The sequence below is a fragment of the Rothia sp. HMSC061E04 genome (assembly GCF_001813685.1).
Classification (GTDB): Bacteria; Actinomycetota; Actinomycetes; order Actinomycetales; family Micrococcaceae; genus Rothia; species Rothia mucilaginosa.
In genome coordinates, this window is sequence record NZ_KV813706.1 from 307,402 (window position 1) to 365,072 (window position 57,671).

44 protein-coding genes and 1 pseudogene (1 of these 45 running past the window's edge) are annotated in these 57,671 nt (G+C 60.3%); 15 read left to right on the forward strand and 30 right to left on the reverse strand.

Annotated elements, in window-relative coordinates; translation table 11 throughout:
- Positions 1–215 precede the first annotated feature (215 nt).
- The 6 genes from HMPREF2927_RS08070 to HMPREF2927_RS08095 all read left to right on the forward strand — a co-directional run bounded on the left by HMPREF2927_RS08070 (position 216) and on the right by HMPREF2927_RS08095 (position 5,938).
- Positions 216–932: a DUF6318 family protein gene (locus HMPREF2927_RS08070; protein ID WP_070687029.1), complete on the forward strand. Its 717-nt coding sequence runs from the start codon at positions 216–218 to the stop codon at positions 930–932.
- A gap of 276 nt (positions 933–1,208) precedes the next feature.
- Complete coding sequence (locus HMPREF2927_RS08075) at positions 1,209–2,219, forward strand: YeiH family protein (RefSeq protein WP_070687031.1); 1,011 nt, start codon at positions 1,209–1,211, stop codon at positions 2,217–2,219.
- Positions 2,220–2,630: 411 nt separating this feature from the next.
- Entirely contained in the window at positions 2,631–3,131 is a 501-nt protein-coding gene (gene ybaK, locus HMPREF2927_RS08080) for a Cys-tRNA(Pro) deacylase (RefSeq protein ID WP_005506356.1), read from the forward strand.
- An 87-nt stretch (positions 3,132–3,218) separates the two neighbouring features.
- Positions 3,219–3,695: a peptide-methionine (R)-S-oxide reductase MsrB gene (msrB, locus tag HMPREF2927_RS08085; protein ID WP_049352947.1), complete on the forward strand. Its 477-nt coding sequence runs from the start codon at positions 3,219–3,221 to the stop codon at positions 3,693–3,695.
- A 213-nt stretch (positions 3,696–3,908) separates the two neighbouring features.
- Positions 3,909–5,174 (forward strand): HRDC domain-containing protein, encoded by a 1,266-nt coding sequence (locus tag HMPREF2927_RS08090; protein WP_070687033.1) that lies wholly within the window; start codon positions 3,909–3,911, stop codon positions 5,172–5,174.
- Between the two features lie 224 nt (positions 5,175–5,398).
- Positions 5,399–5,938 (forward strand): Rieske (2Fe-2S) protein, encoded by a 540-nt coding sequence (locus HMPREF2927_RS08095; RefSeq protein WP_070687035.1) that lies wholly within the window; start codon positions 5,399–5,401, stop codon positions 5,936–5,938.
- A gap of 183 nt (positions 5,939–6,121) precedes the next feature.
- On the opposite strand, the gene dxs is transcribed toward HMPREF2927_RS08095, so the two are convergent.
- The 3 genes from dxs to HMPREF2927_RS08110 form a co-directional block, all read right to left on the reverse strand.
- On the reverse strand, positions 6,122–8,194 hold the full coding sequence (gene dxs, locus HMPREF2927_RS08100; RefSeq protein WP_083311241.1) for a 1-deoxy-D-xylulose-5-phosphate synthase: 2,073 nt from the start codon (positions 8,192–8,194) through the stop codon (positions 6,122–6,124).
- Between the two features lie 225 nt (positions 8,195–8,419).
- Positions 8,420–10,072, reverse strand: a complete 1,653-nt coding sequence (locus HMPREF2927_RS08105; protein ID WP_070687037.1) for a class I SAM-dependent RNA methyltransferase — start codon at positions 10,070–10,072, stop codon at positions 8,420–8,422.
- Between the two features lie 201 nt (positions 10,073–10,273).
- A complete protein-coding gene (locus HMPREF2927_RS08110; RefSeq protein WP_070687039.1) occupies positions 10,274–12,409 on the reverse strand; it encodes an APC family permease in 2,136 nt (711 codons plus the stop codon).
- Positions 12,410–12,602: 193 nt separating this feature from the next.
- Between HMPREF2927_RS08110 and HMPREF2927_RS08115 the strand changes: the two genes are divergently transcribed.
- Positions 12,603–13,469, forward strand: coding sequence for a potassium channel family protein (locus HMPREF2927_RS08115; protein ID WP_070484239.1), 867 nt, complete (start codon positions 12,603–12,605; stop codon positions 13,467–13,469).
- On the forward strand, positions 13,470–14,123 hold the full coding sequence (locus tag HMPREF2927_RS08120; protein WP_005506372.1) for a potassium channel family protein: 654 nt from the start codon (positions 13,470–13,472) through the stop codon (positions 14,121–14,123). It abuts the gene before it with no gap.
- Positions 14,124–14,241: 118 nt separating this feature from the next.
- On the opposite strand, the gene HMPREF2927_RS08125 is transcribed toward HMPREF2927_RS08120, so the two are convergent.
- The 5 genes from HMPREF2927_RS08125 to HMPREF2927_RS08145 form a co-directional block, all read right to left on the reverse strand.
- A complete protein-coding gene (locus HMPREF2927_RS08125; RefSeq protein WP_070687041.1) occupies positions 14,242–15,018 on the reverse strand; it encodes a DUF3159 domain-containing protein in 777 nt (258 codons plus the stop codon).
- Positions 15,008–15,547, reverse strand: a complete 540-nt coding sequence (locus HMPREF2927_RS08130) for a hypothetical protein (protein WP_049340596.1) — start codon at positions 15,545–15,547, stop codon at positions 15,008–15,010. The genes HMPREF2927_RS08125 and HMPREF2927_RS08130 overlap by 11 nt, the downstream gene beginning before the upstream one ends.
- Complete coding sequence (locus HMPREF2927_RS08135) at positions 15,547–16,338, reverse strand: DUF3710 domain-containing protein (RefSeq protein ID WP_070687043.1); 792 nt, start codon at positions 16,336–16,338, stop codon at positions 15,547–15,549. Before HMPREF2927_RS08135 ends, HMPREF2927_RS08130 begins: the two co-directional genes overlap by 1 nt.
- A gap of 79 nt (positions 16,339–16,417) precedes the next feature.
- A complete protein-coding gene (dut, locus tag HMPREF2927_RS08140) occupies positions 16,418–16,864 on the reverse strand; it encodes a dUTP diphosphatase (protein WP_049354821.1) in 447 nt (148 codons plus the stop codon).
- A gap of 260 nt (positions 16,865–17,124) precedes the next feature.
- Positions 17,125–17,424: a DUF4193 domain-containing protein gene (locus HMPREF2927_RS08145; protein ID WP_005506382.1), complete on the reverse strand. Its 300-nt coding sequence runs from the start codon at positions 17,422–17,424 to the stop codon at positions 17,125–17,127.
- Positions 17,425–17,750: 326 nt separating this feature from the next.
- Here HMPREF2927_RS08145 and sepH point away from each other — a divergent pair, with 326 nt between their 5' ends.
- From sepH to merA, 3 genes and pseudogenes are all read left to right on the forward strand, one after another.
- Positions 17,751–18,911, forward strand: a complete 1,161-nt coding sequence (sepH, locus tag HMPREF2927_RS08150) for a septation protein SepH (RefSeq protein WP_210399834.1) — start codon at positions 17,751–17,753, stop codon at positions 18,909–18,911.
- Positions 18,910–19,002, forward strand: a pseudogene (locus HMPREF2927_RS08940) (Hg(II)-responsive transcriptional regulator); the annotation flags it as partial. The gene sepH and the pseudogene HMPREF2927_RS08940, both read left to right, overlap by 2 nt.
- Before the next feature lie 28 nt (positions 19,003–19,030).
- Positions 19,031–20,671 carry a mercury(II) reductase gene (gene merA, locus HMPREF2927_RS08945; protein WP_001031938.1) on the forward strand — a complete coding sequence of 547 codons (1,641 nt, stop codon included), beginning with the start codon at positions 19,031–19,033 and terminating at the stop codon, positions 20,669–20,671.
- Between the two features lie 377 nt (positions 20,672–21,048).
- Here the strand turns inward: merA and HMPREF2927_RS08155 are convergent, their stop codons facing one another.
- Both HMPREF2927_RS08155 and HMPREF2927_RS08160 read right to left on the reverse strand, forming a co-directional pair.
- Entirely contained in the window at positions 21,049–22,314 is a 1,266-nt protein-coding gene (locus HMPREF2927_RS08155; RefSeq protein WP_070687047.1) for an alkaline phosphatase family protein, read from the reverse strand.
- A 115-nt stretch (positions 22,315–22,429) separates the two neighbouring features.
- On the reverse strand, positions 22,430–23,023 hold the full coding sequence (locus HMPREF2927_RS08160; RefSeq protein WP_005506389.1) for a DUF5998 family protein: 594 nt from the start codon (positions 23,021–23,023) through the stop codon (positions 22,430–22,432).
- 286 nt (positions 23,024–23,309) lie between these two features.
- On the opposite strand from HMPREF2927_RS08160, the gene HMPREF2927_RS08165 reads away from it, so the two are divergent.
- The gene (locus HMPREF2927_RS08165) at positions 23,310–25,835 is read left to right on the forward strand and encodes a DNA gyrase/topoisomerase IV subunit A (RefSeq protein ID WP_070687049.1); all 2,526 of its coding nucleotides are present in this window, start codon (positions 23,310–23,312) and stop codon (positions 25,833–25,835) included.
- Positions 25,836–26,028: 193 nt separating this feature from the next.
- Here HMPREF2927_RS08165 and HMPREF2927_RS08170 read toward each other — a convergent pair whose 3' ends face one another.
- From HMPREF2927_RS08170 to clpS, 14 genes are all read right to left on the reverse strand, one after another.
- Positions 26,029–29,988: a thiol reductant ABC exporter subunit CydD/CydC gene (locus HMPREF2927_RS08170; RefSeq protein ID WP_246827399.1), complete on the reverse strand. Its 3,960-nt coding sequence runs from the start codon at positions 29,986–29,988 to the stop codon at positions 26,029–26,031.
- 178 nt (positions 29,989–30,166) lie between these two features.
- Entirely contained in the window at positions 30,167–32,401 is a 2,235-nt protein-coding gene (locus tag HMPREF2927_RS08175; RefSeq protein WP_070687053.1) for an ABC transporter ATP-binding protein/permease, read from the reverse strand.
- The gene (locus HMPREF2927_RS08180) at positions 32,398–33,525 is read right to left on the reverse strand and encodes an efflux RND transporter periplasmic adaptor subunit (RefSeq protein WP_070687055.1); all 1,128 of its coding nucleotides are present in this window, start codon (positions 33,523–33,525) and stop codon (positions 32,398–32,400) included. Before HMPREF2927_RS08180 ends, HMPREF2927_RS08175 begins: the two co-directional genes overlap by 4 nt.
- A gap of 65 nt (positions 33,526–33,590) precedes the next feature.
- Positions 33,591–34,544 (reverse strand): multidrug transporter, encoded by a 954-nt coding sequence (locus tag HMPREF2927_RS08185; RefSeq protein WP_083303622.1) that lies wholly within the window; start codon positions 34,542–34,544, stop codon positions 33,591–33,593.
- 232 nt (positions 34,545–34,776) lie between these two features.
- The gene (gene cydB / locus HMPREF2927_RS08190; protein WP_049357651.1) at positions 34,777–35,847 is read right to left on the reverse strand and encodes a cytochrome d ubiquinol oxidase subunit II; all 1,071 of its coding nucleotides are present in this window, start codon (positions 35,845–35,847) and stop codon (positions 34,777–34,779) included.
- A gap of 21 nt (positions 35,848–35,868) precedes the next feature.
- Positions 35,869–37,440, reverse strand: a complete 1,572-nt coding sequence (locus HMPREF2927_RS08195; RefSeq protein ID WP_070678120.1) for a cytochrome ubiquinol oxidase subunit I — start codon at positions 37,438–37,440, stop codon at positions 35,869–35,871.
- 525 nt (positions 37,441–37,965) lie between these two features.
- The gene (locus tag HMPREF2927_RS08200) at positions 37,966–40,068 is read right to left on the reverse strand and encodes a DNA gyrase/topoisomerase IV subunit B (RefSeq protein WP_070593490.1); all 2,103 of its coding nucleotides are present in this window, start codon (positions 40,066–40,068) and stop codon (positions 37,966–37,968) included.
- A gap of 223 nt (positions 40,069–40,291) precedes the next feature.
- Complete coding sequence (locus HMPREF2927_RS08205; RefSeq protein ID WP_070687057.1) at positions 40,292–41,521, reverse strand: RDD family protein; 1,230 nt, start codon at positions 41,519–41,521, stop codon at positions 40,292–40,294.
- A 349-nt stretch (positions 41,522–41,870) separates the two neighbouring features.
- The gene (locus HMPREF2927_RS08210) at positions 41,871–42,527 is read right to left on the reverse strand and encodes a non-canonical purine NTP pyrophosphatase (RefSeq protein ID WP_070687059.1); all 657 of its coding nucleotides are present in this window, start codon (positions 42,525–42,527) and stop codon (positions 41,871–41,873) included.
- A 38-nt stretch (positions 42,528–42,565) separates the two neighbouring features.
- Positions 42,566–43,297 carry a ribonuclease PH gene (gene rph / locus HMPREF2927_RS08215; protein WP_070687061.1) on the reverse strand — a complete coding sequence of 244 codons (732 nt, stop codon included), beginning with the start codon at positions 43,295–43,297 and terminating at the stop codon, positions 42,566–42,568.
- A gap of 121 nt (positions 43,298–43,418) precedes the next feature.
- Positions 43,419–44,312 (reverse strand): MBL fold metallo-hydrolase, encoded by an 894-nt coding sequence (locus HMPREF2927_RS08220; protein ID WP_005507828.1) that lies wholly within the window; start codon positions 44,310–44,312, stop codon positions 43,419–43,421.
- Positions 44,303–45,355 (reverse strand): glutamate racemase, encoded by a 1,053-nt coding sequence (gene murI / locus HMPREF2927_RS08225; protein ID WP_070687063.1) that lies wholly within the window; start codon positions 45,353–45,355, stop codon positions 44,303–44,305. The genes HMPREF2927_RS08220 and murI overlap by 10 nt, the downstream gene beginning before the upstream one ends.
- A 153-nt stretch (positions 45,356–45,508) precedes the next feature.
- The gene (locus HMPREF2927_RS08230) at positions 45,509–46,141 is read right to left on the reverse strand and encodes a DUF2017 domain-containing protein (RefSeq protein WP_070687065.1); all 633 of its coding nucleotides are present in this window, start codon (positions 46,139–46,141) and stop codon (positions 45,509–45,511) included.
- Positions 46,141–46,461 (reverse strand): ATP-dependent Clp protease adapter ClpS, encoded by a 321-nt coding sequence (gene clpS / locus HMPREF2927_RS08235; protein WP_070687068.1) that lies wholly within the window; start codon positions 46,459–46,461, stop codon positions 46,141–46,143. Before clpS ends, HMPREF2927_RS08230 begins: the two co-directional genes overlap by 1 nt.
- Before the next feature lie 261 nt (positions 46,462–46,722).
- Here clpS and HMPREF2927_RS08240 point away from each other — a divergent pair, with 261 nt between their 5' ends.
- Together HMPREF2927_RS08240 and HMPREF2927_RS08245 are read left to right on the forward strand one after the other, a co-directional pair.
- Positions 46,723–48,021, forward strand: coding sequence for a nicotinate phosphoribosyltransferase (locus HMPREF2927_RS08240; RefSeq protein ID WP_070687070.1), 1,299 nt, complete (start codon positions 46,723–46,725; stop codon positions 48,019–48,021).
- Positions 48,022–48,095: 74 nt separating this feature from the next.
- On the forward strand, positions 48,096–48,722 hold the full coding sequence (locus HMPREF2927_RS08245; protein ID WP_070687072.1) for an isochorismatase family protein: 627 nt from the start codon (positions 48,096–48,098) through the stop codon (positions 48,720–48,722).
- Between the two features lie 154 nt (positions 48,723–48,876).
- On the opposite strand, the gene HMPREF2927_RS08250 is transcribed toward HMPREF2927_RS08245, so the two are convergent.
- The 5 genes from HMPREF2927_RS08250 to HMPREF2927_RS08270 all read right to left on the reverse strand — a co-directional run bounded on the left by HMPREF2927_RS08250 (position 48,877) and on the right by HMPREF2927_RS08270 (position 55,495).
- Positions 48,877–50,664, reverse strand: coding sequence for a DEAD/DEAH box helicase (locus tag HMPREF2927_RS08250; protein ID WP_070687074.1), 1,788 nt, complete (start codon positions 50,662–50,664; stop codon positions 48,877–48,879).
- Positions 50,665–50,980: 316 nt separating this feature from the next.
- A complete protein-coding gene (locus HMPREF2927_RS08255) occupies positions 50,981–51,280 on the reverse strand; it encodes a DUF3039 domain-containing protein (RefSeq protein ID WP_070687075.1) in 300 nt (99 codons plus the stop codon).
- Between the two features lie 293 nt (positions 51,281–51,573).
- Complete coding sequence (locus HMPREF2927_RS08260) at positions 51,574–53,241, reverse strand: transporter (protein ID WP_070687077.1); 1,668 nt, start codon at positions 53,239–53,241, stop codon at positions 51,574–51,576.
- Positions 53,217–54,185 carry an ABC transporter ATP-binding protein gene (locus HMPREF2927_RS08265; RefSeq protein WP_070687079.1) on the reverse strand — a complete coding sequence of 323 codons (969 nt, stop codon included), beginning with the start codon at positions 54,183–54,185 and terminating at the stop codon, positions 53,217–53,219. Before HMPREF2927_RS08265 ends, HMPREF2927_RS08260 begins: the two co-directional genes overlap by 25 nt.
- Before the next feature lie 311 nt (positions 54,186–54,496).
- The gene (locus HMPREF2927_RS08270; protein ID WP_070687081.1) at positions 54,497–55,495 is read right to left on the reverse strand and encodes a tetratricopeptide repeat protein; all 999 of its coding nucleotides are present in this window, start codon (positions 55,493–55,495) and stop codon (positions 54,497–54,499) included.
- A 294-nt stretch (positions 55,496–55,789) separates the two neighbouring features.
- Between HMPREF2927_RS08270 and HMPREF2927_RS08275 the strand changes: the two genes are divergently transcribed.
- Positions 55,790–57,076 carry an AI-2E family transporter gene (locus HMPREF2927_RS08275; RefSeq protein WP_012903752.1) on the forward strand — a complete coding sequence of 429 codons (1,287 nt, stop codon included), beginning with the start codon at positions 55,790–55,792 and terminating at the stop codon, positions 57,074–57,076.
- 171 nt (positions 57,077–57,247) lie between these two features.
- On the opposite strand, the gene HMPREF2927_RS08280 is transcribed toward HMPREF2927_RS08275, so the two are convergent.
- Positions 57,248–57,671: the 3' portion of an alpha/beta hydrolase gene (locus tag HMPREF2927_RS08280; protein WP_070687083.1), read on the reverse strand. It continues 395 nt past the right edge of the window; only the last 424 of its 819 coding nucleotides appear in the window; its start codon lies off the right edge, out of view; its stop codon occupies positions 57,248–57,250.

Sequence of the window (57,671 nt, forward strand, 5' to 3'; positions counted from 1 at the left end):
TATTCGCTGCACCGCGACTGGCCCGACATGTAAAGCCCCCCCGTGGGTCTTACGTTGAGAAGCCACATGTTCGCCGAGAAGCCACTTCTTTCGTGGCTTTTCGAAATGCATGTGGCTTCTCAGCTATCGGGGTCCTTCCCTTCGGCTGGTTAGTCTTCCGGTTTCTAACCAGCCCCCCTCTTCACACACCACACCGATATGAGGAATACAATTCCATGACTTCCACCATTTTGACCCGCCGCGCACTGCTGGGCAGCGGCGCATTTGTGGGCATCGGTGCCCTGCTTGCAGCCTGCGGTCAGCAGGCGGCTAATGAGGCGGGCGCCTCGGCATCATCGACCGCCGCGTCGAGCGAGACCGCTTCGGCTTCTGCGGCGGCTTCTGAGTCGCCTTCGGCGAGTGCTACTCCGTCTACTGTTCGAGGCTACTCGGGCGGATCCAAGGCACCCGATGGGGAGTACCGAAAGGCTGACAAATATGGTCCAGCCCAGAATGTACCCAAACCCACCGCGCCCGAAGATGGCTACAACGAAAAGTCCTTAGAAGGCCTACGCAAAACATTTGACGCATGGGTCCAGTGGGGAAACTACGGTATCCAAACTGGTGACTATGCAAAGGCACGAGAATTTATTTCGCCTAATTTCAGCTCCGAATTAGAAGCTTACGAAAGCGTCGAAAAACTATACAGGCGCGGCGGATGGGTTATCGACGGTATCGAAAAATTTACAGCTGATGGGTCGCCTTGGTCCGAAGACGGCGAAACATATTTCTGGAAAATGTATCGTAACTGGAATCAGGAAATCCACGTTGAACCAGACGGTAAATGGACTGCATGGGATAACGAAGATAAAACTAACGATACTCTCAAAGTCAAAATGAAACATGACGGCCAAAAGTGGTCAATTCTAGACTTCGAAGAATTCAACGTCTAAGCAGCATTCACCTTTTTACACACCACACCGATATGAGGAATACATTTCCACGACTTCCGTTTTTCTTACCCGCCGCGCAATGACATGCAGTATGTATGGCCCTCTATGCTGGATACCTACGAGAAGGATATTAAGTTCCTCAAGGATATCGAACGCCTTTATCAGCGCGGAGGCTGAGGTGGTGCGCTCCCCGGGCTGGGTCTGTATTCCTACTTTCTAATTTACTTTTCTGACAGAAAAGATTATAATAAGAAGTATTTATTTTCGGAGGTTTTTATGTCATTTCTATCAAAAAATTGGGCAGGACTGTCAGTCTGTCTGATCATTTCTATCATCTCTTGGGTTTTAGGAGGATTTCTGCCTGTTGTGGGAGCACCTGTTTTCGCCATTTTTATCGGAATGATTCTCCATCCCTTTCTCACTTCCTATACACAACTGGATGCCGGTTTGACTTACAGCTCCAAAAAATTGCTTCAGTATGCTGTTATTTTGCTTGGGTTTGGACTCAGTATCTCACAAGTTTTCGCAGTTGGAACATCTTCCCTTCCTGTCATCATTTCGACCATTTCTATCGCTTTAATTATTGCTTTCTTTTTCCAACGCTTTTTTAACCTTGATACAAAGCTAGCTACCTTGATTGGAGTTGGATCTTCTATCTGTGGCGGTTCTGCCATTGCAGCGACTGCTCCTGTTATTCACGCCAAGGAAAAAGAAGTAGCCCAAGCTATTTCTGTTATCTTTTTCTTCAATGTCTTGGCGGCTCTTATCTTTCCAACTCTAGGTTCTTGGCTCCATCTTTCCAACGAAGGTTTTGCTCTCTTTGCGGGTACTGCAGTCAACGATACTTCCTCTGTGACAGCTACTGCTAGTGCCTGGGATAGTCTTTACAATGCAAACACTCTTGAGCCTGCAACTATTGTCAAGCTGACACGTACTCTAGCTATTATCCCTATCGTTCTCTTCCTCTCCTATTGGCAAAGCCGTCAACAAGGCGACAACCAAGGAGTGAAGCTTAAAAAAATCTTCCCCGTTTTCATTCTCTACTTTATCCTAGCTTCTCTGCTAACTACTCTTCTCACATCTTTCGGTGTCAGCACTAGCTTCTTTTCACCTCTCAAACAACTCTCCATATTCCTCATCATCATGGCTATGAGTGCTATTGGTCTCAAAACCAACCTCATTGCTATGATCAAATCCAGTGGAAAATCCATTTTTCTTGGAGCCCTTTGCTGGATTGCTATCATCCTGACTAGTCTTGGCATGCAATTACTCATCGGTATTTACTAAGAAAAAAGGGAGCCTAAAGGCTACCTCAGAACGTATACAAACGTCATTTTTGGCGTTTTATCTATGATGAAAAAACTAAAGAATACATGCTCATGCTGGAACACATTTGGGAATTCGTAATGTATGTTGAACCCGACGGGTCATATACCGAAGACAAAAATACGGCCGAAGGGGACGATAGCGGCGCTTACATTCTCAAATAATCAGATGGATTTTGGACTGTTGTTGGCTCGCTTTCTCAAGAGCAGCTGAAGGAAAAAGGGCTACTGAAATAACCCCATAACCATTGAGAAGCCACATGTGTTTCGAGAAGCCACGATAATGGTGGCTTTTCGAAACACATGTGGCTTCTCGGCGCATAGGTATCGGCGCATAGGTATCGGCGCATGGCGTCTTCCGTAAAATGGTTGTATGGCTAAGAAAACTAAAGGTAAGAAGAGCGGCGCAGCAACCGCCGCCGTAGCACTGCTGACCGAGACGAACACCCCCTTCCAGATGCGTGAATACGAGCACGTTGAGGGCGTCACTTCCTTCGGTGAAGAGGCCGCGAAGAACCTCGGCGCATCCGAGGAGCAGGTGTTCAAGACCCTGCTGATTGTGCACGAGAAGGATTTCGCGGTCGCGATCGTGCCGGTCTCTGGCAAGCTGAACATTAAGGCTGCCGCGGCAGCCCTGGGTTGGAAGAGCGCCTCCATGTGCGACCCGAAGGTCGCTGAGCGCCGCACCGGCTACGTGGTGGGCGGTATTTCTCCGCTGGGTCAGAAGACTCCCTCCCCCACTCTGCTCGATGAGTCTGCGCAGCTTTTTGACACGATCATGGTTTCTGGCGGTAAGCGCGGCCTGGATGTTGAGCTCGCTCCGGACGACCTGCTGAAGCTCACCAACGGCAAGTACGCTGACATCCGCGCTTAGTCCGCGCTCAGTGGGAATAATCCGCCCGGCCGCGGCGTTACATATGTCGTAAGAGCCTGGGCATGAGAGCAAACTGAAGGAGTCATGATGGGCAATTCGCTACCCGGCGTGGGTGCTATCGCCAAGAACTGGCGTGAAGTGCTCAAGCCTGAAGAGTACGCTGTTCTGCGTGAGGGCGGCACCGAGCGCGCGTTCACGGGCGAGTACTGGAACACCCACACGGAGGGTGTGTATTCTTGCCGTGCCTGCGGTACGGAGCTGTTCCGTTCCGATCAGAAGTTCGATTCGCATTGTGGTTGGCCGTCGTTTTTCGCGCCGCTGGCTGAGGACCGTGTGCGTTACTTGGAGGACACGACGTTCGGTATGCGCCGTGTGGAGGTGCGTTGCGCCGCCTGCGATTCGCACCTGGGTCACGTGTTTGAGGGTGAGGGCTACCCGACTCCCACGGATTTGCGGTATTGCATTAATTCGGTGTGTCTGACGCTGGCCCCGGCTGGTGAAGCACAGCCTGGTGATACTCCGGTTGACGAGGCGCCAGCTGACGAGGCGGAAGCCGCCGAATAAACCCCGGCAAGACCCCCAGCGGGCACGCCGGTGAACCCCTTATTGTGAGTCTCTCTAAATTCGAGGCTTTAGGCTCGGGCGGGTAGAATGGCGTAGTGCCTTCGCGGGCACGCCACCCCGCCCGGGCTCATGTTTGCTCGGGCGTGCGCCTACCCGGGCATCTGGCGCATCATATGGGCGCGTCGAATCAGACAGAGGAAAAGGATTGAGTGCATGAGTACCGCAGCTGAACAGAATGCCGCAGGCACCCCTCAGCTGACCCTTAACGGTATCGAAGTTCCGGACGTTGTTCCTCTGGAGGCCCCTTCCTCACCGATTCCGACTCTCATCACCACTGAGAGCGGTCTGCGTCGTGCCGCTGAGCAGTTGGCGGCGGCGTCCGGCCCGGTGGCTGTTGATACGGAGCGTGCCCAGGGCATCCGCTACGGTTCGCGTGCTTTTTTGGTGCAGCTTAAGCGTGAAGATCAGCTGTACCTGATTGACCCTGAGGCGTTTAAGGATTTGCGCATTATTAACGATGCTCTGGCGGATGCTGAGTGGGTTATTCACGCCGCAATTCAGGACTTCCCGAGCCTGGATATGCTCGGTATGCGCCCGAACCGTCTGTTTGATACGGAGCTTGGTGCGCGTCTTGCCGGTCTGGAGCGCGTGAACCTGGGTGCGACCGTTGAGGAGCTTCTCGGCTATAAGCTGGCGAAGAAGCACTCGAAGGAAGACTGGTCGCGCCGCCCCCTGCCGGAATCCTGGTTGAACTATGCTCTGCTGGACGTTGACGTGCTCATTGATTTGCGTGACGCGTTGGAGGATTTGCTCCGCCAGCAGGGTAAGCTGCAGTACGCCCTGGAGGAGTTCGAGTACCTGTGCAAGACCCCGGTGAAGGATCCGACGGATCAGCCGGAGCGTTGGCGTAAGACGAAGGGCCGCACGATGTTGCGTTCGGTCAAGCAGCTGACGGCGCTACGTAACCTGTGGGTTGAGCGTGACTCGCTGGCACGTAAAAAGGACGTCGACGCGAAGCGTCTGCTGCCCGATTCTGCGATTGTGGAGGCGGCACGCACCATGCCGCGTAACGTTCCCGCCATCATGGCGATCCCCGGTTTTCAGACGCGTGGTTTGCGTCGTGAGGGACCGCGTTGGGTGCGTGCTATTGCTGCGGCGGCACGCGGTGAGAACGCTGTACCGTTCACTTTGCCGTCGACTGCCCCGCCGCCGTTGAAGGCGTGGGAGTCTAAGCGCCCCGAGAACTTGGCGCTGTTCACCGAGGTTCGTCAGGCGATTGATGAGCTGTCGGAGAAGCTGACCATTCCGGCGCAGAACCTGATCACGACCGATTATGTTCGCCGCCTCTGCTGGGAGCCGCCGGCTCGTTTTGACGAGCAGACCTTGCGGGATGCGCTCGCCGAGTACGGTGCGCGTTCGTGGCAGACGGGTCTGGTTGCCCCCGTGATTGCGCCGATTTTTGCCCGCCACCTGGGGTAGATTTCTCTAACGTTGAATAGATGTGCGTGCCGGTTGGGTGTGTTGCTGATGCGACCGCCCGACCGGCATTTTGTGTGCCTCGGGAGTTTGACACGGTAGTTTGTCCCGGTATTTTGCCTCAGCAGTTTGTCTCCGGTGCAAACGTGAACCAAGCTTAGCCTGCTCTCATTCGATTTTTGTCCCAAACCGGCATAGGGTGGAGAGAGTACACGAAAGGAACCACCATGCCCGCACCCAACGGATGCTGCCGCTCTCAGAAGGCATGCGCCTCCCCCACTGCATCTGCCACTACCGAATCTGCAACCGTCGACACCGCAGTCGATACCACAGAAACTGATTCTTCTGCGCGCGTCTTCTCCCGCCGCGCAACCCTCATCACCGGCGCCGTCACATCCGGTGCGTTGCTCGCCTCCTGCGCTGAAGGTGACTCCAACGTTACCGCGCCCGAAGGCACCGTTGAGGTAGGTTCCGCCTCCGCAGTGGGCGTGGGCAAGGCGGCACGCCTGACTCACGGCTCCACGACCGTTATCGTCTCCCAGCCGTCCGCGGGCGAGTACAAGGCGTTCAGCACCGTGTGCACCCACCAGGGCTGCCAGGTGCAGGTGCAGGATTCCAACCGCATCGTGTGCCCCTGCCACGGTTCCGAGTTCGCTGTAGCTGACGGCTCGGTCGTGCACGGCCCCGCGGAGTCGCCCCTTGCCAGCTACCCGGTGCAGGAGAAGGGCGGCAAAATTTTCGTCACCCACACCTCCAAGGATTCCTAAACCGGCGGCTCAGAACCTACGCACAGCAAAACCTCCATACGGCAAGACCTGCGCACAGCAAAGCCCCACCCATCACAATCGATGGGCGGGGCTTTGTGCTGTCTTATGGTACCCGCTACTGATGCCTACTATTGCGGCGCGCTACTAAGAGAAGCTTAGGCGGCACATTTCAGGTACGACCGCTTAGCGGGTGTGGCGCGGCTTCTGACCCTCTTCACGGGCGAACGGAACCTTATCGCCAGCCAGCTGCGCACGCAGATCCGCGATGATGGTTTCCGCGGTCAGGCCGACCTCCTCCAGAATCTGCTCGCGAGAAGCGTGCGGAATGAACTCCGCCGGAAGACCCAGCTCGCTCAGCGCAGTGTCCACGCCAGCCGCACGCATTTCCTGGCGGATGCGCGAACCCACACCACCGGAACGCACGCCGTCCTCAATGGTCACCACAATGCGGTGATCACGAGCCAGTTCAACGACCGAAGACGGCACCGGCATCACCCAGCGCGGGTCAACCACGGTGGACTGGATGCCCTCGGCGGCAAGCACCTTGGAGGCTTCCAGAGCCACGCGAGCCATAGCGCCCACGGCAACGAACAGTACGTCACGCTGACCGGTTTCCGGGTGGGGTTCACCGGTGCGTGCCAGCACGTCCACGCCGTCGCTGCGGCGCTCCAGGGCGGGAATGTCCTCGCCCACGGAGCCCTTCGGGTAGCGAATCACGGTCGGTGCGTCGTTAATAGCTACAGCCTCACGCAGCTCTTCGCGCAGGGTCGCGCCATCACGCGGAGCCGCCAGGTGCAGGCCCGGAATGAACTGCAGCATCGCCAAATCCCACATGCCGTGGTGGCTTGCACCGTCCGGGCCGGTAATGCCGGAGCGGTCCAGCACCACGGTCACGCCCGCCTTGTGCAGGGCAACGTCCATGAGCAGCTGGTCAAAGCCGCGGTTCAGGAAGGTTGCGTAGAGAGCAACCACCGGGTGCATGCCGCCGTACGCCAGGCCTGCACTCATCGCCACGGCGTGCTGCTCAGCGATACCTACGTCAATAACGCGCTCGGGGTGGCGCTTCTGGAATTCGCGCAGACCCACGGGAATGAGCATCGCGCCGGTAATACCGACGACGTTCTCCTGCTCATCCGCAATATCTGCGATTTCGCTACCAAAGACACCGGTCCACGACTCGGAGGTGCTGGTCGAAACATCCTCACCGGTCAGCGGGTCAATCTGGCCCACCGCGTGGAACTGGTCGTCCTCGTTCGCGCGGGCGGGTGCGTAGCCGTGGCCCTTCTCGGTAATGGCGTGCACGATGACCGGGCCGGCGTAGTTCTTTGCCGCGGTCAGCGCGTTCTCCACAGCCTGCTGGTCGTGGCCGTCAATGGGGCCCACGTACTTCATGCCCAGGTCTTCGAAAATACCCTTGGGCACGACGACGTCCTTAATGCCCGCCTTCATGCCGTGCAGGCCGCGGTACACCATCTGACCGACGGGGCCGCCACGCTGCAGGCCGATGCGCACTGCATCCAGCGCGTGGTCGTAGCGGTGATCGAGGCGCACGCGATCCACCTGCTGCTGCACGCCGTGCTTCAGCTCAGACAGCTGGTTGGCGAAACCGCCAATGGTCGGCGCGTAGGAGCGGCCGTTATCGTTGACCACGATCACGACCTTGCGGGTGCGGTCGGCTGCAATATTGTTCACAGCCTCCCACGCCATGCCGCCGGTCAGCGCGCCGTCACCAATGAGAACCACGGTGTAGCGGTCATCTTCACCGTTGAGCTTGTGCGCGCGAGAAATACCGTCAGCCCACGAAATCGAGCTGGAGGCGTGCGAAGAAGCAATAATGTCGTGCTCAGACTCGCCGCGATCCGGGTAACCGGACAGGCCGCCCTTCTGGCGCAGAGTCTTAAACGCGTGACGACCAGTCACCAGCTTATGCACATACGACTGGTGGCCGGTGTCGAAAAGAATATTATCCTTGGGAGATTCGAAGACACGGTGAATGCCGAGGGTCAGCTCCACAACGCCCAGGTTCGGGCCCAGATGACCGCCGGTCGCAGACACGTTCGTCACGATGAACTGGCGAATCTCCTTAGAAAGCTCCTCCAGCTGCTCGTAGCTGAGGTTCTGCAGATCCGCCGGGGACTGAATGCCGGGGAGCAACTTGGCAGTGGCACCGTCGCCAATGCTGTAGTCTGCGGTGGGTGCGCCACCGGCGACGCTATTCGGGGTCTCCTCCTGCGGCAATGCGTTTTCAGCGGACATACACCCACACTCCTCAAGGTCGGGGCACGGCTCATTCCGTGCGTTGGTTCTTCAATGATTCTACCGTTTAAGGTGCCAAAAAGCAGATTTATGCGCCCGCAGAGCAAGACGCACCGGGTTGAGCGAAAACGGCCTGAAATAACCCCTAGTGGGCAGGCTGGTGAACAGCCCAACCCGCCCAACACGGCGATTATTTGCTTCTTTGTTACAGCTACTAGCTGCGCGCTACTTGGTGCGGCGGCGGCGCGGACGAGGCTTCGCCGGGGCACGCTCAAAAAGTGCCACCGACTCCACGTGATGCGTATTCGGGTACATATCAAACGCCCGAAGCTGCACCATGTCCCAACCCAGCTCACGCAAAATACCGGTGTCACGGCCCAGGGATGCCGGGTCGCACGCCACGTACAGAATACGCTTGGGGTCCAGCGCATCCAGGCGTTCCAGGGTGGTTCGGTTCGCGCCCTCACGGGACGGGTCAAGGACCACCGCATCAATAGCGGGGATTTCACCAAATTCAAGGGCGGTCTTCAGATCTACCAGGTGGCGTGCCACATCACCGCGAATCACCTCAATGCGGGTGTCCGCAGAGTTCTCGGTGCGGGAGCAACCATCCGGCGCGAAGTTCGAGCGCGCATCCTTATGGGTCACCGGGGAACCCTCAATGCTGACGACGGTACCGGTCGCGCCCACGGCGTCCGCGAGCGCGGCGGTGAACAGGCCCGCGCCGGCGTACAGGTCGAGGGTGCATTCGCCTTCCTGCGGGCGGAGCATGGTGAGCATGGTTCCGACCATGGTGGAGGGGGCGGCGCGGTGAATCTGCCAGAAGCCGCCGGCGGACACCTGGTAGCTGAATCGACGGGATCCGAAGGTGACTTCTTCGGTGACGGAGCGCAGACCCGCGCCGAGCAGCTGGTCGCCTTCGGGTACGCGGCGGTAGGGGCTGTGGGCGGAGCCGGGGCGGCGGCGCTTGGGTTTGCCGTTGGAGGTGGACTGCGGGGTGAAGAAGAGGGAGATCTTGCGCTTGGCGAGCAGTCCCCAGGCGTCAGCTGCCTGCTGTTCGATGTCCTTGGAGACTTCTTCGATGGAGAAGCGCGGGTCAACGATGAACTGCAGGAGGATCCTGCCGCGGGAGGAGACGGTTGCCTCGACTTCACTTACGCCGCGCAGGTTCAGCCGCTCAAGCTCTAGGTTGCGCAGTTCGAGTGCGGCGAGGGGAAAGTCTACGACCGGTACGGGCTGGGAGGCGCGGTAGGGGTGCATACCGACGCGCCAGGTGACGGCGGGGCTCTTCTTGCCGTCGCTGTTCTGCTCGCCGTTCTTCTCTTCGCTATCTTGCGCACGGACCTTGGTCACGTTGTAGCGCACACGGGTACGCCAGGACAGACCCTCGTTATTATCGCGCAGGGGAAGCTCTTCAACGATGAGGTTGGTCAGCAGGGGCGACTCGAGGGGCAGACCGCCCAGTCGGTTGATTTGGGTGCGGACGATGTCGGTCTTGTAGCGTCGCTGCTCAGCCAGGCTGATGTGGCCGTATTCCATGCCGCCAAGTAGTTCGGGTACGCCGGTTGCTGCGGCGCGTTCCTCGTCGGTTGCGAGCGCATCCGCCTGGATCCAGGGGTGGGGGCGGCGTACCAGGGAGGGTACGGGTACGGAGATTACATCTGCGAAGTAGAAGCGGCGCTTGGGGCCGATGGCGGTGATGCGTACTTCTGCCTGTTCGCCAACAATGCCGTGACGCACGAAGATGACGCCCTGTTCGGTGCGCGCTACGAAAGCGCCGCCATGCGCGGGTGCCTCACAGGTGACGGTGAGGGTCTGCCCGACGCTGTATCCGTCTACGTTGTTGGAGGCGGCAGGCGTGGTAGCAGTGTGGGTCACAGCATTGTCTCCTAAAGAATCACTTAATGTGAACTATTTTACACCGGATTGTGCCTTCACTCCGGTTCCGACGCCCCACAGGGGGCACCAAATAGGTTGCAAAAGGCAAAGTCCAGGCGCTATGCGGGGTGCTCAAGTAAAGTTGCGGGGCAATTGACAGGGCTCGGCGCTGGGCAATTATTTCTAGGTACCGGGCGATTATTATGGCTGGCGTTTCTTCTCGCGCGCCACAGCGTCCGCCTCGTGCAGGCGGCCGCGGTACACCGCGTGGCGATTGCTCTGAGTCAGTTCACGGCCGCCACCTGCAGAACGAGTAATCTTCGGGGCGACAGCTTCCGTTGGGCCTTCTGCTTCTACCGTTGATTCTTCGCTTTGTAAACGCTGATCAAAAATCTCATCATACACCTCATCCTCGTGCATCGCCCAGGGCACGGTCGCGGTCATGACGCCAGGCTCGTGCAAAAGCGCCTGCTTGAGGCGGCGCACCGTGCGGCGGTGCAGAATACGCTGCCACCAGTGCTTCACCACAAACTCCGGGAGGTACACCACCAAAATATCGCGCGGTGACTTCTTGCGGCGGCGGCGAATATACGAGACGACAGCCTCCACCGTGTCACGGTACGGCGAATCAATCACCGACAGCGGCACCGGAATGCCCAGGGCGTACCAGCGTTTCTTCACAATCTCCAGGGCGGCGCGGTCGTTGTTGACCGTCAGCGCCTCAATCGTGGAGGGGCGGCCGGCACGCGCATACGAGAGGGCACGAACCGCCGGGCGGCGCACACGCTCCACGTACACGATGGCGTGCACACGCGAAGGCAGGGCCGCCACATCCGCGACGGATTCGGCGTTCAGGGGGATGTCCAGGGCGGCATCCACCGCATCGTAGTGGCGGCGAGTCACAACCATACCTCCAACCATCAGGGCAATCATTCCAAGGGAGAGCCACGCGCCGGCAGCGAACTTCGTCACCACGATGGTGACCAGCACCGCGGTGGTCACGACCACACCCACCGTAGATACCGCAATATCGCGTAGCAGGGCGCGGCGCGGCATCTGCGCGAGGGTAATACGCAGCAGGCGCATACGGTAACGCACCACCGCCAGTTGCACCAGCATCATGGACAGGCACATGCCCACAATGTACAGCTGAATCAGCGAGTACACGTCCGAACCGAAAATGCAGGTGAGGAAAATTGAGAATGCCGACAGCGCCAGCACACCGTTCGCGTACAGGCCGCGTGAATCCACGCTGCGGAAGAATACCGGCAGGTACTGGTAATCAGCCAGCGACGAGGCAATCACCGGGAAGCCCGTAAACGCCGTCAGTGAGGCAATAATCAGCACGCCTACCGTCGCAAACACCAGCAGCTGCGCGAAGAACGGCACACCCTGATAAATCGCCAAAGCCACCTGATACAGCGCCGGCTTCTGGTGGAAATACTCCCCCGGCGTGTGCCCGTCAATGAACAAGAAACGGGTCGTATCGTGCACCATGTGCACGCGGGTTGCCGCCGCAAAACCGAGCAGGCTCACCAGCAGGACCGAGGTAATCAGACCCATCAGCATCATGGTGACCGCCGCATTATATTTCTTCGGGCGGCGGAAATACTTTACCGAATTAGAGATCGTAGAAACACCCGAGAACGCCACCAAGCCAGCAGAGAACGAACGTGCCAGAAGTAGCACCAGCGCCAGGCCTTCCAGAGCATGATCGTGGTATTCGGGGGCAATCACATAGGTCGCTGATTCAGCCAGCGGCAGAGTACCCGTGGCGGCACGAACCCAACCCACAATGAGGGTGACCCCCAACAGCGCCAAGAAAACGTACAGCGGCCAGTACGCGATCTTTCCCAGCAGCTGCACTCCACGCAACGCAAACAGCGTCAGGGCAACAATGAGTAGCACCGCAATGAGGGTGCGCCAATCCTGAATCTGCGGGTACAGCGCCACCAAAAACGAGGATGCCGAAGACATAGACACCGCCACCGTGAGCATATAGTCCATCAGCGAGGATGCACCCATCACGATCGAGGGCAGCGCACCCAGTTTGCGGTACACCAGCTGAATATCGCCCTCGGAAGCAATCTGGTTAATGTTGTACCGGTACGTGCCAATCACCAACAGACCGACCATCGCCACGCCCAAACCAATCCAGGGTGAAAAAGCGAGCGCAGACGCACCCGCAGCGGCAAGGGTCAGGATCATCTGGTCGGCGGCGTAGGCGACCGAAGAAATGCCGTCGGCACCGAAAAGAGGCAGGGCATAGCGCTTCGGCAGCGCGACTGCCGAAAGATTTCGCGTGCTGACCGGCTGACCGGTCAGGGCGATGCGCATCCTATCCCAACGATTCCTCACGCTGTTAAGGCTATCGGTCGCGGCTTCAAAGCTCAATTTTATTCAGCCGAATAGTGGGCATTGCGAGCGGAATATCACGGAGCATCGGCGTGGAGGCTCACCCGCCCATTACACTGGTAGAGGTAGGCGGTAACGCTTTATCACCGTAAAACATCAACACTCGGAGGGATGTATGCCTCACTTCGTCATTATGGGTGCCGGACGCGTGGGCGTCATGTTGGCGCGCACTCTGGAAGCTTCGGGGCATACGGTCGCCGTCATTGACCAGGACGAACGTGCTTTCCAGCCGCTGCGTAAAGGCTTTGAGGGACGTCTGGTGACCGGTGTCGGTTTCGATGAGGACACTCTCAAGCGTGCCGGTATTACCGAGGCGTACGCTTTTGCCGCCGTCTCTTCGGGCGATAACTCGAATATTATTGCCGCCCGTGTGGCACGCGAAATGTTCAAGGTGAAGAACGTTGTGGCGCGTGTGTACGACCCGAACCGCGCCGAATTCTTTCAGCGCATGGGCATTCCCACGGTCGCTTCGGTGCGTTGGTCCACCGACCAGGTGCTGCGCCGCCTGCTACCCGAGCAGGCGCTCAAGGGTGATTTCCGTGAACCCTCGGGCCGCCTCATGCTCACCGAAATTCCGCTCGACGACGGCTGGGCGGGTCACGCCCTGACCAGTATCGAACGTGCCGCCGGGGTGCGCATCGCCTACATCACCCGCTTTGGTGAGGGCATGCTCCCCCGCCCGGATTCCGCCTACCAGCAGGGCGATAGTGTGCACGTCATGATGCGCACCGACGACGTTGCGGACGTAACCCGTATTCTCTCCCGCCCGCCGCGCGTTGAAGACGAAGAAGTGGAGGCGAACTACGCCCCCGCCTCGGGCCACCGCAAGCACCCCCACGCCCCGAAGAAACCCGCCGAACAGAAGCACAACGACGGCCCCGTTATCGAGCATGAATTTCACCTCGGTGACACTCCCCCGGAGCTGCCCGACCCCCTCGAACTCATCGGCCGCCATCGTGACTCCTCGAAAGGTGAGAAGTAAGTGAAGGTCCTCATTGTTGGTGCCGGTTCCGTGGGCGCCTCCATCGCTAAAGAGCTCATGATGAACGGCCACGACGTGACCATCATCGACTCCAAGCCCGAAGTCAAGAAGCGCGCCGATCTGCCCGGCGTGCGCTGGCATATTGGTGACGCCTGCGAACTGTCCGTACTGCGCCAGGTGCACCCGAACAAGGCGGACGTGGTCGTTGCCGCAACCGGTGACGATAAGGCAAACCTAATGGTCTCCCTGCTGGTGCGCAGTGAGTTTGGTGTGCCGCGCACCGTGGCGCGCGTGAACAACCCGCGTAATGAGTGGCTCTTTGACGATTCCTGGGGCGTGGACGTTGCGGTGTCTACCCCGCGTCTGATGACCGCCCTCGTCGAGGAAGCCGTGGAAGTCGGCGACGTGGTGCGCCTGCTGACTCTGCAAGCTGGCGGCGCGACCCTCGCCGAGTACACCGTGCCGGATGACCACCCCGTCATCGGTTACCGCGTGGATCACGTGCAGTGGCCCGTTGATACGGTGCTCACCGCAATTCTGCGTGACGGCGCCCCGATCCCGCCCAGCGCGGACGTGGCGATTGAGGGCGGCGACGAGCTGTTCTTCATCACGACCATTGCTGGTGAGGATCAGATCCGCGCACTATTTGCATAGCACTGTTCGCATAGCGTTTATACGTAAGTTTTTGAGGAGGCGAAAGCCCCGGTCACCCATAGAGTACCGAGGCATTCGCATACTTCTATGAAGTTCTTCTACGTATGAAGTTGTGGGGTTAGCGGCTTTCTGAACCGTCAACTTCGGCAGTTTCGTCAGCCTCGGGGTCCTCGCTCACCGGCGCCTCCTCGGGAGCCGACACACGCCACGCCAGCCACACGCCCAAAGCATACAGCGGCAGACCCATAATCAGGCGGGTCGCACCCAGCGCCTCCACATTATTCGCAAAATACAGGGGCACCTGCACGGCAAGGCGTAGCATCATCAGGACGGTAATAATCCAGGTCGCCAGCATGTACTGGCGCAGGCGTACCGGGTTCTGGCGCCAGCTCAGCGCCTCACCGCGAATGACCGCAAAAATCAGGCCCATCAGCGGCCAACGCACCAGCATCGACAGCAGATACGCCAGAATGTACACGCCGTTCGTCCAGAAACCGACCACAAAGTAGTCACTCGCGTTACCGGTACGGTACGCCGCAAACGCACAGATTGCCACGCCCACCAGACCGGTCAGCGCGCTCACCAACTTAGAGCCCTGCACCAGACGGACCAGCGTGAACACACCCGCCGCAGCCAGCGCCGCAATCAGGGACAGGTTCAGTTCCTTCGTCACGGTGAACAGCACCAGGAACGCCACCGCCGGCAGCGAAGACTCCACCAGGCCGCGCCAGCCGCCGATAGCGTGCAGAATATCCACATCACCGTTGGCGGTGCGGCGCATATTCGCGCCCATGGAGGCGCTCAGGCTCTGCGCAAACTGGTTCCCCTCCCGCGCAGGGTCAGTTGCGGGGTTAGCGTTCGGGTCGGGCTGGGTCGAAGACTGCTCAGCGCTCATATTTTCCCTTCTCAGCAAAGAATTGCGGCACAATCTCATAGCGCGGGTTGTAAATCACCGGCTGATGCGCCCTCACCGACACCACGCCGGAACAGCGCAACAGCGCACCGGCAAGCACGCCGGGCACCATCCGCTGCCCCTGCCACTTCAGCAGAATCCGGTCCCCCGGGTTGAACGGCGCATAGGGCGGGAACGACACCTCGTGCTGATCCTGCACCGCCACGGTCGCCAAAGACGCCGTGTTCAGGTGGTGTTGCTTCTCGGAATCCTCGGACTCCTCGTCGAAATCCTCACCGGGCGGCTCCACAATCGGCATGCCAATCAGCGCCAACGGGCTCGACCACTGCAGAGGCTTCGACTTCGCCACCACCAGCTCGGCACGGTACATCGGCTTATCCTGCAGCGCAGGCAACCACACCTGCTCCACGCGTCCGGCAAGGCGTACGCGAAAGCGCTCGGGGTACCCGGGAGCAAGAATCTGCTCCTCCGGCACCGCGAGCGCACTCGGGTAGTTCGAGAACTCAGGCATTAGCCAATCTCGGTAATCTCAGGGCCGCGGCGAGGCATCGGGCGCAGCTTGCTGTGCTCGTTCTCGGTCTCTTCTTCCACGGAGGGCTCTTCCTCAGCCACAACCAGGTCGGCGGGCAGAGTCATGGGCAGCAGTTCGCGCGGCGGGCGCGGGTCGTCGCCACGGTCCACCACGACGGTGCGGAAAACTTCCTCCACGGATGCGGCAGCCTTGTCGTCACCGAGCACAGCCGCGCCGGAAATCACACCGCGCAGGAACCAACGGGGGCCGTCCACGCCCACGAAGCGGGCGATGCGCTCGCCGGGCTGACCGTCCGGGGTGAAGGCGGGCAGGCGGGTCAGCATCTCGGCACCGAACACGCCGGCGTAGATTTCGACGTTGCCGCCCTGGGAGGCGACGGACTCGGTCAGGTCGTGACGGATGTCGTCCCAGATGCCGGTGGTGCGCGGTGCGGCGAATGCCTGCACCTGCAGGGTTGCGCCGTCGCGGGTGATGGTTGCGGCGATGACGGCACCGGTTGCGTCGTCAGTCTCGAGGCGCAGGTTCATGCCGTCGAGCAACTTGATGCGCAACGCGCCCAGGTCGACGTAGTCTTCGAGGTCTTCGGCGGTGACTTCTTCAATGTCGTGGGGGCCGTTGACGCGGTCGTACTTAATGACCTCGGGAGAGTTCTCCTCTTCCTTCAGCTCCTCAACCTCGACGTTGGTCTCTTCGACCTCTTCGGCGACAGCCTTGTCGATGGCGGCCTTTTCAGCCTCCTCGGCGCGCTTCTTCTTACCAAATCCGAACATGGTATTCCTCCTTTCCCCGCACGCAGGGTGCGGGGGGGGGTTCTTCTCTTCTCTCGTGCCGTTTCGCGGTGAGAGCAGACTAGTGGATTCCGCTGGAGCCGAAGCCGCTGGAGCCGCGTTCGGTCTGATCCAGTTCGTCCACCACGGTAAAGGTTGCGTGCTCGTACTTCTGAATGATCAGCTGGGCGATGCGGTCGCCGCGCTGCACGTGGAAGGACTTGGTCTTGTCAGTGTTGAGCAGGGTGACCATCAGCTCGCCGCGGTAGCCGGAATCGACAGTGCCGGGCGCGTTCACAATGGTGATACCGTTCTTGGTCGCCAGGCCGGAGCGCGGGTGCACCAGGCCAACGTAGCCTTCGGGCAGGGCGATTGCCACGCCGGTGGGTACCAGGGCGCGTTCGCCCGGCTCCAGTTCGAAGTCGATGCGGGAGCGCAGGTCGGCGCCAGCGTCGCCGGGCTTTGCGTAAGCGGGTGCGGGCAGCTCGGGGTCGAGCAGCTTAATGTGGACGTTTACGGGGGTCATCATGGTCAATACTCTAACCTTTCGCGGGTGTCTGTGCCATTACCTCGCGCTGTGTTGAGGCTCTACTGCGGGGTGTTTGGGGTGCGTGTTCGCGTTCAGCACGTGCCGCGGTGTGCCATGGTGTGCCACAGCGTGCCGTGTTGGGTGCGACGCGGCACTGTTCTTGCGTGCGCGGCTTTCACATACTCAACGGGGCGGGTGCACTCGGCACTCGCCCCGTCATGAGGTGTATGTCGGGTGGGTGTTAGCCCTTCCCTAAAGTTTTAGCCCTCGCACTCGATGCAGTAGGACAGGCCGCCCTCTTCGCGTGCGATCTGCGAGCGGTGACGCACCAGGAAGCAGGATGCGCAGGTGAACTCGTCGTCCTGAGCGGGCAGAACAACAACGTTCAGCTCCTCGTTGGAGAGGTCAGCACCGGGCAGCTCGAAGCTTTCTGCTGCGCTGTTTTCGTCTTCGTCCACCGCACCGGACTGCATCTCGGAACGGCGGGCGTTCAGCTCCTCGTAGGACTCTTCGTTCTGCTCTTCGTCCTGCTTGCGAGGTGCATCGTAATCAGTTGCCAAACTTTCACGCTCCGTTGGTTCTGTGGCTGTGTGTTGGACTAGGCCACGCTGGTTTAATGAGTGCTCTAGGTGCCGCTGGTGTGTATTTAACCCCGACGGCATGCCAGGTATTGTTCACCATTGGCACCCTATTTGTCTAATCCTGGGTAGGCTTTGGACTGTTTAGGCGTCACATTCTAGCTTTTTCGGTGCGAAAAGTACATCTTTTTTTGGTGAAAATCCCGCCTCCGCTACTGATTTACCGCGCTTTCACGGTACCCTGGTAGGTAGTTTGCGTTCCGTGCAACACATTCACGAACGCGTCCGGTTCACCTATGGAGGTTCTCATGCTTGAACTGCGTCTGATTGGCGTTCACGATGACGGCGAAAATCTGGTGCTTGAGTCTGCTGACGGCACCCGCTTCTTGCTGCCGATTGACGCGAACCTGCGCACGAGCATCACCAAGGCTCGCCGTATTCAGCCCGCCCGCGGTCTGGGTGCTAAGGGCACCTTCGGTCCGCGCGATATTCAGACCCGTTTCCGTCAGGGTGCCTCCGTTGAGGAAATCGCTGAAGAGTCCGGTTGGGAGCCGGAGCGCGTGCGCCGCTACGAGTGGCCGATTGTTGCTGAGCGTGCCCACATTATTCGTGCCGCTCAGAGCGTGAAGATTGGTCGCCGTAGCTCCGCTTCGGGTACCGCACAGATTCCCGTGACCCTGAGCGCCCGCATTGAGGAAGTCTCCGAGCGTTACGGTTTTGAGGACGCAACCCAGGACTGGACCACCCGCCAGCAGGAGAATGGCCAGTGGCGCGTTGAGGTTGATATTGCGCTGAAGGATTCGGTGCGTCAGAACCTGCCCGCACAGGTCGTCTTCCCCGCACGTTGGGTGTACAACCCGGCGAACCAGGGCCTATACGCTTCGAATGAGGCGGCGTACTTCCTGATGGGCAATAGTGAGGACGCTGTTGCCGCCGCCGCGAAGAAGGCTCCCGTGGAGGTTCCTCCCGCCCGTCTGCCGAAGGCACCCGAGCCCGCACCGGCACCCCTTACTTCCTCTGAGAGCGCTGATGAGCGTAAGCTCAAGGAGCTTCTGGAGCGCGCCCGCTCGGTGCGCCCGGCGCAGGTTGAGGAGCCTGAGGTGTTCGTGCACCGCGAGTCCGCTCAGCCCGCTGAGCCTGTAGCACCGGCTGCACCCGCGGCACCTGTTGCATCTGGTGTGTCTGCGCCGGTAGAACCTGCGGCTCCTGCTGCACCCGAGCCCACCGCAGAAACCACCGTCGAAACCACCGACCCGCTGGCTGTGGATTCGGAAGCACCCGTTGATTCCGTTCCGGTCGAGTCCTTCGCCCTGCCGGCACCCGTCGAGGACGCACCCGCTGCTGAGGCGCCCGCAGCTGAAGCACAGCCTGAGCCCGCCTCCGCGGCCGAGAAGCCCAAGTCTTCCTCGAAGAAGCAGCGCGTGAGCGTTCCCGCCTGGGACGACATCATCTTCGGCGGCCGCAAGTAAGCGATTTGAAACTATGTTAGACGACTTAAAACAACGATGTCCAGATGAAAAGAAATTACATTCGTGTCCAATAATAGAAACATTAACATGAGAGATTAATTAACGAAAGGAGCTTTTTTATGAATAAATTTAAGGTAAACATTTCAGGAATGACTTGTACGGGTTGTGAAAAACACGTAGAATCAGCACTTGAAAAGATAGGTGCTAAAAATATTGAGTCTAGTTATCGTCGTGGTGAAGCAGTATTTGAACTGCCCGATGATATTGAGGTTGAAAGTGCAATAAAGGCGATTGATGAAGCAAATTACCAAGCCGGAGAAATTGAAGAAGTATCATCACTAGAAAACGTGGCGTTAATTAATGAAGACAATTATGACCTTCTTATTATTGGTTCTGGTGCTGCTGCCTTTTCTTCGGCAATTAAAGCTATAGAATACGGTGCAAAAGTTGGAATGATTGAGCGTGGAACGGTTGGGGGAACCTGTGTGAATATTGGCTGTGTTCCGTCAAAAACTCTTCTTAGGGCAGGGGAAATCAATCATTTATCAAAAGACAATCCGTTTATAGGTTTACAAACATCCGCTGGAGAAGTGGATTTAGCTAGTTTAATCACGCAAAAGGATAAATTGGTGAGCGAACTTCGGAATCAAAAATATATGGATTTAATTGATGAATATAATTTTGATTTAATTAAAGGTGAAGCAAAATTCGTTGATGCTAGTACGGTTGAGGTCAATGGGACAAAGTTATCTGCAAAACGCTTTTTAATTGCAACAGGTGCATCGCCTTCGTTGCCCCAAATTTCAGGACTTGAAAAAATGGACTATTTAACTAGTACAACACTTCTTGAGTTAAAGAAAATACCAAAACGATTAACTGTAATTGGTTCAGGATACATTGGAATGGAGCTTGGACAACTATTTCATCATTTAGGTTCAGAAATAACGCTTATGCAAAGAAGTGAGCGACTTTTAAAGGAGTATGATCCTGAGATTTCAGAGTCAGTTGAAAAAGCGTTAATTGAACAGGGTATAAACCTTGTCAAAGGGGCAACTTTTGAGCGTGTTGAACAAAGTGGAGAGATAAAAAGGGTTTACGTAACAGTAAATGGCAGTAGAGAAGTCATTGAATCAGATCAGTTACTTGTTGCCACTGGAAGAAAACCAAATACGGATTCTTTAAATTTAAGTGCAGCAGGTGTTGAAACTGGAAAAAATAATGAAATCCTGATCAATGATTTTGGTCAAACAAGTAATGAAAAGATTTATGCAGCAGGAGATGTGACTTTAGGACCACAATTTGTATATGTAGCAGCCTATGAAGGTGGAATTATTACTGATAATGCTATTGGTGGATTAAACAAAAAAATAGATTTATCGGTAGTTCCTGCTGTTACGTTTACGAATCCGACGGTTGCAACGGTTGGTTTAACAGAAGAACAAGCAAAAGAGAAAGGGTATGATGTGAAGACATCTGTATTACCTTTAGATGCTGTTCCAAGAGCAATTGTAAACCGTGAAACAACCGGTGTATTTAAACTAGTAGCAGATGCAGAAACACTAAAAGTATTAGGGGTTCATATTGTATCTGAAAATGCAGGAGATGTCATCTATGCAGCATCATTAGCTGTTAAATTTGGCTTAACGATAGAAGATTTAACAGAAACCCTAGCACCATATTTAACAATGGCTGAAGGGCTAAAATTAGTTGCACTTACGTTCGATAAAGATATTTCGAAATTATCTTGTTGTGCAGGCTAAGGGAACTTTTTTACAACTCCCTATTCAAGTGAACCAGCTAATGCTTTAAGGGATTTTCTAAGTGCATTTGTGGTCACAAAAATAATTTAACACTGATGATTTCGACATCAAATCTATAATTGATACCTTAACACCGCAGAGTAATAAAGGATGAATAATATGTCAGACTTATTATCCCTACCAGACATTAAAACAATAGAACCGCCACAAGAAAATGAAACCGATATGATGTTTAAAGTTGAAGCAGTCGGACCATAAGAATTTGGAGAAGGGTGATTTATAAGCCCTTTTCCACCATAAAATCCGAATACCCGACATACGAAAACCGCTGGTTATTCACCCGAATAACCAGCGGTTTTCGTTTATCCTCCAGCGCTTTAGAAAGTCTTGAGCATGCGCAACGGCACCAGACGCTCAGCATCCGTCAGCGAACCGTGCTGACCAACCATGTGCAGGGCACGTTCCTGATAGTGGCGCATATCGTACAGCGCCCAATCATCGCGAGCGCACACCATCAGGTCGCCGATACGGCCGCGCGCCGCATCCGTGATGACCGGGCCGAAGTAGCCGGCACGCATCAGCTCGCGAGAGTCAATCACCCAGGCGCGCTCGCCCCAGTACTGCGCCCAACGCTGAGCGGTGGCGGTACGTGCCGCCTCCGAGGTGTCTTCCAGGTACAGGTGCACGGCGCGCGGTTCACCGGCGGTCATGGCGATATTGCGGGTCAGCTCCTCCACGCCCGAGTAGTCGATGCGCTGGTGCTCGGGCACGTTCACCATGCCGTGATCGGCGGTCACGAAGAGTGCCGCCCACGCGGGGGCGCGCTCCGCCAGACGCTTCAGCGCCGAGTTCAGTTCCTCCAGCTGCTGCAGCCATTCGTCGCTGCCCACGCCGTAGCGGTGGCCCGCCGCGTCAATCTCGCCCCAGTACAGGTACACGGTGGTCGGGGTGCGGCTGGAGAGCGCCTCCAAGGCGTAGGTGACGCGGGCGTTATAGCCGACGGCATCCACGAAGTCGCCGCCGCGCAGCGCCGCCTCCGTCAGGCCGGTACCGCGGTACTTACCCAACGAAATGGTGAGCACGCGGCGGTTCGTATGGTGGCGTTCCAGCACGGTCGGCAGCGGCTGCCAGGCGTGCGGGTCCACCGTCTGATCCCAGCCGGACAGGTGGTTCATGACCGAGCCCGCTCCCCCATTACCAGCCGGGTTGCGCACCTCGTAGCCTGCAATACCGTGCGCGCCGGGTGCCGTGCCGGTGCCCAGCGAGGTCAGGGAGGCGGCGGTCGTGGTGGGGAACGCGGCGTCCAGCGGGCCCAGGTTCAGGGTCTTACGCAGGGCGGGCGCGTAGCCGCCGTAGCTGTTGAGCAGCTGCTCGCCCAGGCCGTCCACCATGATCACGCAGGCGTGACGGAACGACGCCGGATCAACATCCTGCTCCGCGAGGCGGCCGGCAAGGTTCAGCGGGTCGGCAACAGAGTTGAACGCCGGGTCGGAATCCAGGGCGTGCGCGGGGCGCGCCAGGCTTCGCTGAGCCACCAGAGAGGAGGCGGACTCCAGCACATCGGCGATGCTATTGCTGCCGTAGGCGGGCGCGGGAGGCAACGGCGCGCCCAGAACATCGTGCAGGGTGGTCTGTACCGTCATAAGGTCCTCTCAGGGGTGTGGCGGGTGTGTGAAAGTACGGGGCACCACGCGGGATTTATACTGCGCGGGCTGTTATTGTGCGGCGAGCGCTACCACCGGTGCTTATCGGTGGTGTTTATCGGCGGGTTGCGTACATGCGGGCACGGTGCAGAGCCCGCGCAAAATGCTGTGCACGCTGAACCGACTCCGGGCCGTCAGCAGTCGCAGAAACACGCACCGCAATATCCTCGCGGCGCGCATCGCCGGTGAAGCCGTGGTCGGCATTGCACTGCGGATCCTGGCAGCCGGCAGGAGCCAGCTCCATGTGCAGCGAACCGGTCCACGCAATCTGGAAGGAAATCTCAGTCGGGGCGGTGCTACCGGCGTTGTACGCCTGCGGCTGGCTGAAACCGTAGCTGATGGTGACCGCGTTCAGGGCGCTCAGGTGCACCGCCTCCACGCTCACGTGCGCCACGGTGCCCTGCGCGTCACCTTCAAGGTGCTGGTCGTCCAGGTGCGCAAAGATGACGTGCTCGCCGCAGAGCACCATCACGGTGATGTGGCGGTGAAAATCATCGCGTGAGAAGTGGGTTTCATGCTGTACGAAATGTGCGTCCGGGTTCATGCCCGCCAGCGCGTCATCCACCACTTCCAGCACGAGGTCGGGGTAGAAACCGGCATGCTTAATGTCTGCGACCAGTTGCTCGCGTTCGGGGGTGGTGGCGTACATCGTACCTCTTTCGTGCGGTGCCCTCATGAGGCGACGTCGGTCGGCGCACACGATGAAGGCGGTTAGGTATTACTACCATCTACCTTAGAGGGTTCCAGCCGGGCTGTGCTACTTGACCACGCTAATACAGGCTCATATGACGGCGTGCGCTCCCCCGGTACGCTTCGGTTACTGCCCTGTAACCGGCTTGGCGCACCCCACAGATGACGCTGACCAGCCAGCCCGTCTCCTCCACTCCCACCCGCTAAAATAGGAGGAGCGAAAACACACCGACACGAGGAGATATATGGCTCGCCGATCCAAATCCGCCGTCAGCGACTACCCGGTGGATGTGGTAGAGAATATCGTCGACATCGACGTATCCGCCGAGATGGAAACCAGCTTCCTGGAATACTCCTACTCGGTGATTTATTCGCGCGCCCTCCCCGACGCCCGCGACGGCCTCAAGCCCGTGCAGCGCCGCATCCTCTACATGATGCAGCAGATGGGTCTGCGCCCCGACAAGGGCCACGTCAAGAGCGCCCGCGTGACCGGCGAGGTCATGGGTAAGCTCCACCCGCACGGCGACGCCGCCATCTACGACGCGATGGTGCGCCTCGCCCAGCCCTTCGCGCTGCGCCTGCCCCTCGTTGACGGTCACGGTAACTTCGGCTCCCTCGACGACGGCCCGGCAGCCGCCCGATACACCGAAGCACGCATGGCACCCGCTGCGCAGGCACTCACCGCGGACCTCGAAGAAGACGTGGTTGACTTCGTGCCGAACTACGACAACCAGTTCATGCAGCCCTCCGTGCTGCCCGCAGCGTTCCCGAACCTGCTCGTCAACGGCACCACCGGCATCGCGGTCGGCATGGCGACCAACATGGCGCCGCACAACCTGCGCGAGGTCATCGCCGGTACCCGCCACCTCATCGCCCACCCCGAGGCGACCCTCAAAGACATCATGAAGTTCATCCCCGGCCCCGACCTGCCTACCGGCGGCACCATCGTGGGTCTGGGAGGTATCCGTGACGCTTACGAAACCGGCCGCGGCACTTTCAAGACCCGCGCGAAGGTCTCCATCGAGCAGGTCAGCCCCCGCAAGCAGGGCATCGTTGTCACCGAACTGCCGTACATGGTCGGCCCCGAAAAAGTCATCGAAAAGATCAAGGACGGCGTCAACTCCAAGAAACTCACCGGCATCTCCGACGTGGTCGACCTGACCGACCGCACCAACGGTCTGCGCCTCGTCATCGAAATCAAGAACGGCTTCAACCCGGAGGCGGTGCTCGCTGCCCTCTACAAGCACACTCCGCTTGAGGATTCCTTCGGTATCAACAACGTGGCGCTCGTGGACGGTCAGCCGCAGACCCTCGGTCTGCTCGACCTGATGCGCGTGTACATTGACCACCGCCTGAACGTGGTCCGCCGCCGCACCGAATTCCGCTTGGGCAAGCGCACCGACCGCCTGCACCTGGTGGAGGGCCTGCTTGTGGCGATCCTCGACATTGACGAGGTCATCCAGATCATTCGTGAGTCTGATGAGACCGCTCAGGCACGCGAAAAGCTGAAGGTCGTCTTCGACCTGACCGACACGCAGGCGAACCACATTCTGGAGCTGCGCCTGCGCCAGCTCACCAAGTACTCCCGCCTGGAGTTGGAAGCAGAACGCGACACCCTGCAGCAGGAAATCGCGGAATTGCAGCGTATCCTTGGCTCCGATGCGGCGCTGCGCGAACTGGTCTCCGAGGAGCTCGCCGAGGTCGCCGAACGCTACGGCACCGACCGCCGCACCCAGCTCAAAACCAAGGACGAGATGCAGGTCGCCATTGAGGCCGTCACCGCGCAGTCCAAGGCGAAGAAGAGCCTGGGCCTCACCCTCGAAATCGCGGACGATCCCTGCTGGGTGCTGCTTTCGGCATCCGGCATGATGGGACGCACCCCCGGCAAGCCCATCCGCGAAGCCCTCGTGGATCCCGGCAAGCGTTTCAAGCACGACGTGTTCACCTCGATTGTGCCGACCACCGCGCGCGGCGAGATCGGTGCCGTGACCTCCGCAGGACGCATGGTGCGTCTGTCCGTCATGGACATTGCGGTGCTAGACGAGAACGGCGGTACCCCCTCCATGGCGTCGGCGGTGAAGGCCGCCGAGCTGGTTCAGCTCGCCAAGGGTGAGAAGCTGGTCGCCCTCGTACCGCTGAACACTGTGCTGGCACTGGCAACCGCGGGCGGCGTAATCAAGCGCCTGAACCCGGATTACCCGCTGAACCAGACCGAGTGGGACATCATGAAACTCAAGGACGGCGACGAAATCGTAGCCGCCGCCCCCTGCCCCACCGACGATGCGGTGCTCACCTTCGTCACCCGCGACGCGAAGCTACTGACCTTCGACGCGGCAAAGGTCCGCCCGCAGGGACGCACCGGCGGCGGTATCGCAGGCATCAAGCTTGCCGACGGTGACCGCCTCATCGCCCTGGGTGTGACCGCGCCCGGCGACGCGGCGGAGGTCGTGACCGTCACCAACGGCAAGGACGGCCTGGCGAGCGCCAAGGTCACCGCCCTGAGCGAGTACCCGCAGAAGGGCCGCGCGACCGGTGGTGTGCGTGCGCACCGCTTCCTCACAGGTGAGAGCCAGCTGGCTCTGGCGTGGGTGGGCGTGGGCCCGGCGAAGGCGGCGTCCTCCGGCGGTGTGGCTCGTTCACTGCCGACCGAGCACGGTGCCCGTGACGGTTCCGGTGTGATGCTCACTCAGAGCATCGGCATTGTGGGACCGAACTATGCGGCTGTTTCTGCTGCGCTGGCGGTTAGCCTGGAGGGTGAAAAGCTCTTCTAGGCGCGCCGTTCACGGCCTTTCGGCCTCAGGTTGCTAACGAAGCCTGGGGGAATCCGCGCAGATATAACACGCAGAGCAATGTGCCCAGAAAATTTTGCACACAGAAATGCCCCGGTACTTTCACGAAGTACCGGGGCATTCCTCGCAGTTTCTTGCGTTCAATCTCGCCCGTGGTGGCTACGCTCAGCGGCGTTTAGAGGCGAACCACCTCATCGCAGCGGGCAATATCCTCAGGACGGTGCGACACCAGAACCGTAGCCACGGAGCTGGAGCGGGTCGCCGCATCCAAGTCAGCCATCAGCGCGCGGGCAGACTCAGCGTCCAGGTGCGCGGTCGGCTCATCCAGCAGCAGCACAGGCGAGTTCACCAGCAGGGCACGAGCCACCGCCAGACGCTGACGCTGACCACCCGACAGGAAGGAGCCGCCAGCACCCACCGGGGTGCGCAGGCCCTGAGGCAGAGCGTCAAACCACTCGCCCAGACCCACACGGCGCAGAACCTCAATCAGCTCTTCCTCGCTCGGGCGATCCGAACGGTCACGAGCCAGCATCAGGTTACCCTCAAGGGTCGACTCGAAAATGTGAGCCGCCTGCGGGCACCACGCCGCGTAGCCACGTAGCTGCTCATCCTCCAGGACCTCACCGGAAGCCAGCACACGGCCGGACTCCAGCGGCAAGAAGCCCAGAACGGTTGCAAGCACCGTAGACTTACCGGAACCGGAGGGGCCAGTCACCGCAGTCCAGGAGCCCGCACGGGCGTTCATGTTCAGGTCGGTGAAGACCGGGTGATCCATGCCGGGCCAGCGGGCGGCAGCGTCCTGGAGGCTCAGGGCGGGGTCGGTGACCTTCACGCCAAGCTCCTGCGGGGTACCGCAGCTGACCAGGGTGGGTTCGCCGGGCTTCGGCGGGCGCGGGGTATCGCTCTTAGAACCAGCCGCAGATTCGGGGCGGGCAAAACGCTGGGCACGCTGACGGTCAGCCTCCAGCAGCTCCTCCATCTCTGCCTCCGCGCGGGCACGCAGACGCTCAACACGACGCGGCAGAACGTGGGTGTCCACCTCAGCCTCGGTCGGCACGGAACGCTTCAGGGTCGAGGTGGCAACAACACCCTCCAGGGATACGTCGCGCACGCTCGGGGCAATCGTAGCGAGCAGGCGGCTGAACGCGGGCCAGGAGCGGACCGCCTCAACATGGCCCAGGGAGCTTTCCAGCATGCCGGTGCACAGCAGCACCACAATCGCCGCTTCGGGGGCACGCACGGTGCCGTCAACAGCCAGCGGGTACGCAATGACTGCGCTCGCCAGAGCCGCACCGAACCAGCTCAGGGTCACGAGGGTACGGCCCACGCCCTGAGCGGTCGAGCCCTTCTGCAGGGCGGACAGGTTCTCGGCGTCCAGAGCGCCGTTAGCCTTCTCAGCGGTGGTTGCCACGCCGTTAGCGCGCAGGTCCTCAGCCGCCGAGAGCATGCCGGCACCCAGGCGCAGCATCTGCGCGGTGGAGCGGCGAGCCAGCGCCTCCGCACGGGCATCGGCGCGAAGCACAATCCACGGAGCCACAAAAGTGCTAACCAGCACGGCAAGCAGAACCGGAATCAGAGCCTGCGGCAGAATGCACGCGGTCGTAATCAGCGCCGCGATCATGACCAGCAGGTGCGCAGCCGGCGGAATAATAACGCGCGGCACGCCGTCCCGCAGCTCATCAATACCGCCCACGAGGCGTTCGAGCAGCGCGTCACCACGCAGCAGGGCACGAACGCTGCTCACGCTCTGCCATGCGCCAACCCAGGCGCGCAGACGCAGAATATTTGCGGCGGCAAGAACCTTCGAATGGGTCATCAGACGCTCAGCGTAGCGGGCGCAGGCACGACCCAGGCCGAAGAAACGCACACCCACAATGGCGACCATCAGGTACATCATTGCCGGGCCCTCGGCGGCGCGAACAATCAGCCAGCCGGACAGCGCGGTCAGTGCCGCAGCCATCAGGGAAGTAATCGCAGCCATGATCACCGGGCCGGTTGCGGCGCGAACACCGATACCGGTCAGTTCCTTCAGGGTGCGCAGGCTTGCGAACAGGCCGGCAGGCTCGGCTTCCTCGGCCTCGGCAGCTGCGGAGGCGCCCGCCGGGGCGGTGCTTTCAGCCTCGTACTCTTCCCTGTCCTTGAGCAGGTGCGCGGGGGCTTGCGCGGGAACCGCAACGCGGGCGGTGTTCGCCTCGGCAGTCCAGGTGTAGCCCTGGGCGGTCTGCACGGCACGAACGAGGGTATCGCAGCCAGCGGCGAGCTCCTGCTCGTGGGTCACAATCAGCACGGTTGCGCCAAGTTCCGCCAGGCGGTGCAGGGCGCGGGTCACCAGGTATGCCGAGTAGGCGTCCAGGTGCGCGGTCGGCTCATCCACCAGGACCGTCAGCACGGTCTGTTCACCGCCGGCACGGTAGATAGCCTCGGCACGAGCCAGGGTACGTGCCACGGCGAGGCGGCGCGCCTGACCTGCGCTGAGGGCACCGGGTTCAAGGGCGGTGAGCTTCTCCATGCCCAGCTGAGCCAGCGGGCCAACCAGCAGCGCGGACTCGGCATCGGTGACGGACAGCTTCTTGGAGTCCATCGCTTCACCAAGCAGAGCGGCTGCACGCTCACGCTCAGCCTCGGTAGCGCTGAGCGCGTAGAGAGCCATTTCGGTCTGCACGGTGGGTGCGGTGAAGACCGGCGACTGCGGAATAACCAGGGTGGTTCCCAGACCGTTCACGCTACCGGCCAGGTGCACGGGCTCCTCCGAGCCGGTGGGCACCAGACCCTCACGCACAGCACCGGAGAACACGTTCAGCAGGGTGGACTTACCGCAACCGGACTCACCCATCACGCCGATAACCGCACCGCGCTCACCGTTGCCGGTGCCAACGCGACGGTCCAAGTTCAGGGACAGGTTAGTCAGCACGGCAGGACGCGCCGGGTAGCTCACCGACAGATCCTCAACAGCGATGGTGGAAGGCTGAGCCTTCTGCACTGCCGAATCCTGAGCGGCCGAGTCCGCTGCGGCGGCGGGCAGGGGCGCATCAATAATCTTCTGGGCGCTACGCAGGGCGGCAACGCCATCCTCCGACTGGTGGTAGGCGGCACCCACATCACGCAGCGGCTGGTAGCATTCGGGAGCCAGCAGCAGCACGAGAATTGCGGTGTCCAGGCCCAGGGTGCCGTTGACCAGGCGCACACCAATCAGCACAGCGATCAACGCCACCGAAATGGTGGTGATGAGCTCCAGCGCAAGCGAAGACATGAAGGCGCTACGCAAAGTCTGCATGGTGCGTTCACGGTAACGCTGGCCGAGGGCGTTCATGGAGCGGGTCTGTGCACGTTCACGGCCCAGACCGATAATGACGGGCAGGCCGCGCACCAGCTCCAGAATATGGTCGGAGAGGCGGTGCAGTTCAGCCTGAGCTTCTGCGGTTTCGTCGCGGGTGTTCTTACCAATCAGGATCATGAACACCGGAATAAGCGGCAGGGTGCATGCAAGCACCATGGCGCTCGTCCAGTCTAGGGCCGCCACAACAACCCAGAGGATGAACGGCACAATCGCGGTGGACACGAACGCGGTCAGGGTCTTGGTGTAGTAGTCATCCAGAGCGTTCAGGCCACGGGACAGCAGCACAGCGGTCGCGCCGGTACCTTCGGGGGTGTCTGCGCCACCGGTGGCGAGCACGCGCTTGAGCAGCGAGGAACGAATCTGAGACTTCGCTCCGGAGGCGGCACGCTGCGCGCTCACAGCCAGCAGGTAGTCGGTACCCGAGCGGACAAGCAGGGCAGCCACGGCGACCGCAATCAGGCCGGGGGTAATGGTGTCTGTGTCACCGAAGATACCACCGAGGCCGAGCAGCCAGCCGCCGTGCGCCTCCAGCTGCGCCTGCGCGGAGCCCGAGAACTCAATGTAGGCGCGGTACACGTCCGGGGCGCTGGTCTCTTTGAGGCGCGCGTGCTCGGCGGCAACAGCGGCGAAACCGGCGTGTGCCGCGCGGGCAATAATCACAGCCAGGGCGGCGCTGAAAAGCACCGTCGCGAGGGTGTGCACGGCGGTGATGACACCGAACGTGCTGAGGGTTTTACGGGCGTCAGGGCCCAGGGGTGGGCGGCGGTCAGCGCGGTCGTTGCGCTTTCCCTCGGTCATCTCTGGTGCCTCAGTGTTCTGATGTTTGTCAGCATGACGCGGTGTGTGCGTTCGACTCACGTGTTGTCCTTAGTCTTCTGCTGTTTTTACCTCCCATCAGTTTAAGGGGTGGGCTATCCAATACCTATTTGACCAGTCAAGTTTCGGATAATTGGCTGGTCCTCACCCGGCACTAGTTCTAACCGCGCATCGCATCGGCGGGGCTCTTGCGGGACGCCACCCACGCCGGGTACGCCGAAGATACCAGACCGGTAAGGGCGCCAACGCCCACGCCGAGCACCACGAATCCGGGTGAGAGAACCGCCTGCCAGCCCTGCACGAGCGAAAGAATAATCGTCGCAATCATGCCGGAGCAGGCGCCGATGGAGCCGCCGAGCACGCCGAGCATGACGCCTTCCATGAGGAAGATGCGGGCGATCAGCCATTTACTCGATCCGATGGCGCGGCGCAGCGCGATCTCTGCGGTGCGCGATTGCACGGACAGATACATTGCGGTTGCCGCCGAGAGGGAGGCGAGCACCAGCAGAATACCGGAGAGCACACCCACGTACAGACCCAGATCCGAGGCGATAGACGCGCGCAGGCTCTGCAGGTCGGAGGGGGTTTCCACGTTGATCTGGCTGGGTTCAGCGGGCTTGAGGGTTAGCGGAATAGCCTTGGCGACCGCCTTGCCGTAGCCCCGTTCGGTTTCGGCAATGTAGGTCACCTGGCCGCGTCCGGTGCGCTGAAGTGTGCCCGGCGAGACAATGACCGTGTTCCTAAATTCGTAGCCGCTATTGCCGGGGTCGAAGAGGCCGATGACCGGCATCAGCTGACCATCCACCCAGATGCTCACACCGGGTGCCACCTGCGGCAGTCCGCCGAGCTTAATGCCGTACTCGACGGCGGGTAGCTCGCCGGGGCGGGGCTCGGTTGTGGCGTTATCTGCAGCCTTATCTTCGGGAATAATGCCGAGGGCACGGGCAGCGGAGACCGAGACAATAGCGCCGGAGAGCTGCTCGGAGCGTTCACGGTCGGCAACGTTCTGCTGGGTGAGGGTCGAGTTCATCTGTTCGAGCGCACGCAGGGTTTCGGGGTTCATGCGGGCACCGATTTGCTCGAGCCGGGTCTTTGAGGTGGAGCTGAGGCCAATCGCCGTTTTGGGTTCGTCCTCGTAGGGGCTGAATCGGGTGATTCGCACGTCGGCGGGTGCCACGCTGCTGACGAATCCGGTGTTCTTCACGTAGTCCAGTGCGCTAATGCGGTCGGCAACATTCTGCGCGGATTCGCCCTGCCGGTAGGTTCCGAGCATGTTCTGGTCATTGTCCCTGTCGCTGATGTAGAGCGTGGATTGTTCGGATCCGAGCAGGCGCTGGTTCACCTGGTAGCTGGCGGATTCGCTCATGCCGGAGGCGCTGATGAGTCCGCCCACGCCCAGTGCGAAGGACAGACCCAGCAGCAGGGTGCGTAGCGGTCGTGAGGTGAGCGCCGAGATTGCCTCGATGCTGTCGTCGGTGAGGAAGCTTCCGCGGCGATGCGTAGCGGGCTTCTCCCCCGGTGCGAGGCTAGCGGGAGCATCTACCGGGGCACTTGCCGGGACTTCCGTCGGGGTGTCCCCTGCAACCGGCACAGCCTCAGCGACCGGTGCCGTAGCGGAATCGGCGCGGCTCTGCTCGTGTAGCCGTCCATCCTCAATGCGAATCACACGGCGGGCGGCGGCGGCAACCTCCGGGTCGTGGGTAATAACCAGCACGGTACAGCCGGTCGCGTTAATGCGCTGCAAAATCTCAATGACCTTGGCGCTATTGTGGCTGTCCAGGTTGCCGGTGGGCTCGTCGGCAAGAATCAGCGGCGGGCGCGTGGCGAGGGCACGAGCAATGGCGCAGCGCTGCTTCTCGCCGCCGGAGAGGTAGCGGGTGCGGATGCTGGCGCGGTCGCTCAACCCCAGAAATTCTAGGGTTTCTTCGGTGCGTTGCAGGCGCTCGCTGTAGGGTACGCCCTGCACGCGCAGACCCATGGAGGCGTTGGTCGTGCTGGTTTCGTCCAGCAGCATGTTTGAGGATTGGAAGATGAAGCCGAGGTGATCTCGGCGCATTTCGTCGCGTTCTCTGTCGCTGAGTCCTTCCGTGTTTTTGCCGAAGAGGCTGTAGGTTCCGCTGGTGGGAGTGTCGAGCAGACCAATGGCGTTGAGCAGGGTGGATTTACCGGAGCCCGACGGACCAATAATGGCGAGGAATTCGCCGCGTTCGACCACCAGGTCGAGGTGGTCGAGGACTGCTCGTTCGCTCCCCTCGAAAACACGGGTAATGCCGTGCATTTCGATAGCGGGCGCGGTACCGAGCCCGGCGGCAGGTGTAGCGGCGGACGCTACGTTGGGCGCAATTGTAGGCGCACGTCCTGGGCTTGTGTCTGGGGTTCTCTTACGGCGGCTCATGAGACAAGCACCTTCTGTCCCGTGCTGAGGTTTGCGTTGATTGCGGCGTATCCGCCGGCGGTGCGCAGGACCTCAACGTTGACTCGTTCGGTGGCGGGCGCGTCCTTGCTGGTCGAGGTGGAGCTTCCGCCCTTTTCAACGAGCACGTAGGTGCCCTGGGAGTCCTGGCGTACCGCGGTAGTCGGCACGGCGAGGGTGGTTGAGGTGTTGCCCTTACTGGTGATGGATGCGCTCTGCCCCGGAGTGAGCTTGCTCGGGTCGTCGGCGCTGAATCGCACGCTCTTTGCCGCACCCTTGGAGGGGTCGTTCTGCAGCTCACCAATGCTGGTGATGGTGCCCTCCACGCTGCCGGTGGAGGTACGCAGGCTAATGCGATCACCGACCTTGAGCTTGTTCGCGACGGCGAGTTCAACGCTGGATTCCACGTAGGGTTCGCTGGTTTCTACACTCGCGATGGGGTTGCCGTCGCTGATGAGCTGGCCGACTGCCGCAACTGCGGTGACGGTGTGGCTACCGGCGGGCAGAATCGCGTAGTTGCTTCGGGCAATGCTGGTGACCCCCTCGCTGGGCACGCCGGTCAGGTGCGCGCGGTGCAGGCGCGTGACGGCGTCGAGGGTGTCTTCGGTGACGGTGCCGCTCTGAGCGGTGGCGTACCCGGCGGAGTTCAGTGCCTTCTGGAAGGCGAGCACGTCGTCGCCGTTATCGCCCAGGTTGAGGTCGCGGTACAGCGGCAGCGGCCCTTCCAGCACGAAGACGGGGTCGGCACCAATAATGCCGATGAAGTCACCGGCTTTGAGCACGTTACCGGGCTTCTGGTTCTGGTAGACGAGCACCGGCTCACCGTTGGTGCGCGCGCTAATCGGGGCGGTCTCTCCCGCCTTGGTGGTTCCTGCAATGGCGAGTCCCTCGCTGACGGTGCGTTCTTCGACCTTCGCCCAGACCGGGATCACGGTTTTCGCTTGCACGGTCGGGTCGGGGCCTGTTGCGGCGTAGCGGGTGCCAAGGTAGAAGGACAGCATGAGCGAGCCGATGGCGAGGATTGCCAGCAGCAGGAGCACGCGGGGTCGGGCGATGCGCTCGCTAAAGCGGTGACCGCTGTTTTGGTTCTGTGAGTGAGTGGTCATGGCGGTGTCTTTCTAAACTGTGTCAGCGTTGCCTATTTCTTAGCGCTGTCTTTCAGCGTCCCGGTTTACTGGTGCTCCATAACGTACTGCTTGAACTTCTCGTCACGCTCACGTTCTGCCTTGCGGTCCTGCTCAAGCTGTGACTGGTACTTGCGGATGAGCGGCATCTGGTACTGAGCTTCCAGGTCGTAGAGCTGCTTGCTCATGCCGACCTGCTGGTTACATTCGGCCTGGATGGTGGCGATGCGAATCTCTTCTTCGGAGGCGGGCTCGTTGAATCCGTTGTTCTTGCTCAGCTGCTCAGCCAGCGGGGTTTCCTCGGCGACGGAGCCTGCCGAGCGAGGGGTGAGGCCGCGGTCTGAGACGCACTGCTTCCACTTCTCTTCGAGCTCGCGGTGCAGTTTGCTACCGTAAACGGCGTTACCCGCCTCAGTAGAGATACGACTGGATGTGGACTGCCCTTCATTCTCGGGCCTCTTGCCTTCGGGCACCGCGGCCTCCAGGGTCTCGCGGGCCTTGGGGTAGCATTCGGTGCGAAGCTTGTCCTCGGGGCTCATGCTCTCCCCCGAGTTATAGGAGATGGGGGCGGCTGCGTTGTTGGGGTCTCGCTTCTGAAAACCGTACTTCTGGGCGTACTCGACGTTCCAGGGACCGTACTTTCGTCCCAAATCACCGCGGGGTGCGCTTTCAGAATAGGGAGCCTGGATGGTGTAGTTCTGCCCGTGTTCGGCGAAGCACTGCTTCATGGCAATCTGCAATGCCATGTACTCGTAGTTGGTGCGCTCGTAGTAGAGGTAATCGTCCAGGGGCATCTTCACAATGTCCTGCTCCGCGTCGAAGACGGCGTGGACGCTTTCGTCGCGTTCCAGCGGCGGGTTGAAGAGCGAGCATGCGCTCAGCGGGAGCACGCCGATGGCCAGCAGGGCACCCGTGGCGAGCAGGCGGCGGCGCGTGCCGGTGCGAGGGGTAGTTCCGGTGCGAGGAGCGGATGCAGTGGAGCTACGGTTGAGGGACTTCATCGTTGAACACCTTTCATAAGAGTGAGTTGCTCACCACATTACACTTTTTGCTCCTTGCCGCGCTCGAATTTCGGGGGGGGTGTGCACCAAAAATTTTTGCGCGCCCACTCATCTGCCGAGAGCTGCAGCCTCTGCGGGAATATCCTCTGTAGGAATAGTCCTCTGGGGGCATAGAAAAATCCCCCGAACTTCTCAGAAGAGAAATTAGGGGGATTCTTCAATCAGCTACATGCTACTTGGTCGGCAGTTCAGCCAGTTCGGTAGCGTCGTGAGCCTCGGGGATGTGATCCACGTGCAGACGCTTACGGAAGACCCAGTAGGTCCATGCCTGGTAGACGAACACGACCGGCAGACCAAGGCAGGTCACGAAGGTCATAACGCCCAGGGTGTACTCGGAGCTGGAGGCGTTCGCAATGGTGAGCGAGTATGCCGGGTCCAGAGTGGAGGGCAGAACGTTCGGGTACATTGCGGTGAAGATTGCCAGAGCGCCGAATGCGAGGAACACGGACAGACCAGCGAAAGCGCGACCCTCACGGCCACCCTTTGCGGAGATCCAAGCAATCAGAACAGCAACCACAGCCAGGATGGTGCACAGCCAGGAGATGCCGTTACCGGTGGTGAAGTCCAGAGTCAGAACCCATGCAACGATCGGCAGCAGCAGGACGGGAGCCCAGCGTACCAGGGTGTTGCGGGCACGGTCGCGGATATCACCGTCGGTCTTCAGGGCGATGAAGGCAAGACCCTGAACCAGGGCGAAGCCAACGAAGCCCAGACCGCCGAGCAGAACCGGCAGGGAGACCCATGCGAAGGCGCCGCCGACGCGGTCGCCGTTCTCGTTGATGGGCAGACCCATGGAGGTCAGACCGAGCAGAGCGCCGACGAGCAACGCGATGAAGAAGGAAGAAACAGACAGAGCGATGTTCCAGTTACGGATCCACTTCTCATCGTTCTTCTTACCGCGGTATTCAATGGCGACCACGCGCAGAATCAGGAAGACCAGCGCGAGGGTCAGGGGGATATACAGAGCCGAGAAGAGGGCTGCGTACCAGATGGGGAATGCTGCGAAGATAGCAGCACCGCCGGACACAATCCACACCTCGTTACCGTCCCAGACGGGGCCGATGATGTTCAGCAGCAGACGGCGTTCCTTCTCGTTCTTGGTGAACTTGGAACCCATCAGCATACCGACACCCAGATCGAAACCGTCGAGAATCATGTACATGATGAGGAAGACGCCAATGGCGACAAACCAGAGGGTGGGCAGGCCAGGCTGACCGGCAAAGATATTGAAATCAAAGTTCATGGTGAATCAATCCTTACCCGCCTAGTAGGCGAACTCCAGCACATCGCGCTTGGACTTGTCGTTGGACTCGTCCTCGTGGGGCGACTGAACCAGCTCGGGCATTGCTGCCACAACACCGGCCTTGACGTACTTGATGAGCAGGTAAACCTCAACCACCATCAGCACGCCGTAGAGCAGGCCCAGGGTGAGCAGGGAGAAGAGGATTTCTTCACCGGAAACACCCGGGGAGATAGCTGCTGCGGTGAACAGGTGGATCGAGGGATCACCCTGAAGGTTCGGAGCCACAACGAAGGGCTGGCGGCCCATTTCGGTGAAGATCCAGCCCAGTGCGATTGCGAAGAAGGGAGCCATGATGGACCAGACAGCAACGTTCTTGAGCAGCTTGGACTCGGGAACGGTGCCAACGCCCTTCTTACGGGTTACCCACAGTGCGTAGAGGTAGAGGGGCAGTACGACTGCACCCAGACCAATCATGCCGCGGAAGCCCCAGTAGGAGACCTCGAGGGAGGGCAGGTAGTCAATCTTCTGACCTGCACGCTCGCCGTAGAGCGGGTTGTTGGGCAGGTTGGTGCCGAACTTAGCTTCGTACTCGGGCAGCAGGGTCTGAATACCCTTCACCGGGGTATCGAAGTTGTCGTGTGCCAGGAAGGACAGCACGCCGGGGACCTCGATGATGGGGGTGATCTTGTCGCAGCTCTGAGCGCCGAGCTCGCCGATGGTCAGAACAGAGAAGGCGGTACCGTCGTGGCACGCAGCTTCTGCGGCAGCCATCTTCATGGGCTGCTCGTGGATCATCATCTGTGCCTGCAGGTGGCCGGATGCACCAACACCTGCGAACGCGAGGAGACCAACGACTGCGCCCAGGCGCAGGGACTTGATCCAAACCTGGAAGTCCTTCTTGTCTCGTGCGCCCTTGTCGGACTCACCAACGACGACCTTGCCGTCAACGACCTTGTCGATGCCGTCCTTGCGGCGACGCCACAGCTTGTACCAGGCAATACCGACCAGGAAGCCACCGGCAACCTGGATGGATGCGGTGATGACGTGAGAGAAGGTCACCCATGCGAGGGGGTTCATCAGCACTGCGCCAATGTCGGTCATGCGGGGACGACCGTCAATCATTTCTGCACCGACGGGGTGCTGCATCCAGGAGTTTGCAACCAGAATGAAGAATGCAGAAATCCAGGAGCCGAGAACTGCCATGAACAGACAGAAGGCGTGGACTGCGGGCTTGAGGCGGTCCCAACCGAAGATCCACAGACCAAGGAAGGTCGACTCAACGAAGAAGGCGAAGAGGCCTTCCATTGCCAGCGGAGCGCCGAAGACGTCGCCGACGAAGCGGGAGTATTCACTCCACGCCATGCCGAACTGGAATTCCTGAACCAGACCGGTGGCCACACCCATAGCGAAGTTAATGAGGTACAGCTTGCCCCAGAACTTCGTCATGCGCTTGTATTCGTCCTTCTTGGTACGAACGTAGCAAATGTACAGGTAGGTCACCACAAGGCCCAGACCCAGAGTCAGCGGAACCATGAAGAAGTGGTAGACGGTGGTAATACCGAACTGCCACCTACCAAAATCAAGGGGATCCATTGATAGGTCCTTACTATGTGTGTACTTAATGTGCGTTTGTGCCAGATTTCGGGTAGTCCACCATCGATGGAGGGCATACGAGAGTTACTGACACAGTGTCTCTCATGCTTCTAAGGTACAGGGTTTTCCTAAGAAGCTGTGAGTAGGCTGTGCATAGTATGGACGTTTATTGTTTGACGTTTCGCTAAAGGTACCTTGGACGTTATCCCTCGACGCAAGGGTGGTGAGAGGAATGAGACACGATGGTGCCTTGCGGGGTTGAGAAGCAGTTTCGGAACCTTGGTGAAATATTGCAGTTTTTAATATTTTCTGCAAAATTTTGGTGACAGATTTCGTGATTGTGACAGGTGCTTCAAGTAGTGCTCAAAGCTTAAATTTGCCTGTTTCATGCGGAATTTACGCGGAATCTCCGAGAATTGCGTGACTATTCTCACACAAAATTCATGGATTGTGACACGCCAGCCACCACTGCCCCGCAAGGCACCGCAATGCCCCGCAAGGTACCGCACGCTACATATCGATGCTCTACATATCAATGCTCTCGGCATCCAGCTGATGAGCACCCGCAATAATGAATTCCTTACGCGGAGCCACCTCAGAACCCATCAACAAGGAGAACGCACGCTCGGCAGCCTCCGCATCCTCAATGCGAATACGGCGCAACATGCGATGACGCGGATCCATCGTCGTCTCAGCCAGCTGGTCAGCGTCCATCTCACCCAGACCCTTATAACGCTGAATGGGTTCCTTATAGGACACCCCCTGCTCCCGCAGAGAATCCAGAAGCTCGTGCAGCTGCTTCTCCGAGTAGGTGTACACCATCTCGTTCGGCTTGCCGCGGCGCACCACCTCCACACGATGCAGAGGCGGAACCGCAGCGTACACGCGACCCGCCTCAATCAGCGGACGCATGTAACGGTAGAACAGGGTCAGCAGCAGGGTACGGATGTGGGCGCCGTCCACGTCCGCATCGGTCATCATAATGACCTTGCCGTAGCGAGCAGAGTCCAGGTCAAAGGTACGACCCGAACCCGCACCGATCACCTGAATCAGCGCCGCGCACTCAGCATTCGCGAGCACATCAGTCACCGAAGCACGCTGAGTGTTCAGGATCTTACCGCGAATCGGCAGCAGAGCCTGATACGAGGAAGAACGCGCCAGACGCGCCGTGCCCAGCGCCGAGTCACCCTCCACAATGAACAGCTCAGAATGCTCAACATTGGTCGAACGGCAATCCACCAGCTTGGTGGGCATGGACGAAGACTCCAGCGCGGTCTTACGGCGCTGAGTTTCCTTATGGATGCGCGCCGAGACGCGGGTCTTCATCTCAGAGACGACCTTCTCGCACAGAGCGGCCGCCTGAGCCTTCTCCGCACGGGCGGTCGACTCCAGGCGAGCCTTCAGCGCATCACCCACGACCTTCGACACAATCTGGCGAACCGCCGGGGTACCCAGAATCTCCTTGGTCTGACCCTCAAACTGCGGCTCGGCAAGACGCACGGTCAGCACGGCGGTCAAGCCGGCGAGCACGTCGTCCTTCTCAATCTTGTCGTTACCCACCTTGTACTTGCGGGCATTATCGGCAAGGTGCTTGCGCATCACGCGCAGCAGGCCCTGCTCAAAACCGGTCGTGTGAGTACCGCCCTTGGGGGTGGCAATAATGTTCACGAAGCTGCGGACCGTCGTCTCGTAACCAATGCCCCAGCGCAGCGCAACGTCCACTTCGCAATCGCGCTCCACGTCGGTCAGCTGCGAGCGGCCGTCCTCACCCAGCACCGGCACGGTCTCGGTGAAAGATCCGCTGCCGCTAAAACGCCAGGTGTCGGTAATACGCTCATCGTGCGCCAGAAACTCGACGAACTCGCTAATGCCGCCGTCGTACTGGAAAACTTCCTCGTGGGGTTCCAGCTCGCCGGGGGTGCCGGGCAGTCGGCGCTCATCACGGATGCAAATACGCAGACCCGGAATGAGGAACGCGGTCTGGCGCGCACGAGCAGCCAAGTCCTCGTAGCTGAACTTAGCGTCGGGGGTGAAAATCTGCGGGTCAGCCCAATAGCGCACACGGGTGCCGGTCACGCCACGCTTAGCGCGACCCACAATCTGCAGGGCGTCAGTGCCCTCGGTTGCGGGAGTGAACGGATCTTCGGGCTTGGGGGTGCGGCCGGACTCGAAGAATCCGGGAATGCCGTGGCGGAAGGACATCTGGTAGGTCTTCGAGCCACGGTCCACCTGCACGTCCAGACGGGAAGACAGCGCGTTCACCACGGAAGCGCCCACACCGTGCAAACCACCGGACGCGTTATAGGAGCCGCCGCCAAACTTACCGCCGGCGTGTAGCTTGGTGAATACGACCTCGACACCGGACAGGCCGGTGCGCGGCTCAATGTCGGTGGGGATACCGCGGCCATCATCGCGCACCTCAACCGAACCGTCACGGTACAGAATGACCTGGATGGACTGGCCGAAACCGGCGAGCGCCTCATCCACCGAGTTGTCGATAATCTCCCAGAGGCAGTGCATCAGGCCGCGAGAGTCGGTGGAGCCAATGTACATGCCCGGGCGTTTGCGTACAGCTTCCAGACCTTCCAGCACGGAGAGGTGACGGGCAGTGTAGTTCGAAGACGCCACGGGAATCCTTTCGGGTGAATATGTCTGCGGTGGTGAACGCGTGCCACCGGGCGGAGTGCGAGTCCGGCTCAAGTGCTACGGGGGCAGAACGACAGCGGGGCACGACGCGTGTCGTGCCCCGCAGAGCGTTCAACGTTCGGAACTCTATTCTAGCGTGGCTTGGGGAAAAGAGTGATTAAGACAGTCACCGCTAATGCGCTGCTCTGCTCCCACGTTCCTTCCCCTAGTGTGCCTCACCCGAGGCGCGCGAGGAACTCTCGTGACGGTTCGTGACCATGATATTGGACTTGAAATAGAACTCTTCGGGAAGCTCATTCGTAACCGGGCCGTGCGGGAATTCGCTGAGCTTCGGCACAAAGTACCAGTCCATCAGCTCGCCGCTGCTCTGCTTGAGTACGCGGCGTTCCCTCATGGCGTGGCGTACCTTGCGGCGCAGGCGCGGGCTATCTTTCAGGGTGGTGGTGAAAACCCACGGAGTCTCGTAGCCCTCGGTGACCATGCCGAAGGTGATGCGCAGGTTGCCGTTCGTATCGGCGTCCATCGTGAAGTCGCCGTCTGCGATATCGGTGAAGGCGAGCATCCAGCTGTGTCGGCGTTCGTAGCTTTCGCGGGTGGTCTGCAACGCCGCAATGATGCGGTGGTCGACCAGCAACTCCACCTTGCGTTCGGTGATTTCACCCAGACGGGCGTAGGAGCCGAAGGCGCGGTTCGCGCCGCTGCGACGAGGCCACTTCGTCACCGCACCGTGCGGCACCTCCCCCGCAAAGGTAAAGGGGCCCGTCATGGTGCCGGGCAGACGCAGACGCTCGAACGGAGCGGTCGGCAGGAAGGTCGTCAGCAGCTGATCGGAGCTTACCGACTTACCCCAGCGCGCCATCTCAAAAATGGTCGGTTCGGGGCCCACCGGGTAGAGGCGCGGCATCTTGCGACCGAACTCGTCAAAGCCCTCAATAAACTCGCCGTTGGAGCTGTACCCGGGCATGGTCGCACCGAGCGGTCGAGTCCACGACCCCGAATACGGCTTGGTCAGGTGCGGGTTCTGCACCGGCAGGATGCTGGTGCGAGCACCCAGGTAGGCGGGCATGCGGGAGAGGTTACGCCATGCGAACTTCGCGGCAACCGCCTCGCGCCACCACATCGGGCGTTTGCCCGGGGTCTGCCCGCCCAGGCAGTGCATGAGCAGCCAGAATCCAGCCCAGCCGAGGCACCCTGCGGCAACCACGCAGAAAATAATCGTCAGCACAGTGTGCAGGGTTCCGGTCGCCCAGATATTCGTGGCGATCAGAGCCATGAACGCCACCCACGCCGCCATGACGTACGGGCCAAGCGTAATCATCGGATCGACCACCTTCACGGCGGCAATGACGCGGCGGTTCAGTCCGCGCCACACGTAGGAGTACGCCCAGCATCCGGCGGCAAGGGCGAGTGCCATCAGCAGAAGAAGGATGAGCATCGGTGTGTCTCTTTCGCTGCAGGTTTTTCTACCGCGGTCGGTGACAGCAAGCGTCGAGCAGATGCCCCGCTGAAAGGCTCTTCAATAGCAAAACTCGTCTGCCGAAGGTACCTTCAGCAGACGAGTTTCTTTGGTGTCACTAGCCTTGAGGTAAAAGCTTCTTTACCTATTGTGCCTTTAATTGGTATCCCTGTGGGGGATTTTAGGGGGATGCACGAAAAAATCGTACCCAACCCCGCGTTTCCACCCAACAGAGCGGCACAGTGAGACCGGTGCAGTGAGACCGGCGCTACGAGACAGGTACAGTGAGTACGCTCTGGCGCCTCAGCGACGGTTTTAGACAGCGATTTTAGGAGGTCAGCGCAGCAGCAATCTGAGGAATCAGCGCCTCAAAAGCACGCGCACGGTGGCTAATCGAGTTCTTAATCTCGGCGGGAATCTCAGCGCAAGACTTGCCAGCGTACTGCCCCTCATACAGGGCGTTCTCACCGTTCAGCTCCACGGGGCGCAGAATCGGGTCGTAACCGAAGCCGCCCTCCCCCGCCGGTGCAGTCAGCAGCTCGCCGGGCAGCTCGCCGTACTCGACCGCCTCAAAACCGTTCGGGGAGGCAACCGACGCCGCGCAGCAGAACTTCGCGCCGCGGTGCTCGGCAGAAATATCGCTCAGCTGAGCCAGCAGCAGGTTCAGGTTCGCGGTATCATCGCCGTGGCTACCCGCCCAGCGCGCCGAGAAAATACCGGGAGCGCCGTTGAGCACATCCACCGACAGGCCGGAATCGTCAGCAATAGCGATCAGGCCGGTTGCCTCGGCAACAGCGCGCGCCTTCAGCAGGGAGTTCTCAGCGAAGGTCACGCCGGTCTCGGGAACATCGGGAGCATTCACGCTGGAGGCGTCAACCACCTGGGTGTCAACGTCCAGGCCGTCAATGCGTCCGCGCAGAATTTCACGCAGTTCCTTGAGCTTGCCCTTATTGTGGCTTGCCAGAACAATCTTTGCGTCTGCCATAGTTTCTCCTTGTCGACGGAACTAGTTACTGGGACGGGTTAGTGTGCCAGTGCTTCACGCTGAATCTGAGCCAGCTCGGCGGTGCCTTCCAGCGCCAGGTCGAGCAGCCTGTTGAGCTCGTCCCGGTCGAAAGGCGCGCCCTCGGCGGTGCCCTGAACCTCAACGAACTTGCCGCTGCCGGTGACGACCACGTTCATGTCGGTCTCGGCGCGCACGTCCTCGGTGTAGGGCAGATCAAGCATGGGGGTGCCGTCAATAATGCCCACCGAAATTGCGGACACCGAATCAATCAGCGGGTTCGCCTTAGCGGGCAGAATCTTCTGCTCCTTCGCCCAAGAAATAGCATCAGCCAGCGCCACGTACGCACCGGTAATAGAAGCGGTGCGGGTGCCGCCGTCAGCCTGCAGAACGTCACAGTCGAGCACAATGGTGTTCTCGCCCAGCTCGTCCATGTTGATGACCGCACGCAGGGAGCGACCAATCAGGCGAGAAATCTCGTGGGTGCGGCCGCCCACGCGACCCTTCAGCGACTCGCGAGAAGAACGGGTGTTGGTGGCGCGCGGCAGCATCGCGTACTCGGCGGTCACCCAGCCCTTACCTTCGCCCTTGAGCCAGCGCGGCACGCCCTCGGTGAAGGATGCGGTGCACAGCACGCGGGTGTTGCCGAACTCGATGAGGGCGGAACCCTCAGCATTGCGGGACCAGCCGCGGGTAATGGTGATGGGGCGCAGTTCGTTGAGGGCGCGGCCGTCTTCGCGGGTTGCAGTCATGGGTTCTCCTTGAATCTGTCTGCAGGATTTATGTCTGTCTGTTGAATCTATGTCGACAAGTGAGCGGGGCTGAGCACAGTTTGTACTAGCCCAGCTTGTTTTAGCCCAGCTCGGGTTTGGCCTAGTCCAGCTCTGGCTTAGGCAGCGCAATCGCGGTGTTCAGCGGCGGATCGAGCACCTCCACCACGTTCAGGGTGGACGTGACCGGGTGAGCCTCCGTCGGGCGCGGGTAGATGCGGTAACTTGCCGCCATTTCGGCAATGCCGACCGGGCCGGAGAAAGCACTGCGCGCCTCCGCGCGGGCGATGTCCGGGTCGTTCCACACGGGTAGGTGGGTCAGTAGCAGGTTACGCACGCCAGCCTCCGTGGCGGCCTCGCCGGCGCGCTTGCCGGTCAGGTGAATACCGCGCAGGGCGTCGTCGCGGCCCTCCTGGTATGCCGCCTCGCAGAGGAACAGGTCAGCGCCGCGCGCAGCCTTGACCAGGCCCTCGCACAGGTCGGTATCGCCCGAGTACGAGAACACTGTGTGGCCCTCGCGGTCGTTGCAGGTGATGCGCAACGCGTACGGGTCCTTCGAGGGGTGAACCACGCGGAACGGCTCCACGCGGAAGGGGCCAATCTGCACGGGCTCACCCTCAGTCCAGGTGTGGTACTCAAACTCGGTGCTCATGCCCGGATCAGGGTCCAGGCCGTGAGTCGCCGAAAGGTACTCGTTAATCGCGGCGGGACCGTACAGCGGAATGCGGCCCTTGGGCCAGCCGCGCGGATCCCACTTGACCGCCACGTGCAGACCGGACAGGTCGATGCAGTGGTCCGGGTGCAGGTGCGAAATCAGAATCGCGTCGATATCGCTCAGGTCGATATGGCGCTGGAGCATGCCGAGGGAGCCGTTGCCCATGTCCATGATGATGCGCCAGGTTCGACCCGCGAAGTCCGTGGCGGTGAGCATGTAGCAACTAGCCGGTGAGACGGGGCCGGGAAAGGAGCCCGTGCAACCGATAACGGTTAGACGCATGAGGTGTCGTCCTTAGGGGTGGTGCCAGAAAATTCGGTGCCCGCGACAGTGTGTGCTGCCTCTGCAGGATCTGCCGATTCGTCGAGGGTAATGCTGCGGTGTGCCGCAAGCATTTCGGGAGTGAGTGCCGCCAGCGAGCCGGTCGGGTAGCGTTCCGCCACGGAGCTGGTGTGGCGCACGTTGGTGACCTCGGGGCCAAGGAAGCGGCGCGCCAGCTGCGAGAACGTCTCAGATTCGCCGGTGGCGAGGAATTCGTGGTGCGGGTTTTCTGTGGGGACCGGGCTTTCAATGGCGTGGTTGAGCAGTTCGCGGTACACGTCCTTCGCGGTCTCATCCGCGGAGGACACCAGGGTGACGTTCTCACCCATAATGTAGGAAATCACGCCGGCCAGCAGCGGGTAGTGGGTACAGCCGAGCACGAGGGTGTCCACGCCGGCGTCCTTGAGCGGCTGCAGGTACTCGCGGGCGGTCTCCAGCAGCTCGGGGCCGGAGGTAATGCCCTTCTCCACGAACTCCACGAAGCGCGGGCACGCTACCGAGTGCACCTCAAGGTTCGGGGTGATCGCGAAAGTGTCCTCGTAGGCGCGGGAGGTGACGGTCGCCTCCGTCGCAATCACGCCGATCTTGCGGTTGCGGGTTGCGGCGAGCGCACGGCGGGCGGCGGGCTGAATCACCTCAATGACGGGGATGCCGTACTGGCGGGTGTAGCGTTCGCGGGCGTCGCGGAGCACCGCTGCGGAGGCGGTGTTGCAGGCGATGACGAGCATTTTCACGCCGGAGTCGACGAGTTCATCCATGATGCGTAGCGCGTTGGCGCGTACTTCTGCGATTTTGAGGGGGCCGTAGGGGCCGTGGGCGGTGTCGCCGACGTAGATGATGCGTTCGTGAGGCAGCTGGTCCATGATGGCGCGTGCCACGGTGAGTCCGCCAACGCCGGAGTCGAAGACGCCGATGGGTGCTGCGGCGGTGGGGCCTACGGGCGCGGGGCTTCCCCAGGGGGTGCGGGCACGGTAGGGATTTGTTGCGTCGATGCTGTCACTCATGTGTCACCTACACTTCGTTATCGGTCGGGTACCACGTTCTATGCTAACTCGCTAAGGTTACCCTTTTAGTCCGTTGAGCGGTTAGATGAGTCGAGAACCACCATTATGTGGTTGTATATGACGATAGTTTGAGGGGAATTTGAAAAATTCGTTCTATTCTTGCTCTTTTTCCCCGCCATCTGCCCCGCCAAATACTCCGCCGGACTTTTCCTCTTCTTCGTCGTCCAGCCCGTTGAGCATGGCAAGCATGAGCGAGTCCTGAATCCAGGAGACGAAGTTGTACACCACAGCCATATACTCTTCTTGGGTCTCAATCTCGGAAGGGTCAGTGAACGCCGCAATATCTTCTGCGGTGCCTTCATCCACGATGTAGAGGCGGTCGGCGAGCACCAGGCGAATATCGCCGAGCGCAGCAGCCCAGGCGCGGGCGTGCTCTTCGTTCAGGCGCAGGTCGCTGGACTCAATGTCGAAGGCAAGCATGGCGAGGTTCGCGCGTTTGGTTTCGCGCAGGTCGCGTTCGGTGTAGCGGCGGTATTCGGTGGCGGTCTCGTCGTCGCTGCTTGCGGCGGGGAGCAGGCGTGCTACGGCGCTATCGGCGGGGATGGTGGGGTTTTCGGTGATGCCGACCAGCGCCTCCAGTGGGTCGACGGTGCCGCCGTCGGCGGTGGTATCTGCCGGGCGCAGTAGTACGCGCACGTCTTCGGCGAGTTCGCGAATCAGGTTGCGTTCGGCGGGTTCGAAGGAGGCGGTGTAGCCTCCGGGGGTGCGGCGGAAGGGTCGCGCCATTAGTTTTCTACTTTCTCGAAGGTTGCAAGCAGACCCCAGGCGTGCATTGCCTGGGTGTGTTTTTCGGCGTCTTCGCGCGAGCCGGTGAAGACGATTGCCTTGCCGTTGTTGTGTACCTGCAGCATGAGCTCTTCTGCGCGGGCGCGGGAGTAGCCAAAGTGGCTGCGGAAGACGTAGGACACGTAGGTCATGAGGTTGACGGGGTCGTTCCAGACAATGACTTTCCAGGGGGTGTCTGTGGCGAGGATGTTCTCCAGGGTGGTGTCGAGGTCGGTATTCTCGAGGGTTCCGGTGGAGAGGGTCACGGCGGTAGTGTTCATTGGTTTCCTTTGCGGCCGGTTCCCTTTGATTATACGGGCGGGTATGTGTTGCCCCTGTGTTGCCTCTGTATTGCTCCTGTGTTCGTCCTGCGCTACTGCGGTGTTTACCCTGCACTACCCCGATGCTCGTCCTGCGTTGCTCCCGCGCAGAGTGCTGGTAATTTGTCACACTACAGCACTTAGAGTCAAGAATACTTTATGTAGTGCTTGACACGCCGATTCAAGAGGAAAAATACCCTAATCCCCCACTACAATAAACACATGGCTACTACTTCCCTTCTCACCGACCACTACGAACTGACCATGCTCCAGGCGGCACTCGCCTCCGGCGCAGCCAACCGTAAGTGCACCTTCGAAGTCTTCACCCGCCGCCTGCCCGCAGGCCGCCGCTACGGCGTCCTCGCAGGCACCGGCCGATTCCTCGAAGGCCTCGCAAACTTCCGCTTCACCGACGAAGAACTCTCTTTCCTCTCCTCCCGCAACATCGTCAACAAAGAAACCCTCTCCTACCTCGAATCCTTCACCTTCAGCGGCAACATCCGCGGCTACGCAGAAGGCGAAGCGTTCTTCCCCCACTCCCCCGTCATGCAGGTCGAAGGCACCTTCGCCGAAGCGTGCGTCCTCGAAACCTACCTGCTGTCCATCCTGAACTTTGACTCCGCCGTGGCGAGCGCCGCCTCCCGCATGAGCGCAGCCGCAGGCAACCGCCCCTGCCTCGAAATGGGTTCGCGCCGCGCCCACGAACGCGCCGCCGTCTCCGCTGCACGCGCCGCCGTGATCGCCGGCTTCGCGGGCACCTCCAACCTGGAGGCTGGCCTGCGCTACGGCCTGCACACCATCGGCACCAGCGCCCACGCGTTCACCCTGCTGCACGACAGCGAACGTGAAGCGTTCGAGGCGCAGCTGCGTTCCCTCGGTGCCCGCACCACACTGCTCGTCGATACCTACAACGTGGACGAGGCGGTCCGCCTCGGCGTGGAACTCGCGGGCGAAGAGCTCGGCGGCGTGCGCTTGGACTCCGGCGACCTGGTCGCCACCGCGGCACGCGTTCGTGAACTGCTCGACTCACTCGGCAACACCCACACCAAGATCACCGTCACCAGCGACCTGGACGAGTACGCTATCGCATCCCTGGCGGCAGCACCCGTGGACTCCTACGGCGTGGGCACCAAGCTGGTCACCGGCTCCGGCGCGCCGACCTCCTCCATGGTGTACAAGGTTGTTGAGCGTGAGAACTCCGCCGGTGAAATGCAGCCGGTCGCTAAGGCGTCGGCTGGCAAGGCGTCCATCGGTGGCGCCAAGCGTGCGGCCCGCCGCCTCAACGGCATGGGCATAGCGACCTCCGAGGTTCTGGGCACCCACGAGGACCCGAGCCTGCTCGAGGACACCCGCCCGCTCATGGTGGACTTCGTCCGCAACGGCGAGCTGCTCCCCGGCTTCACCGGCGAGGAAGGTGTGCGCCGCGCAACCGCCCGCCACGTAGCATCCCTGGCTGAGCTTCCCGAAGCTGCCCACCGCCTCTCGGAGGGTGAGCCGATCATTCCGACCGAATTCATCTAAACCACCCTTCTGAGATACTGTTTTTCACCTGGCGAATCAGAGTGAAAACTCATTCCTACTTGTAAAGGACAGATATGTCTAAGGCACTCATTATTGTTGACGTGCAGAACGATTTCTGCGCCGGCGGCGCCCTCGCCACCGAGCGCGGTGCGGACGTTGCCGCACTGATTAGCGAATACGTGGAGAACAACCACCACCGCTACGACGCGATTGTCGCCACCCAGGACTGGCATATCGATCCGGGCTCGCACTTCTCTGACACCCCCGACTACGTTGACTCCTGGCCGGTGCACTGCGTCGCCAAGAGCGAAGGCGCGCAGATTCACGAGAACCTGGACACCGACTACATTGAGGCGTACTTCCGCAAGGGCCGCTTCGAGGCAGCCTACTCGGGTTTTGAGGGTCTTCTCGCCCCCGAGGATGAGGTCGCAACCGGCGAGCACGAGCCCGGTGCGGATGCATCCGAGGACGGCCCGCAGACTCCCCTGTCGGAGTGGCTGGATGAGCGCGGCATCGAGTTCGTCGATGTTGTCGGTATCGCCACCGATTATTGCGTGTCGGCAACCGCTCGCGATGCGGTCGATGCAGGCTACGAGACTCGCGTTCTGGTTGACCTGACCGCGCCCGTACACGAGGACAAGCTTGACGAAACCACTGAGGCACTGGAAGCCGACGGCGTAGAGGTCGTAGAGGTCCTCTAGCCTCAACGCAACTCGCACAACGATAGGGCGGGCACCCCGAGAGTACTCGGGATGCCCACCCTATCGCGTCTACGCGAACAAATATTACGGGCACGCAAAAGCCCCGCGAGCGCATACACACCCGCGGGGCTTTTCTCTACATTCTATTCACGTTCTAGCGTCGGCCCACGAACCAGTCCGATAGCTTATCGATACGCGCCTGAATCTGCTCCGCAGAAGCCTGCGCTACCGCCGGGCCGCCACAAATCTTACGCAGCTCATTATGAATCACGCCGTGCGGCTGACCCGAACGAATCGACCACGCCGCCACATTCTTCGCCAACTTATTGCGTAACTCCTTCAACTGGCGGTGATCCACCACCGAAGGCGCCGCAGCCGCCGGGCGGCGTGCCGCATGCTCACGCTGATGCGCTCGCAACAGCGTACCGACCTGTTCGGCATCCAGCAGGCCCGGAATACCCAGGAAGTCCTGCTCCTCCTCGCTACCCACGGCGAGGTTGCCGGAGGCGAACTCGGCGCCGTCGAACAGCACACCGTGGAAGGACGCCTCGGAGCCGAGCGCCTCGAATTTGCCGCGTGCCAGCTGCTCGGAGGCGCGTTCCTCGCGGTTTGCTTCTTCGAGCAGGTGGTCGTCCAGGCCCTCGACCATGGGGTCGATTTCCTGGGGTGCGCCGCGGTCGAGGGCGTGGTCGCGTTCTACTTCCATGTCGTTGGCGAGCATCATCAGCTGCGGCACCGACGGCAGGAACACGGAGGCGGTTTCGCCGCGCTTGCGGGCACGCACGAAACGGCCGATTGCCTGGGCGAAGAATAGCGGAGTGCTGGTGCTGGTGGCGTACACGCCCACGGCGAGGCGGGGCACGTCCACGCCTTCGGACACCATGCGCACGGCGACCATCCAGCGCTGCGTGCCTTCACGGAATTCATCGATTTTTGCGGAGGCTTCACGGTCGTCAGAGAGGATCACGGCGGGGTATTCGCCGGTGATTTTCTGAAGCTGTTCGGCGTAGGCTTTGGCGTCCGCGTGGTCGGTTGCGATGACGAGCGCACCGGCGTCAGGCACGGTGCGGCGCACCTCGGTTAGACGCTTATCGGCCGCCGCGAGCACGGTCGGGATCCATTCGCCGTTGGGATCGAGGGCGGTTCGCCACGCCTGGGAGGTGATGTCCTTGGTGAAGCCTTCGCCGAGGTTTGCCGCCATTTCCTCACCTGCGGAGGTGCGCCAACGCATCTGGCCCGAGTACGCCATGAAGATGACCGGGCGCACCACGTGGTCCTTCAGCGCGGGGCCGTAACCGTAGGAGTAGTCCGCCTTGGAACGGCGGATACCGTCATTGTCGACCTCGTAGGTGACGAACGGAATTGGGGAGGTATCCGAACGGAACGGGGTACCCGTCAGCGCCACGCGGCGGGTCGCGTCGTCGAACGCTTCACGCAGGCCGTCACCCCAGGAAAGGGAATCACCGGCGTGGTGAATCTCGTCGAAGATTACGAGGGTTTTCGTTTCCTCGGTGTTGCGGGCGTGCAACTGCGGCTTATTCGCCACCTGCGCGTAGGTCAGCGCCACACCCTTGTAATGGCGGCTGATGGTCACATCCGCGTTCTTGAAGTTCGGATCAATGGGAATACCGACCTTCGCGGCGGCGTCTGCCCACTGCTTTTTCAGGTGGTCGGTCGGCGCCACAACAATGAGCTGGCGGACCGTGCCGCGGTTGAATAGTTCCTTGGCGAGTGTCAGCGCAAACGTGGTTTTACCCGCGCCGGGGGTTGCCACAGCCATGAAGTCGCGGGGGTTGGTTTCGAAATACTTCTGCATGGCTTCTGCCTGCCAGGCGCGCAGGCTAACGGAAGTACCCCAGGGGGCCCGGTCGGGGTATGCCGGGGAGAGCTTCGGCTTCACCATACTGTCGAATAGTGTGGGTTCCTCTGCGGGTGCGCTCATTCTCTCCTTCTTCCTCGCCTACCTCTACTGATTCCTCACGCCGACTCAGCACGGGGGCGCTTCTCCCCCGTGTGGAGGTGGTGGGCACTCTGGCGTTCCCATTGCTCTGGTGTTCTTAGCGCTCTGACGGTCTGGGCACAGCGAGGTTAAATTCTAGCACCACATCCGCGGGTTGGGCCGGGCTGTGGTGCAAGAATTTGGTGCTCGTCAGCAAAGTCTCATGAGTGGTGTTGGATCATTGAGTCTTGCTGCTGCGGCGTGTTATTTATTCGTATTTATTCAGGCGTATTGTCTGAGGCGTGTCGTCTGGCGCGTATTATTCGCTGGAGCCGTTGTCGCCGTCGTTGCCGGGTGCGAGGCCTTCGTAGATTTCCTTGCACTGGGGGCAGACGGGGAACTTCTGCGGGTCGCGGCCGGGTACCCACATTTTGCCGCAGAGGGCGCGCACGGGTTCACCTGTCAGCGCCGATTCGAGGATCTTTTCCTTGCGTACGTAGTGGGAGAAGCGCTCGTGGTCGCCGGGCTCAGAAAGCTGGGTTTCTTCGCGTTCGAGCAGTGCGGTGCCGCCTGCGGTTCCGGGGCCAAAGGGGTCTTCGATGCCTTCGATAGAGCTCATGTTTCTCCTTGATGATGAGGTGGAATACATAGGGTGAGGGGTGCCGCTGCATGGTTGGGTGATTGGCGCCTTCTCTCTCTATTTTAGTAGCAGTTGGGAGGTGCTGAGCCCCGGGTGGTCAATATGGAGGCAGGCCACAGCTCCACCATAGACTCTTAGGTATTGCGGTGAGCTTCTTTCCGTTAGAAGTTCGGGCGCCGCAGAAAAGGGGTTCCGCACCAGGCTTAGTACCTAACACGGAACCCTTCTCTTTTATTCCTGATGTGCTGGAGCTTCAACTCTTGTTAGTTCGCCTAGAAGCGTGCCACACACTCCAGCATCTTGGAGCTGACCTTGTCGTAGCGGTGACCGCCCCACGCCACGCCGCCCACGAGCAGCGCGGCACCAATCAGCAGCTGAATCAAGCCACCATAGACGAGGGTCAGCACATCCTGCGTGCCATAAATGTACACGACAACAGAGATACCGCCGGGCAGGGCACTGAGCATCGCCAAAAGCACGGTGAGCATCAGCATCAACTGCTTAGCGAAGCCGTCAGTGTTCTTCGGGTTCTTGAACGGGTTAGCCCCGGGAGGCGCCACGGGCGGACTAATGAAGGTATCCAGTACGCATCCAATACCTGCAGCCGCAGCGAACACGCCCAGCTGGTGCATCAGCACGATGGGGAAAAGTTCCAGGTGTCCGTTTGCTACGCAGGCGACGAACACCATCACCACCACGACAGGAACCGTCAAGATGCTGTACCCCCAGAGACGACCAATACGGTCGTCAATACCGCGTAGCGGGGAGAGCACGTGCAGGCTGAATGCGGTGTTGTCGTAGGAGACGAGGTAGCACATGTAGTAGCCGGTGAAGATGGTGCAGAAGTACATCCAGAATCCGAAAAGCTGCGTGACGCCGCTATTGATAATCTGGTTGGCTTCAGCCGCGTTGACGCCGTTAAAACTGGCCCGACTTTCGAAGGAGCCTACAGAGCTCAGGAACAGGGGCATAGCCACCGTCAGTATCAGGTAAAGCATGGCGGTGCTTGCGGTCAGCAGCTGCAGACGGTTGTCTTTCAGGATTGAGTGCAGGATTCGTGCCGCTACGGCACCGCGAGGAGTTGCGGGGAAGCGAGCGAACAAGCCCAGGTCACCTGCGGCGACTTCAGCTGCGCTCGCGTGGTGGGCCCCACCACCCACATTCGCCATGGAGCGTGCGAGGTTCTTACCCCACAGCCACCAGCCGCCAACCAGGTAGACGAGGGTCAGCACCAGGCAGCCAAGGGCGGCACCCATATTGCCGGTCGCCATAAAGTAGGGCACGGCGAACGCGGACCCGAAGGGGGTCACGCCCAGCCACGGCAGGTAGGGTAGCATCTCTTCCCAATGCTCGGTCAGGTAAATCATCGTTCCACCGAAGATGAAGCCTGCGCTCATCATCAGTAGCGCGGCAACGATCATCAGGGTGTTGGCGATGCGCGGGTTATCGTTCAGCACCATGCCCAGGCGGTTGGCGAGACGTGCCCACACCATGAGGTTCGCAAGGCCGAGCACGCAGCAGATGAGGTACACGACCAGCGCGAGCGGCTGCGATATAAACGCGATAGCGCCAAGCAGCACGGCAATGATGCTGGCGATGCCGGGGATACCCACGAACCCGCCGAGGAACTGACCCTTCTGCAGGGTGGAGGGCTTGATGGGGAAGAGCACGAATCGGCTCTCATCCAGGGTGCCGTCCAGTCCGCTGAAGAAGATAGGGACGATAGCCCAGGCGAGCGCCACAACGGTGCCCACAAGGAGGGTTCCGAGCTGACCGTATTCGGGGACCTTCGAGTTAGCAATCACGTATGCGGAGCCGAGGCCGAAGAGCATACCGCCCGCATAAAGCGCCGCAAAAATTAGGCCGATGAGCGCCCAGATGCTGCGGCGGAAGGAGGCGAGCACATACTGCCACTTTAGTGAGACGAGGTGCCCAACCATGACAATCCTTCCGAGGAGGTGCGGCCGCCGACCAGCTGCACGAATCGTTCTTCAAGGCTCATGCCGGCGCGTACTTCGTCGACGGTTCCGGCGGCGAGAATACGGCCGGAGTCCATGACGGCTACGTGGTCGCACAGGCGCTGGACAAGGTCCATCACGTGCGAGGAGATAATGACAGTTCCGCCGGAGGCAACGAAGCCACGCAGAATGTCCTGAATATTAGCGGCGGAAACCGGGTCGACCGCCTCAAAGGGCTCGTCCAGGATCAGCACGGAGGGCGCGTGAACGAGAGCGGCGGCGAGCGCAATCTTCTTGGTCATACCGGCGGAGTAGTCGGCAACGGCACGACCCGCAGCGTCGGTCAGATCCATTGCGGCGAGCAGGTCTTTGACGCGGGATGCGACGGTTTCCTTATCGATTCCGTGCAGGTAGCCGGAGTAGGTGATGAGCTGCTCGCCGGTGAGCTTGTCGAAGAGGTGCACGCCGTCGGGTAGCACACCCAGATGTGCTTTGGCCTTGAGGGGGTCGGTCCACATGTCGATGCCTCGCACGTATGCGGTACCTTCGCTGGGCATGAGCATGCCGGTGACCATGGAAATGGTGGTGGTTTTACCGGCACCGTTGCGGCCGACCAGCCCGTAGAAGGATCCGGAGGGGATATCCAGGTTAATGCGGTCGACGGCGACCTTCTGACCGAATGCCTTAGTGAGGCCGCGGATTTCGATGGCGGGGCGAGCGCCAGCGGTCGGTGCGGCCTGCGGGGTGACGGGTAGCTGCGGTGCTACCGATGCGGGAACTACAGCTTCCGGCGATGCCGATTCGGGGACTCTAGCTTGAGGTACTGCCGCGGCGGGAGTTGCCTCTACTGCGGTCTCTAGTACCGGGTTCTGCGGTGAACCTGGTTCTTGCGGGTTCGGGTCCTGGGGAAAGTGACTAGTGTTCATATTTTCACCCTATCACTCCCCGTTGAGGTCTAACAGGTTTGGCGATAAAACCTGCATTATTACGTACTCACAACGCATATTATGGACATTTCGGGGTGCTATAGATGCCATCCAACCGCGCTATCAGACAGGTTGAGTCGTCTGCTCTCCCCCGCCTCAAAACCACTTCAAACCCGCGAACGCAGAACGGGCTACCGTCTACCCCACAGCCGAGTGTAGGGGCGACGATAGCCCGTCCGTATTCAAAGTTCCAGATTCAACGTTTCAGTCGGTTAGAACGGCTCATGACGTTTCCCGGGTGACAGCTATTTTTAGAACAGCGCCATGGTCAGCGCCGCACGCGCCTTGACGGTGCGCGGGTCAGATGCACCCACCACGTCGAAGAGCTGCACGAGACGCTCGCGCACACGCGCCTTATCGTCGGGACCTATCGCGCTGAACAGGCGCAGCAGACGGTTGTACGCGTCCTCCACATGGCCACCGACCAGGTCCAGGTCGGCTACGTTGAATGCCGCCTCAATGTTCATGGGGTCTGCCGCGGCCGCCGCGCGTTCGGTTGCCATGTCCAGATCCTTCACGCGGGCGAGCAGTTCAACCTGTTCCAGGCCGAACTTCGCTTCCTTATCACCGGGGTTCTCGGCAATTGCCTTGCGGTATGCGGCGCGGGCGCCCTCCAGGTCGCCGCGGTCGAGGGCGGCGACAGCTTCTGCGTGCAGGGGCGGCAGGGGCTTTTCATCTTCGGGAACGACCGGGTCGAAGCCGCCGGGCAGCTGGTACTGTGCCGCGAGTTGCAGAACCTGGGAGAGCACATCGCCGAGGTCTTCTGCGCTGACCGGGCCGGTGTAAATCGGTGCCGGGCGGCCCGCCAGAACGGCAACGCCCGCGGGCACGCCGCTCACGCCGAATGCCTGGGCAGCTTCGGGGAGCTTGGTGACGTCCACGGCAGCGCAAATCATGCTACCTGCGGCGGAATCAACAAGCTTCTGCACGCCTTCGAGCATCTGCAGGGAGGAGGGCGAGTGCGGCGCGTAGAGCGCAAAAATTACGGCACCCTGGCTGGAGAGCTGAACGAACTTCTGGAACTCTTCGGGGGTGTTGACCTCGTAGCGCCAGGTGGGAGCGGAGGGGGTCTGCTCGCCGCCCTGTTCGCCAGCAGACTGTGCCGCGTTGGGGTTTAGTTCCATGGCGTTGCGTACGGAGGCGGGAATCTCCTGCGCTGCCCCGTTCTGCGCTGCACCACCCTGCGCGACATGACCCTGTGCCGCGTTCTGGGATGCGCCGCGGTCTGCCGGATCAAAAATAATGCTCATCCTGGGCTCCTTTACGTTCTGTACCTATTGTTGCGTGCGGGCTAAATCCTTCACGCGTTCCTTCCTCTATTATCCCCACAACGCACCGTTGCGAGCGCCCGTTCTCTGTCGCCTACGCTCTGAGCTCATGCCGGGGATAGCGTTTGGGCTATTGCCCGATCCGTCCCGCAAATATCTCTCCCACATGCACTCCCCTGTCCTTGGGATTCACCGTGGACGCCGTAACAAAGTAAACCAGCCGGTAGAATGGCACAGTAGAGAAAAAATACCCGGAATGATTCGGAAAGGAAGAGCATGAGCGAGAAGAAAGCCTCAGAAGCTCCCGCAGAGACGACATCGTCCCCCGAGACGCGCAAGAAGGAATCCCTCACCGATCAGCTAACGGAGACCTTCAGCGAGCTGACCGAAAGCATTAGCCAGGTGCGTTCCAACCGCCGCCGCGCTTCTATGCCTCCTACGGATACCATTCCGGTGGTTCCCGCCGCTTCTGAGGATGCGCCTCCCGCACCGAAGGTGGTCGGCAACGGCAAGGCATCCATGATGCACAACCCGGTCGCTTTTGGTTTCCTCATGACCGTGGGCGTGGGTCTGGCGCTCTTCGCCTACTACATTTTCAACAATGTGGGTGCCCTGGTGGGTTGGGTGACCGGTGCTATTTTCATTGCTCTGGGTCTAGACCCGATTGTGCGCCGCCTGGAGTCTTGGGGCATTAAGCGCGGTATCGGCGTGATTGCTGTGCTTGCTGGTTTTGCTGGCGCTGTGACCGGTCTGGTCATGACCATTGGCCCAATTATTAGCGAGCAGGCATCTAAGTTTGTGCAGTACGCGCCGGGTATCTATCAGAACACAATTGATTCTGATTGGTACCACGAGCTTGATCAGCGTTTTAACATCAGCACCTGGGTGAATGAGAACGTCCCTAAGTTCTTGGAGTCAACGTTCTCCTCTTCACAGGTCAATAGCTTCATGTCGAGCTTGGTTTCTGCTGGGTCTACTTTGGCGCAGAGCGTGACCGGCGTGATTATTGTGCTGTTCCTGTCTCTATACTTCCTCACCTCGATGGACACCATCAAGGCGTGGGGTGTGCGCCTGGCGCCGGCGTCCAAGCGTGTGCGCGTCAAGTACATTACCGACAAGATTACCGAGTCGGTGGGTAACTACGTGATGGGTCAGGCTCTGGTTGCTGTGCTGAACGCGTTTGTGGCGTTCTTGATTATGGCTTTTTTGGGCTTTAGCTTCCCGCAGTTGATGGCTTTGGTCGTCATGATTCTGGCGTTCATTCCGCTGGTTGGTGGCGTGATTGCGCTGATTTTGACCTCGCTGATTCTGCTGACTCAGGGTTGGAGTCTGGCGCTGTGGTTTGCGGTGGCGTACTTCCTGTACTTGCAGGTGGAGGCGTACCTGATTTCTCCGCGTATTATGGCTCGCGCTGTTTCGGTTCCTGCCGGTGTTGCGATTATTTCTGTGGCTGCCGGTGGCGCGCTCTGGGGCGTGCTGGGCGCGCTGATTGCTATTCCGGTGGCGGCTTCCATGCTGATTCTGGTGCGTGAGGTGTTCATTCCTCGCCAGGATCAGCTGTAGTCACCGCCCAACTGTAGTCACCTCCAGCTGTAAACAGCTCTAGGTTTCTCTACGCGCTCGCTACTCTTCCCCCGGGGTACGCATCGCGTATAGATACGAAGGCGGCGGCTTTGGATGTTCTGTCCAAAGCCGCCGCCTTGTTATTTTTATGCCGTGTTTTTATGCCGAACCTTAAAGCTCAGTGATTTCTTCTGCCACCGGGCCGCTGTATTCGGTAGGCAGTTCGGTGGGTGCACCGGTTACGATGCTGACCACGGTGTTGAGGACCTGCTGCACGGACTTCTCGCCCACCCACAGGTGCTTGCACCCCTCAAAGGGAATCACCCGAGTGCGCGGTACAGCCGCGAAACGCTCACGCGCCGCCGGAGGCTGCAGGTAGTCGTCATGCTCGGGCACCAGCGCGTACAACGGGTTCGAGATCTTGTTCCACTCGTCCAGCTCAGCCGGGTGCACGCGGTGCAGCGGCGGGGAGAGCAGAATAGCGCCGGTGAACTCGTTCGCGTATTCGGGCGCGTACTTGAGCACCAGCTCGGTACCGAAGGACCAGCCGACCAGCCAGGGGTTCGGCAGGGCGCGCTCGCGTACGAACATCAGG

Excerpts from the sequence above, each read along its gene's own strand:
- HMPREF2927_RS08070 (WP_070687029.1), top strand. The coding sequence starts at position 216 with ATGACTTCCACCATTTTGACCCGCCGCGCACTGCTGGGCAGCGGCGCA.
- HMPREF2927_RS08075 (WP_070687031.1), top strand. The coding sequence starts at position 1,209 with ATGTCATTTCTATCAAAAAATTGGGCAGGACTGTCAGTCTGTCTGATC.
- ybaK (WP_005506356.1), top strand. The coding sequence starts at position 2,631 with ATGGCTAAGAAAACTAAAGGTAAGAAGAGCGGCGCAGCAACCGCCGCC.
- msrB (WP_049352947.1), top strand. The coding sequence starts at position 3,219 with ATGGGCAATTCGCTACCCGGCGTGGGTGCTATCGCCAAGAACTGGCGT.
- HMPREF2927_RS08090 (WP_070687033.1), top strand. The coding sequence starts at position 3,909 with ATGAGTACCGCAGCTGAACAGAATGCCGCAGGCACCCCTCAGCTGACC.
- HMPREF2927_RS08095 (WP_070687035.1), top strand. The coding sequence starts at position 5,399 with ATGCCCGCACCCAACGGATGCTGCCGCTCTCAGAAGGCATGCGCCTCC.
- dxs (WP_083311241.1), bottom strand. The coding sequence starts at position 8,194 with ATGTCCGCTGAAAACGCATTGCCGCAGGAGGAGACCCCGAATAGCGTC.
- HMPREF2927_RS08110 (WP_070687039.1), bottom strand. The coding sequence starts at position 12,409 with ATGCGCATCGCCCTGACCGGTCAGCCGGTCAGCACGCGAAATCTTTCG.
- HMPREF2927_RS08115 (WP_070484239.1), top strand. The coding sequence starts at position 12,603 with ATGCCTCACTTCGTCATTATGGGTGCCGGACGCGTGGGCGTCATGTTG.
- HMPREF2927_RS08125 (WP_070687041.1), bottom strand. The coding sequence starts at position 15,018 with ATGAGCGCTGAGCAGTCTTCGACCCAGCCCGACCCGAACGCTAACCCC.
- HMPREF2927_RS08130 (WP_049340596.1), bottom strand. The coding sequence starts at position 15,547 with ATGCCTGAGTTCTCGAACTACCCGAGTGCGCTCGCGGTGCCGGAGGAG.
- HMPREF2927_RS08135 (WP_070687043.1), bottom strand. The coding sequence starts at position 16,338 with ATGTTCGGATTTGGTAAGAAGAAGCGCGCCGAGGAGGCTGAAAAGGCC.
- dut (WP_049354821.1), bottom strand. The coding sequence starts at position 16,864 with ATGATGACCCCCGTAAACGTCCACATTAAGCTGCTCGACCCCGAGCTG.
- sepH (WP_210399834.1), top strand. The coding sequence starts at position 17,751 with ATGCTTGAACTGCGTCTGATTGGCGTTCACGATGACGGCGAAAATCTG.
- merA (WP_001031938.1), top strand. The coding sequence starts at position 19,031 with ATGAATAAATTTAAGGTAAACATTTCAGGAATGACTTGTACGGGTTGT.
- HMPREF2927_RS08155 (WP_070687047.1), bottom strand. The coding sequence starts at position 22,314 with ATGACGGTACAGACCACCCTGCACGATGTTCTGGGCGCGCCGTTGCCT.
- HMPREF2927_RS08160 (WP_005506389.1), bottom strand. The coding sequence starts at position 23,023 with ATGTACGCCACCACCCCCGAACGCGAGCAACTGGTCGCAGACATTAAG.
- HMPREF2927_RS08165 (WP_070687049.1), top strand. The coding sequence starts at position 23,310 with ATGGCTCGCCGATCCAAATCCGCCGTCAGCGACTACCCGGTGGATGTG.
- HMPREF2927_RS08170 (WP_246827399.1), bottom strand. The coding sequence starts at position 29,988 with ATGACCGAGGGAAAGCGCAACGACCGCGCTGACCGCCGCCCACCCCTG.
- HMPREF2927_RS08175 (WP_070687053.1), bottom strand. The coding sequence starts at position 32,401 with ATGAGCCGCCGTAAGAGAACCCCAGACACAAGCCCAGGACGTGCGCCT.
- HMPREF2927_RS08180 (WP_070687055.1), bottom strand. The coding sequence starts at position 33,525 with ATGACCACTCACTCACAGAACCAAAACAGCGGTCACCGCTTTAGCGAG.
- HMPREF2927_RS08185 (WP_083303622.1), bottom strand. The coding sequence starts at position 34,544 with ATGAAGTCCCTCAACCGTAGCTCCACTGCATCCGCTCCTCGCACCGGA.
- cydB (WP_049357651.1), bottom strand. The coding sequence starts at position 35,847 with ATGAACTTTGATTTCAATATCTTTGCCGGTCAGCCTGGCCTGCCCACC.
- HMPREF2927_RS08195 (WP_070678120.1), bottom strand. The coding sequence starts at position 37,440 with ATGGATCCCCTTGATTTTGGTAGGTGGCAGTTCGGTATTACCACCGTC.
- HMPREF2927_RS08205 (WP_070687057.1), bottom strand. The coding sequence starts at position 41,521 with ATGCTCATCCTTCTTCTGCTGATGGCACTCGCCCTTGCCGCCGGATGC.
- HMPREF2927_RS08210 (WP_070687059.1), bottom strand. The coding sequence starts at position 42,527 with ATGGCAGACGCAAAGATTGTTCTGGCAAGCCACAATAAGGGCAAGCTC.
- rph (WP_070687061.1), bottom strand. The coding sequence starts at position 43,297 with ATGACTGCAACCCGCGAAGACGGCCGCGCCCTCAACGAACTGCGCCCC.
- HMPREF2927_RS08220 (WP_005507828.1), bottom strand. The coding sequence starts at position 44,312 with ATGCGTCTAACCGTTATCGGTTGCACGGGCTCCTTTCCCGGCCCCGTC.
- murI (WP_070687063.1), bottom strand. The coding sequence starts at position 45,355 with ATGAGTGACAGCATCGACGCAACAAATCCCTACCGTGCCCGCACCCCC.
- HMPREF2927_RS08230 (WP_070687065.1), bottom strand. The coding sequence starts at position 46,141 with ATGGCGCGACCCTTCCGCCGCACCCCCGGAGGCTACACCGCCTCCTTC.
- clpS (WP_070687068.1), bottom strand. The coding sequence starts at position 46,461 with ATGAACACTACCGCCGTGACCCTCTCCACCGGAACCCTCGAGAATACC.
- HMPREF2927_RS08240 (WP_070687070.1), top strand. The coding sequence starts at position 46,723 with ATGGCTACTACTTCCCTTCTCACCGACCACTACGAACTGACCATGCTC.
- HMPREF2927_RS08245 (WP_070687072.1), top strand. The coding sequence starts at position 48,096 with ATGTCTAAGGCACTCATTATTGTTGACGTGCAGAACGATTTCTGCGCC.
- HMPREF2927_RS08250 (WP_070687074.1), bottom strand. The coding sequence starts at position 50,664 with ATGAGCGCACCCGCAGAGGAACCCACACTATTCGACAGTATGGTGAAG.
- HMPREF2927_RS08255 (WP_070687075.1), bottom strand. The coding sequence starts at position 51,280 with ATGAGCTCTATCGAAGGCATCGAAGACCCCTTTGGCCCCGGAACCGCA.
- HMPREF2927_RS08260 (WP_070687077.1), bottom strand. The coding sequence starts at position 53,241 with ATGGTTGGGCACCTCGTCTCACTAAAGTGGCAGTATGTGCTCGCCTCC.
- HMPREF2927_RS08265 (WP_070687079.1), bottom strand. The coding sequence starts at position 54,185 with ATGAACACTAGTCACTTTCCCCAGGACCCGAACCCGCAAGAACCAGGT.
- HMPREF2927_RS08270 (WP_070687081.1), bottom strand. The coding sequence starts at position 55,495 with ATGAGCATTATTTTTGATCCGGCAGACCGCGGCGCATCCCAGAACGCG.
- HMPREF2927_RS08275 (WP_012903752.1), top strand. The coding sequence starts at position 55,790 with ATGAGCGAGAAGAAAGCCTCAGAAGCTCCCGCAGAGACGACATCGTCC.